Origin of the sequence: Clostridium sp., from assembly GCF_050717635.1 — a bacterium.
Taxonomy (GTDB): Bacteria; Bacillota; Clostridia; order Clostridiales; family Clostridiaceae; genus Clostridium_AD.
Genome location: NZ_JBOITO010000038.1, coordinates 1 through 57,671 on the forward strand (window position 1 = coordinate 1; position 57,671 = coordinate 57,671).

Sequence of the window (57,671 nt, forward strand, 5' to 3'; positions counted from 1 at the left end):
ACCGCTAGGATCTACAACAACTAGACGTCTATGGCCTAAATTTGCATGCTTTGAAAAATAGAAACCAGTATCATCCGGTCCTCTTTTTTTCAAGGTATCCGTCATTTTATATAAAATCTCACGTTCATTTTCAATATTAGCATACAGATTAACCCACCCTGCAATACCGCACATATATATCATCTCCTAAATTAAAAAACATTCATCCTTATAATATGCAATTTAATTGAAAGTGTGAATATTTTACAAGTGCCTGTCACCTACATCAGTTTAACACCGCCCGCACGCAGTTTCCAATCTAACCCAAGTGCCTGTCACCAAATTACCAATTTAACCATTGACATAACCCACAATTCGAGGTAAATTTACTATATAATTTATTATTCGGGGGGACGATATGAAAAATAAAATTAAAATTTTTACAGTTGCTTTACTAGCTTGTATATTAACCTTTGGAAGCAATGTTTATGCTTCTACTAATTCTGATTACTATGATAATCAGAATATTATAATTGGCCTAGAGAGTATGTCAAAAAGTCAGCTTAATATAACTTTAAATGGTGATTACATCTTAAATGGAGTTAAGTTAAAAAGTGGTACAAGTTATCTTCTAAAAGTTAATGGAACAAAGATAGATTTAGGTGGAAACTTATATGATAATATAAATTTTACACCAAATAATGTTTCAAATACTATTAAGATTACTTCTAATTATACTAGAAATTATTTAGGAACAATGGCTTTTAAAATTGATTCTTCTAAGGTACTTCCTATCAATACCGTATATATAGAAGATTATTTAAAAGGTGTTGTAGGCAAGGAAATGTCAGATTCTTTTCCAATTGAAGCACTAAAAGCCCAAGCAATAGCTGCAAGAAATTACGCACTAGTAAATAAAGGCAAGCACAGTTCAAAAGGTTATAGTCTTTGTGATACAACCTGTTGTCAAGTTTATGGTGGTTATGATGCCTCATTAAAAAATGTAATTGCAGCTGTAGACTCTACTAAAGGTACGTTACTATTAAGTGGGACTAGCCTTGTGTCAGCCTATTATTCCGCAAGTGATGGCGGCTATACAGAAGCTTCTGAAAATGTGTGGTCTTCTTCAAGACCATATTTAAAAGCTAAATATGATAGTTTTGATGGTTATGATACAAATTATCTTTGGAACAAAACATATACTAGCAGCCAAATAAATGGTTTATTTCTACTTAAATTACCAATATCAAGTACCTTTGTAAAAATAGACTTAGATACAATTACTGAATTTCCAAGCGGTAGAATTGAAAATATTAGTTTGATTTTTAAAAATCCATTGGGTGTTGAATATACTTTATCTTATAGTAAGGAATCTGCAAGAACCTTTTTGAATTTTAAAAGTGCGCTGTATAACGTAAAGTATTCTCCTTTTACTGATACTTACAGCTTTGAAGGTAAGGGCTATGGACATGGAATAGGCATGAGTCAAATTGGAGCTAGAAATAGAGCTAATTCAGGACAAAATTTTGAAACTATCCTTAAGTTTTATTATGATGGCACGTCTTTAATAAATGTTTTGCCAGAAATAAATAAAATTTCTGTAGATAAAGATAAAATTTATAGTTTTGACAATCTAAATTTTAGCGTCAATACAACTGGCGGCTCAGAAAAAGGGCTTACCTATAAATACATAGTAGAACATAATAACACTGACATATACAATTCTGGCTTTATTAACAGTTCAAACATTCAATATAAACCTACTGAAGCTGGTAATTATAATTTAAAGGTATATGTTAAGGCTATAACTTCAGTATTACCGTTTGAAGCTACATTAGCATATAACTTTAATGTGGAGGTTTACGCACCTCCAACAAACATTACTGCAACACCAGGATATAATAATATCTTATTGAACTGGACTAAAAGCCCAGTAACTGAAACAAGCGGATATGAAGTTTACAGGTCAACATCTAGTACAGGCACCTACACATCAATAGCAACTACTACTGAGCCTAACTATAACAATGCTGGACTTACAACAAATAACATTTTCTTCTATAAAGTTAAAGCATATAGAATGGCTGATTCTGTTAAAGTGTACAGTGATTTTTCAACTACGATAAGCTCAAACCCACTAAATATAAACAGACTCGCAGGTATTAATAGAATAGAAACTTCTATTAATATAGCTAAAGAACAATATACTAATACTTTACCAGATGCAGTAGTACTAACTACAGCTAATGATTTTGCTGATGCCTTAGCAGGTTCTGGACTAGCCTATAAGTATAATGCGCCCCTCTTATTAGTTAATAAAACTGTTAGTGAAAACAAAAATGTATTAAATTACATTGTAGCAAACTTAAGTAAAAATAAGAAAATTTATATATTAGGAGGTACTGGTGCAGTTAGCGCAGAAATTTCAGATTATCTAACGACGCAGGGGTATGAGATAATAAGACTAGGTGGTAATAATCGTTATGAAACAAATCAAAAGATAGTTGATAATTTGAATATGCCTAAAAATTCAAGTATTGTTATCACTACCGGAAGTGGTTTTGCAGATGCACTTAGTATATCAAGTGTAGCTGATATACTAGGTTATCCAGTATTATTAAATAATAAAAACAGTTTATTAGCTAGTGTTAGTGATTATATAACTAACATGCAGCCAACAACTGTCTATATTATAGGTGAAATAGGAGTGCTTAGCACTAATATTGAAACGCAAATTAAACTCATAGATAGTAAAATAGATATAGTTAGATTAGGCGGTTCAAATAGATATGAAACTTCAATGAAGATAATAGATTATTTTAATTTAAGTACAAATACTATAGCTGTGGCTACAGGAATATCTTTCCCTGATGCTTTAAGTGGATCAGTATTAGCTGCAAGAATGAATTGTAATGTTCTACTTGTGGATAATAAGAATGTAACTAAACAAAAAGAACTTCTGAAAAAACAGAACATAACAAATGTAATTGTTTTTGGTGGGGACGGGGTAGTAAGTAATAAAATAGCGGCCTCACTTATACAAAAATAATAACTTCTACTTAACAGACAAAGCTGACACCGTTTTTTATACGATGTCAGCTTTGTTATTTTTTTACAGGTGCCTGTCACCAAGCTTGATTTCGTCACTGCCTCAACCGGCTTCCATTCTTTTACAAGTGCCTGTCACCGCCTGTCACCGATTTAAAAACTCCCCAATCACCTTACCTATTAACTCCACACCAGCCTCATTTGGGTGTATAGAATCATCTGAATAATCTAATAGGTTATCTTTGCTAATTCCACTACTTGCATACAAATCTACAACTGGTACATCATATAAAGCACACACTTCACTCATAGCTTTAGTGTAATCTTCAAGTGTGGATCCTACATGGTTTTCTAAAAATCCATAACCATCTTTTCCAATATATGGCGTCGCAATAAATATGATTTCTATTTCCGGCTTAATTTTTTCTATATTTTCTATAACTGCTTTCATATCACTATAAAAAGTGTCCACCAGTGTTGAGTCCTCAATAGATCCAAGTGGTCTATTATCACCGAAATCATTAACCCCAGCAAATACTGTCACAACATCAATATCCTTTAATAAATCCTTTGTAACCTTATCATCCATTATATGGAGTGTTATTCCAGGTTCAGCAAGAGTTTCCACACCTTTGAACTCACAAGCTTCTTGCACATATTTTTGATATTGCTTTTTAGAAGTTATCTCATCTCCAATAGCCATCCAATTTTTATCTTTATATTTAAGTGTTTTAGTTTGGATTACTTCAGTATTCTCTTTAACTGGTTTTTGTACCACCGAAGCTTCTGTAGCTTTTTTACTCAACACCCTGTCTCTGTGTACACCATAACCGATTAAATAAATTAATGCGATTATTAAAAGTATTGCAAAAACCTTAGCAATATTATTTCTCATATTACGGTCCCCCTTACAATGTTTTTACGCTTAATTTTACCATAATCTTTATGAAATGTCATTAGTTCAGCATTAATCTATCATAAAAACAGTAATACTACCATCAATCGCAAACACCAAAAACATTCATTGTAAGATTGCGTTGAAAATGGTACAATAAAATGATTTCCTGTATTCTTTAAATTAAAGATAAAAACACTGAAAATATTTATCAAGAAGGAGCTTATTTTAATGAACAGTTTTAAAAAACAAATACTGAAAAAGATAAATATAGTTTATGCGTTAGTAACCTTAATGATGTTGTCTACAATAGCAATTATTTATCCCTTTACAAATGAACTTAATATAATAATTCTTGCATGGGGAGCATTGTATATCATATATGATTTTTTCAAAGAAAAGAATTTTATAAAATCCAGATACTCAAAATATTTAATAATTTATATGATTTTGTTTTTAATCAGTAATTTAATTAATATCAACTTAAATTTTGTAAATAATATGAAAACATTTGGATATACATGTTTATTTATATTTGTTCTATATTCCTATAAAAAAGACCGTTCTGATAAAACAATGCAGTCTGAACTATATAATATCAATACAATAGTAATAACAATAAGTTCCATAGTAGCCTTTGCTTCAATAATAACATTTATATTTTTAATTCAATTTACATATAATGATATACCCCAAGGGTTTATATATCCAAATCATCCTGCATTATGGGGATTCTATGGCAATCCAAACTCTGGTGGAATGGTTGCATCTGTTTCTATAATAGTTACATTTTTCAACTTGTATTTATGTGATAAATTACATGTTAAAGAACTTAGCAAGTTAAAAAAAATTTATTACTACTCTAATATACTATTACAATGGATATGTTTAATCCTTAGTAATTCAAGAGGCGTTTTAATGTCGTTCCTAGCTTTCGTCCTTTTCGCTTCATATTATATATTTACTAATTTTTTAACAGAAAAGAAAAATTTCAATAGATTTAAGTCAATAATTATATCATTACTCTTAACCATTATTATTTTTTCTGTATTTAACCTAACAGTTTCTGCTTCTAAACTCGGATTATCATATATACCTAAATACGTTCAAAAACTTGTTACTATTAAAGAAGAAGATGATTCTAACAACCTAATACTAGAACGTGACATTGTAGAGGGAAATGTTACATCAGGTCGAATAGATATATGGAAGTATGGACTAATTTCTCTAAAACTTGACCCTATTTTTGGGCATGGTCCACACAATATAGGTTTAGCAAAAGAAAAAATATATCCTAATGACAAGGAATTCTATATAACTAAAAATAATATGCATAATGGATATATACAGATACTTCTATCAAATGGGATTCTCGCATTTATAGCGTTTTCAATCTTTTATGTATTAATTATTAAGGATTCACTTATAATTCTTTTTACCAAAAATAATAAAACTTCTAAAAATAAAAAAAATCTTATACTTTTTATAGTCGGATTAATATTATCTATTTCAGTATATGGATTATTTGAAAATGCAATTCTCTTAACTGGGAGTTATACAACAACAATCCTATGGGTATATCTAAGTTACTTATCTACTAACCTGGATACCGTAAAAGAATTAAATTAAAAAAGAATCGTCAGAAATGGCGATTCTTTTTTATTAACCTATTTATCCGCAGCCCACCACTGCATATCTTCAATATTATTAAAATAGCGTTGCACTGGAATTATTTTACCATTAGAAATATTAAACACCTGCCAGATAATTCCTTCTGTATTATTAGGAACTGTAAAACTCGCATTTAGTCCATTTTTAGTATATACATCAACTCTTGCAAAAGAATTTGACATTTCCATAGATGTATAATTATTCTGAGAACAATTTATAAAATCAGCAATATAATATTTATATGTTCCTTGTGCCAATTTATCTATTGTAATAGTTTCAGGTCCATAGGAGTTGGTATCATCTACATCTAAATTAGCGTTACTAGCTATTGTAGAATAATATGCAACATGCTTATTATCTGGTAAAAATAAATGAGAATCCAAATCTGATGGTGTACTCCCCCATGACAATACAACTCTTACAGAATCATCTGTTATTTTAGGAACTATATTTGAGTAAACCTCCATATTATCTTGAAGCGTTGATATTGTAAAATAACTGTTTTCACGTCCTGGTGACATAACCTCCACTGTATAATTTCCTGGTACTAACTGGATATTTAAAAATGGATCATAATCATCATACATTTCAAATTGACACTCAATGGCACCCTTTTTATTATTTATTCCTTTACGTATAGCAACATGAGTACCTACAACTTCATCTGCATTTAATACATTTCCATTTAAAGCATTTATAAGATTAAGCCTAACATTGTATAACATATTGCTTTCTGGATACATATAAACATTCTCTTGGAATAGTGTTGATATTCCTAAATTTGGATCTACTTCATAAATAGTAGTTTCACCATATCCTGGTTTTGAAATATATGCTGTATATGTTGATTTATCTACTGGTACATTTATTTTATATGATCCATCATTATTCGTATTCGTTTCTCCAACTAACAACTTATATTGTTCTGAAAACACTTTAACACTAATTCCACTCATAGGTTGCCCACCATTATCTAATACATATCCTGCTACGCTTGTAATTTGTGGGGCTTGTACTACCTTGTTGTAAATGTTATAAGCTGCATTGAGCATATTTCTTTCTTTTTTTAAAAATCCATCTTCCATTTGTTTTTGCAAACTAGCATCTTCATTTGCTTTAGTGTAACTCGATTTTTCTTTATTTGTACTATCTATATTTTCATACTCATATTTTTTCCATTGAAACCCTTTTTTATCATAAAAATAATCTGTTTTTTCAAAGTTGTTATTAGTGTTTTTTTCTATTTCTCGCCACTTTACAAGAGAATCTTTACAATAATAATATCTACTTCCTGCAAAATCTTGTTGCGCTGGAATAGGTCTATAATAATTTTCATTCCTTTTGAAAATGAAATAACTACTCCCGTCCATGTAGTAATAATCTGTTACTTCAAGTTTATCTCCTAAATATTCTATAGTCACAATCTTTCTAGTGTCTCCAGTAACTGAATCTACATAAATATCACAATCTATTATATTTTTAGTTTGTGCATTAACAAATTTCTTTTGTATAAACTGATAACCTGCTATTTCGGTATTTATTTTATTAAATACATCAACTGATGAAGTTGATTTATTCGTCAAAACTCTACCACTTGGTTTAAATTTGTCTGCGTATAAATCCACTTCTTTTTGTTCTTCAGTGCTGTGATTACTAATATAATCTATAGTTCGAAAAAAAGCTTCTTTTTCTGTTAATACTTTTACATTACATTGAGTCTTAATAGTACCGTCATCATTTGATACAGTAATAATACCCTCTTCATTTGGCTTTGTACTAATTACATAACCGCTTTGATTGACTTTTATATTACTATTTGATGATAACCATTTTAGCCCTTTAGCATTCTCTGGATAAGTATAATATTTAATAACTTCCACCTGACCTGGCATTATACTATATTCTTCATCTAATAAGTGTATTTCTTTCAATCCTTGCTTTTTTATATCATCTGCATTTTTAGATACTTCTGCATTACCTAGTGTTATTATGTTTTTATTAGGTACCCCTTTTAAAGCCAATCCTCCACATAAAAATATAAATACTAAACTGTATATGGCTATAATAATAGATCTTTTAAATGGTGACTTTTTCTCTTTTAATTTTTTAAAATAGTTATTTTTATCATTTGCTTTTTCATTAAAATCAATATTGTTGTAATTATTTTCAATTAAGTCTTCTTGAGGCATTTCATTTTCCACATTTTGCTCACTATTGCTTAATATCTTTGCACCACATATAGGACAAAATTTTGCAGTATCTATAATTTCACTATTGCATTCATGACATTTCATAATATTATTCCTTTCTTAAAACTGTCTTTAAAACGGTTTTATTTCCGATTTTATATGTAGCGTTTATACCATTTGAATTATTTACTATGTCTATATCATATACTTTAGAATAATTATTTTCATTTAAAATTTTATCTGCGCTTAACGGTACACCCTCAATATATATTACTTCACCTTCTACAGTATAATTTCTATGAACATATAAATAATTAAGCAACATTTTAGAAAAATCATAATGGTACATACTTAGATTTTTATCTACAGCATTTTCAGACTTTTCAACAAGTCTATCCTCATTTACATTTTTCGCATAAAATGCTTTCAAATCGCCACAAATTTTTCTAATACCTTGTTCATCTAATAAAAGAGTACATTGTTCTAAAGCATTACTATTTTGCTCTAATACTTTGATGCATTTCTCTACCTTATCTTTAGTTATTTCTCCTGTTGTAAATACATTTATAATTTCTGGTGAAACTTTTTCGCCATCTTTGCAAAGTTTTACCTTTACCTCATCTAGTTGGCCTTTATACTCATTAAATTGCTTTATCAATTTATCATAATTATATTCATAACTTATTTCTATTTCTGTTGGTGAAGCTTGTTTAATACCTTTCATTAGTATTATATTGTTTTTATCTGTAGAAAATAAACTTAATTGTTTAGGTAGCCCTAATGAAAATCTATAGTAACTCCCTAAAATTCTACTTTTATACTTTCCTAATCTATAGTCTGATAAATCAAATAATAATTGCGTGTTTTTCACACTCATGTTGGCTTTACAACTAAAAGAATATATATTCTTTTTCTTATCTTGTACATTCAGATAAAGCCTTTGTGAATTATTGTCATATTGATATTCTAATATTTTATTTTCCTTTAATGAGGCAATTTTTAAGTTTTGTATTTCGCTTTTTAAAAATTGATTAAATTTTAACGGAGTAAAAAGCATCTTTATTTCTCCATCTTTAATAATCATACTGTCGCTGTCTATAAATCGTTGCAAATTAACCTGCTGTATTTGTTCTAAATTTATCTTTTGATATTCAACATATTTTTTTGTAAATATTGTTACACTTATAATAAAAAGCAGCAATGTAATTGTATATATAGCTAATTTTGTAAATAGGCTATATTCTTTTAAAAAAACACTTTTTATTTTTTCTTTGAAATTATTATTCTTAATAATCGGCTCTGTATTACTGTTCATATAATTTTCCTCCACTTCTACCGTGATTAATCATTTATGTTCTGTTCTTTTGTGTATTCACTATACTTGTCCCCCTTATTAATGTATTAAACTTACTTATTCTACCACTATAACGGTAATCCTTTAAATTTCGTGTTACAAATATCGACTAATATTGCAATACCAACAACTTCTACAACCTAAAAGCAATATTTTACAAGTGCCTGTCACCCTTTTTCGTAAACAAAGCCGACACCATTTTTTATATGGTGTCAGCTTTGTTATGTCACCTTATTTCAAAAGTGAAATAATATCCATTTTTGATTCCAGTACCCTCTGTACTTAGAACTTTATCACTAATATAAACCACATACTGCTCACCAATTTTGTATTTTCCAATTGGTGATATACTTACAACATTTTCATTAGAAGATACCTTGAAATCAATTAATTCGCCCTTAGAATTCTTCATAGAAATGTTATCAGTAGTTGCAGTTTTTTTATCAATTACTTGGTTTAATTTTATATTCCATACCTTTGTAAGATCTTTAGTTGTTAAAAACGAACTATCTAATAGTGTTGGAAATTTAGTTTGTAATATTGCATTGGATGTTATCCCCATTGTAGGTTTGCTATTTGTTGTTCGATTATAATTTGATGAAACAGTTATACTACTATCATAGCTACCAGCTTTATAGCTTGTAGCTATATGTTCTGCTGGGCTAAGGGATTTTCCAAAGTATCTCATAAAAATATCATCTGATATTCCTTTTTGGTTAAATATAACAGTTGGTTCAGAAATGATCCATCCGTAACCCGGCAAATAAACTTCTGCCCACATATGACTTGCATTTGTTAAATCAATATTATTATTTATCAAAGGTAGTCCACTATTCCTGTATCCGACTACTGTTCTAGAGGGTATTCCGCTAGCCCTACACAAAGCAACAAATAACTTTGCATAGTCTTCGCATACTCCTTGTTTATAAGTTAATGCACTTAAAGCACCCTTATTTGCATATTGTGAGCTTAAATTATAAGTCATACTTGTATTTACAAATTTAAATATTGCAAAAGATTTATCATAAGGATTAACAATATCTTCAGTTAAGGCTTTAGCTTTTGCTTGTATCCCAGCATCATTAACCTCTATACCACTGTCCGCTCTCAAATAATTTGTATAATTAGTTAACTTACTATAATTAGACGTAACCTCAGACTTGTCTATACTGTAGTCAATAGTCCCTGTTGTAAAAGTTCTTTCTACATTTATAGAATGTGAACTATTTGGAGCTATGCTACTTATAATTTCAGTTAGAATATAAGCACCATTTGCATCTTTAGTAATTGTCCCTCCAGATGATTTGTAAGCACTTGCATTTATCATATAAGATGAATTAAGGTCTGTTCCGAGTATTATAGTCACCTTAGTATTTAGTAAACTCCCACTATCCCCATTTTTAGTATTACGAATAACATAGGTATTAACTAATTTGTAGGTTTTTAAAGAATCTAAAATTGGTAATGTTATACCAAATGTTACAGATTGCATTCCAATAGTTATTATTAATGTCAATATTAGCATTAAACTTTTTTTTAATATTTTTTTATGCATTTTCATCTCTCCAATCATTTAAATTATTAAAAAACTATTTCAAATATTCACTTCTTAATTCTTTAGCTCTACCTATATTCCCATGGAGTAATTTCCAAGCATAGTTATGGGCTTGTACCCCTTGCCTATAGTCCTTATCTTTCCACCTTTGCAATATGTTTAAGAATACTTCCTTTTTTTCACTAGATATTAGCTCTGTATCTTTTACAATAACCATAGCCTTATTAACGTTCTCTTCATTTATAGGTACCTCTCCATAAATCAAATCATCTTCTGCAACTATCAAAGTATTTGCCATTTCATGTATCATGGCATAAATATCTTCTGAATTTATTATCTTAGATTTATCTATTTTAGTGCTATCTAAATCCGCTTTATTTTTTTCTACAATCTCTTCTATAGATTTATTAATCTCTGGAACTTTAGTTTGATTCTTATAATTTATTAATTTAGCAAGTAAAAATATCAACCCACCAGCAAATAAAATAATAACTAACACAATAACCCCACGTTTAATATTTCGCTTCATTAGTTTTAAGCCCCCCGATATGTTTTAAGCATTCTATTTAAACCTTCCGAATTTAATTTAACTATACCATTTTATTTACTGTTTTACTATAATTTTCTTATATTACAACCTAATTTTATACAAGTGCCTGTCACCTAAAAAAAAGAGGCACTAACACCATTTATATGATGTGAGTGCCTCTCTCTTTTTTAAACTTGTACTAATTGCTAATTTTCATTACTTTATTTTACAAGTGCCTGTCACCTTAAAATTGCATCTGGAATTACTCCAGTACCGCCAAGAATGTACATATTTCCATAAACATTAAATTTAATATAGTTTTTAACTTCATCCTTTACCCTATCCTTATTAACTAATAGAATAGGAATTTGTTTTTTTGCCGCAAGAACTCCCCCTGCTAGTGCATCAGGAAAATTATTTCCAGTTGCTATCATTACCTCATCCTTAAAACTACTTTCATATTGAATTGCAATGTTTACAGCAGTGTTATACCTATCTACTCCATCTATTCTTTCAACTGTTATGCCACTCATTCTTAACTGCTTAGCTACATTTTCTGAAACAACTCCGATTCCACCAGGTATTATCACTTTAGTTATACCATTATTTTTCAGAAATTCTTCAGTGTCTATATTTAAAATATTTGTTTGAGTATATAAAATCGGGTATTTATTCATTGCTGCATATGAACTCATAGCAAGTGCATCTGGGTAGTTATAGGCTGTAGTAAGCACTGCAGTTTCAGATGAATTATCCATCAAAACCTCATTGCCTATTTGAATCGCAGTTTCGAACCTATTTGAACCTGCTAACCTAACTACATTAAATTCGTTACTTTTAAGCTCACTCTCTATATTTTTTGAAATCACTCCAGTACCACCTAATATATAAATATTCATTGCTCCTAGTCTTTCTATTTCATCATATGTAAACTGTGGTATTGAATTTTTGTCTGTTAGTAAAATTGGAGCATCTTTAAGGTATGCAAAAGGAACTCCTGTTAGTGCATCTGCAAATCCATAAGCATTTGCAAGAACCACATAATCTGATGATACCCATCCCGCTTTACTAATTTCTACCGCTGTCTCAAATCTATTAGATCCTTGATAACGGATTGTTGGAATTGTTGAGTCATCTACTATCCACTTCGCATAGAAAATTACATTTTCTGATCCCATTTCAAATGTATCTCCTGCCACATAGTCTGTCCCACTTCCATCGGCTTCTGTATTCCACCCTACAAAGGCATAGTTTGTCTTTGTCAGTGAGCCTGTATTTCCTAGTATTGTTACCTGGTCATAATTTGAATATTCTTCACTGTCCTTTGGAACTGTGCCCCCAGTACTTTCATTTCTATCATAAGATACGTTATCAATAGGTTCTAGGTTACTAGGATCTGTAGAAAACCATGAATAGATAGTTGAGTCTGTAGTGCTATCATACCCGCTTTTTATCTTGACTAGAGGATATCCTACATTTTTTTTCACCAATATACCATACCAGACTACTGATTGTTCTCCAGGATAAAGAGAAACATTAAATTGACCTAATCCTTTTAAATTATGTATAAATGATGGTGTATCCAAAGCAGCAATTATTTCTCCATCCTTTTTATAAAAATTTGAACCACTATAAATTATATCGCTAGCATTTAATAATTCATAAGGTCCATTAACATATTTCATATTGAACTTCATAAGTAACCATTCTTCATCATAAGCCGGAACTTTATTAAATCTATTTTCTTCACTTACTATTGTATTAGCTTCGGTGCCATTATAAAATTCTAACAATTGTAATTCAACTGTCTTAGGCGTATTAGAATTATACGTCTGTAAGGTTACCTGGTGGTTTGTCATTGCGCTATATGGAGTAATCCTATCACCTGTTGCATAAACAGCAGTAACGCTTATAAATAGCAATAAAAATAGTACTATTGATAGTATTTTAACTTTGTTTTTAACCATGTTCTTATCCCCCTTATGGTTCTTTGAAATCCCCTTTTATCCTTTAGCTAGTATCTTTTTTTTATCCACCATTATTCTTCCTATTTCTTTCTTCTATCTCTCTATCTGTCGCCTCTTTAGCAAGCCTAGCTGCTTCTATTTCAGTAGCCTCTATTTTAGCAAGCCTTGCTTCTTCTATTTTAGTTGCTTCTATTTTAGCCAGTCTTTCCTTTTCTATTTTAGTCGCTTCAATCTTAGCTAGCCTTGCCTTTTCTATTTTAGTTGCTTCAATCTTAGCTAGCCTTGCTTTTTCTATTTTAGTTGCTTCAATTTTAGCTAACTTAGTTGCTTCTGTATTACCTGAATTAGCTACCGCTGTTCTATTTGTCTCTATTTCAGCTAGCCTAGCTTGTTCAATATCAGCCTTATTAGATGTGTCTTCACTTTCTGCGGCAATCCTATCGTTCTCTTCAGTCACAGCTTTATCTGCAGCAATTTGTGTCAAATTACTAACTTCTGATTGTTTCTGTTTATCTGAAGCAATATCTGCCTCTAGAAGCTTTACACTTAAAGTATTTGCTTGTTCAGTGAGTTTATCCATTCTTTGCTGTTGTGATAATAAAACTAGTTTCTTTTCATTTTTTTTATTACGTGTGACTCCAACACCAATTGCGTAGATTGATACTGTAAATAATAATATAGATAAAATTAATAATTTCTTCTTCATGTCAAGCCCTCCTCGCATCCAAATATCTACAACTTTATTATACTATTTCATTGGGTGTTTTACTATAATTTTCTTATTAATTTTCAGCTTATTGTAATTTAACTTTAATGACAAAAGAGAACCTCCATTTCTAGCGATTCTCTTGATTTGATACCTATAGATATTTTATAACTAAGCCATTGGTATTCTTCTGGGATTAGATTTACCTTTTTTTACTTGATTTGTAGTGATTTTTATTAAGAAAGCTATTAAAACAGATAAACTAAATACGAAGAACAATTCAAATGTATATTTTAAACTTATTGTTGGTATGAAACTGTCAAAATACGTCTGCATTTTTTTTTCATAAAATGCTTTTACTATTAAATGTACAAGATATATTTCAAACGATATTGACCCAATGAACGAAAAGAATTTTGTCCACAGGGATTTTTCAGAAATATATTTACTGATATACTTAACAACAATAAAAAGACATACAGCTGGTAAAATTATGCTTGCAAAGTTTTTATTGTAATAGCTTTCGACTGCACTTCCGCTTTTGTATGATTCAAGATAAGTCAATGAGATTGTAGCTATGTTTATTAGAAAAAAGGATACAATACTAAGAATATAAATCAACTTTGTTATGTGTAGATGTTTTTTAATATAATAGCCTAATATTAAACAACCCAATTGATACTCCATAAACGGAACCTTTAAATATATTTTTATGTTTAAATTAAAAAGTGTCGATATCAATAAAGGTACCATTGTTATCGTAGAAAAAGACAAATATACAATTAAATAATATTTCAATAAATTTAGATCTATTTTTTTTATGATATGCCTAATAAACGGAAGAGTAATATATATCCCTATTAACATATACAAATACCATAAATGAGAGCTTATCTCATTATTTAAAAACATAAGCACTATTTTTTTTATAGAATAAGTTTTGTTATCTAAATACATATGAGTTATTAATATATAGGCAATAGACCAAGCTATTAGTATTAGTAAGAAATGAATTGCCTTTTTTAAGGCATTTTTTATGGTTATATCTTTTCCAAGCAAAAGAGCCCCTGAAACCATAATAAATAGTGGAACTGCAAATCGTGAAATAGTTGATATTGACTCAGCAAATAACCAACTGCTAGTGTCTATTTTGCCGTACATATTAAAATGTGAGGCGAAAACATGAAGTGCAACTACAAAAAAACAAGCTAATGTTCTCATGATTTCGTAAGAAATATCTTTTTTCTTAGTGGGTACTTCAATATTGTGCATATTAATCTCCTTTTCACTTTTATAAACTTCTTAAATTAGTATTGTACAAATGTTATGAAGTGAAATTTAAACGAAGAAAAACCACCAAAATATATATTTCAGTAGTTCCCCTCCATGGCTCTCGTCTTTTTTTCTTTTAAGTGTTTCGTGATTTTACTCCGACTTGAAAAATACTTTACATGTATTTATATCAAAATCCTTATTTTGAATATAATTTTCAGTGATAGTAAAATCATACGCTTTGGCTTTATGTGCACTTACACTTATATTTTCAAATTCAAATATCCCCTTAGCTACCATTTGACCGTGTTCATCATAAATTAATATTGGTAATTTTTCTAACTTAACAGTTTTATTGCAACCATTCCTAATTATAAAAGTCATAAAAATCGAGTTATCCGTACGTTTTATTGTTCTGAACACCTCAATATTAACATCTCCAGACTTCACTAACGGTAATTCAATTAAAAACTTTATAAGACTATTCTTTAGATCAGGATCCATATTTTCTTGCATATCTTCAAACTCAACATTTACTGTATTTATTGCAGTAATTGAATGCTCAAATTGTATTTCCCAATCATCCATTGGAATTTCACTTACTAATAGGTTTGCCTTATCAAAATAAACTTTATATGGTCTTGCAGAAAGTGGAGGTAATATCGCAAAATCGCTCATATCAATAGTTTGTTTAGCCAGTACCTCTCCATTTTTATTCACAATTACAAGTGGAACTAAATGAAAATTAATCTGCTTTGACAGCCCATTTCTTAAATAGACGCTAACCTCAATTTTATCTCCCATATCAAAGGTGTATACACCATTAATAGATACTTGTCCATCTTGTAGGTTTGGAAGTTCAGTTAACTCATCATTTAAAAATTCCTTTTGGAAATCTGACATAGTATTTTTATCATATTCATTGAGATGTAGTTCTATATTTGCCGCTTCTTTTTTCAATGTTTTTACATTTTCATCTTTTTTCATAATAAATTCCTCCTAATTGATTAACATCCTAAATCCGCTTAGTCTTCTTTGGTATTAACCAATTTCAAAAGTGACAGCCCAAGTTGTTAAATCCGGTGTTTGTTCACTAAGTCGTGCTCTTTCTATTTCAACTTCGCATATAGCTATTTTGGATGGACTGACTGTTTTATTTATTTCAATTAGATCAACTATTACAAGTTTATCCTTTGCATCTTTTAACTTAAATGGAAACTTAGTCAAAGGGATTTCACTATTACTTCCATTATACATTAGTAGAATTATTTTCAAATTACCACTGCTTGTTATTTCAACGCTAAAAGGAAACATCTTTGAATAGTCATTCCTTTTTTCAATTTCCTTTAATGAGAATTCTATGATTGTACTAAGCTCCGATTCGGTTAAGCCCTTTGGTACTTGTTCGAATCCATCCTTTATCATTTTTTCTATCAGCATTTTTTTATAGTTCTTATCTGTAGGTTGCTCTATCTTTTCATCTATCTTAGTCTCTACTATGTTATTTAGTATTTTACCTTCTGGCGAAACCTTATAGGTTGTAGAACTACAGTGTGAGTTTTGCAAAGTTACATCCTCACTAGTAATAGTAATAGTAACTAAATCATTTGATTTATCATCTATAACAATAGTGTTTGTTCCATTAGTTTGTATATCAATGTTACTCATATGTACCTTCCTTTCCTTAACAACAGTATTTTTCACTTTAATAAAAACCTGTAAATTCTATCCTATTATATCATAAAATCTATATTAAAAAGAGCCATCGTATTAAATATCTTTAATATGATATTAAAATAATAATTAAATTTCAAAATCTATAATTAGAACTTATTTTTAATAAAGTAGGTATACATTTATATAATACTATAACTCATTCATTTCAATTTTTTTAGAGTTACCGAAGGTAACTTTGACAGCGAACTTTTTTTTCCTTTTATAGCATATTTTCAATTTATTTTTAACTATTTTATATTTCGCATAAATATAGCTTAAATATTATTTTATTAATTGTCGAATTATGTTGATATATATTAAACTATGTAGTATATTGGGTGTATGAGTTTAACATCAACGTTATCATTTTTAAAAATATGATGACTTATACTATAGATTTTGTCTTTTGACAATAACATAAATTGTAATTATAATACTACGATAATTGTTTATCTTTTTATGAATATCATTTAATTTAAAAGCTATAATTCATAATATTGCATTGAATAAGTTAGTAGTAAATAATATAAAACAGAATTAGAAAAGAGAGAACCATCATTTCTGACAATTCTCTCTTTCCTCAACTTGTTCGTCTTTCGACCTTCGCACTTTGTTTACGCGGTTAGGCTTTTCCCTAAGTGACCAGGCTTATTGTTTACTTCATTTCTCTCATTCCGGCACCTTTTGGGTTATCCCCATGGGTCTTTGTGAGCGAAGTAAGCTTAATTATTTAGTTAATACTGTAGTTGCAACAATACCATTTGCACTTACATAACCAATTGTCACAGTATCACCTACAGCAGGAGTACCAACCATAGTTACATGTCCAAATGTTGGACCAGCTACATTACTTACAGTTGCTTTAGCTGAATTACTTGTTGTCCAGAAACCATTTCCAGCTATTACAACTCCATATTGATCTTTAACTTGTAGATTATCCGAAAGATTAACATCAGCAACAAGTGCTGTTTCAGCAGTATCATTGAATTTAACTGTTGTTATAACTGGAGCAACTTTACTCAATGTAACAGTTGTTTCAGCTAATTTAGTTCCACCGTTCCATAATGTTATAACTGAAGTACCTTCTGCACCCTTTACTCCTGTTACAGTAGCAATATGAGTTATTGGATCTACTGCTACAGTTACTTTTGATGTATCTGATGAAGTAGCTTGAGTAACTTTGTTACCTTTAAGTACTACTGTTTGAGCAACAGAAGTTTTACCAACTAATTCAATTGCTTTAGCATGACCAGCTTCACTGAAAATTGTTGGAACTGATGTTATTGCATAACTTGTAATATCAGCTGAAGGAATTGCAGTTACTGTGAATTCCTTAACTGGTGCAACAGTAGCTACATGAGCTGCCGATGTATAAGTAGCTGTTAAATTCATTACTGATGAACCTGCTTCAGCTGCTGTAAACTCATTAACATTTAAATTAAATTTAGTATCAGCAGGAGTTTTTTCTACAACTGCAAATGTAATATCAGCTGCATCAATTGTTCTTCCGTATTGATCAACAACTATGAAGTCATCTGTTGTTAAAGATTTTACAGCTCCTACTTCAAATTTAGGTGCAAAACTTACTGATTTAACTTGTGATGCTATTGCTGCTGCTTCTACAACAACAGTAACTGTACCAACAACTTTATCTCCCACTTTTGCAGTAAGTACTGCTGTACCAGCTGCAACTGCAGTTGCATTTAATTTACCTGCAACAATAGCTCCTGTAACTGTTGAGTTATTTGATGATGTAACTGTAACTCCAGCGATATCTTTTGCTGCAATAATTGTGCCAAATTGATCAACTGCACTAAGACCTAATTTTACTGTTTCACCAGCAGCTACTAATGCTGTAGGAGCTGAAATTACAAGTGAATCTACTTTTCCTACACTATTAACATTTACTGTGAATGAAGCTACTTGTCCAGTAGCATTAATGATTGCTGTAATAATTGCAGTACCATCTGCTCCTGTAGCAAATGTTAACTTACCATCAGCATCAACAGCAAATGTATCTACATCAACAACTGTTGGTTTTGATGAAATAAATTGTACACCACTAATAGTTGTAAGGTTATCATCTACGCCATCTGCAGGATGAGCTGCTAATTTAGCTGCAACGCCAAATTGATCGAACATAGTGTAAGGAACTACTAGACCAGTTTCATTAATTGATATTCTTACTTTGTCTTTTAATGGAGCAATAGTACCAAATGCTATTGTTGCACTAGCTGCTGGATCTACTACTGTAATATTAGATTGAGCTGTTAAACCAGCATAAGCAACAGTTACTCTAATTACATCTCCAAGTTTAGCAGGAGCTGTAGTAGCAAAATTCGCTTTAAAAGTCAATTTATTGTCTGCTGTTAAATTTGTAAGTTCTTCTACTCTCTTTTGAGTTGTGTTGTATGCTGAAACTACAACTCCAGATGTTCTTCCATTTATTTTCATATCTTCGCCATATTGGTTAGATACTTTAAATACTACTTTAGCAGAATTTTCAAGTGCTACAGATTTTTGAACAACTTCAACTTTTGAAGCTACTTCTGCTGAAACTGTAAATGCTTTTGTTAAAGCTTTATCTGTTAAACCAGTTACTTCTACACTATAATCAGCTGCTGGAAGATTAACTACAGCTGTTAATGTAGCTTCTGTCTTACCTTCATTCCAAGCTACAGTTGAACCATAAATTGCTGCGCCTTTTTTAATATTTAAAACTGCTTTAGTTGTGTCAACTGCTTTATTAAATGTTACTTTTACAGTTTTAGTACCAATAGCACTTACTGCATTAACTGACACTACTCCTAATTTCATTGCTTCAACAGCATTTGCTGTTGCTTCTGTAACCATTCCACCAAGTCTAACTATTTTGCTGTCAGCCTTTATGTTCTTTGTTACTTCAGTAATTAATTTTGCATTGATTCCGTTTTTTACGTCAACTAAAACTACAGGATTATTTCCTTTAGCTGCATAAGCTGAACCTACAAGAGAATCTACTAAGTTAGCATCTGTACCTTTTGCAAGGAATATTTTGCTATAATCAGGTGCAAATTTAGCTAATATTGCTGCATTTGTTTCATATCTATTAGCACCACTTAATCTTGTTGCAGTTCCTGCAACTGCATCACTTATAACTGATGTTCCACCAATTGCATATACAGTTTTTCCTGCAATGTAATCTTTTTGTTCTTGTGTTAATCCAGTTTTGTTATTAACAAGTAATATTGGCATTTCTTTTTTAGCTGCTATTGCTGATACTGAAAGAGCATCTGCAGAAGCTAATCCATTTGCAAGAACTACATGTGTAGGAGCTATTTTAAATGCTGCTTTTGCTATTGCTAAAGAAGTTTCAAATCTATTTACTCCTGATACACGTTCAACAGTTACTCCTGTTGCTTTTATTTTTGCTTCTACAGCTGCTGAAACAGCACCAGTTCCGCCAACGATAGTAACTTTTTTAACTCCAAGTCTTACAAGTTCTTCTAAAACTCCAGCTGGAATTGCATCAGATTTTGTTAATAGAATAGGTGCTTCTCCCATTTTGTAAGCTAATGGTGCTGCTGAAAGAGCATCTGCCATGTTTTTAGTCTCTCCTGAAGCGATAACTACGTTTGCTGATGAATTCTTTTCCCATCCATCTTGTACAATTGCAAGGGATGTTTCGTATCTATTTAATCCTGATAATTGTTTAGATGCTGTTGCTGCTGCTGCTGGGATTGTTACCATTGTAGCTAATAAAGCTACTGATAAAGATGATGCTAATAATTTTGTTGTTTTTGTAGACATAATTTTATGTCCCCCTTTTAATTTTTTTTTAAGGTTCTAAGTGAATTTTTTTTTATAATTAATTTCAAGTAGCATTGGATTTTTACTGATTAAAAATATAAATCAACGCAACTTTATGAAAATTAAGCATTTTTATTGTTTTATATAATGATTGTTAGGACCACCACCTTTATCGCTAATTTTAATGCGCTAATATAAACGCTTTACTAATATGTTCTACATTACCTATAATAATCCTTTAATTTTATAAATTATTTTTTATTTAAATTTACTACTTATAATAAAAAACATTTACTTATTAAAGTTTATTCAGCTACAATTATTGATTTAACATTAAATCACTACCAGATAAAAACTTAAACGTTTAAAATTAAACTCTTTTTTATAGATACAAATTTGCTATACATATAGCCTGTCCATAGTTCTAAACTCTCTTCTACCTGTTTTTTTTTACAAAGCACAAATGTAAGAGCTTTGTTAATTTAACATCACCTTATAGTTGTAGTCATTTTAAAAATAATTTATTGTTATTTAATTACACCCCCTGCGGAATTATTTTTGTTAATATAAAGTCAATAGGTTAGACTTTAAAATAACATAGTAATTAAAAACTTTAATGTGTTTGTGATATGTTCTAAATGTTTCGGGTTATTTTTTACATTTACACAAGCTAAAAATCAGTTGTTATTACATACACGATTTACACATTATTCATGATAAATGAATTATATACCACTTCTGTTTAAATTTCAAGTATTTTCATGAATATTTAAATTATTTAATAACTTATACTTATATATAGTTTATATGCCTATTTTAGTTATATTTTCCTCGTTTTTTCCCTAATTAATTCCTAAAATACCATCATATATTTAAATACATTTTTAACCCTCTATTAATATATTAATAAACCTATAAATTATTCCAATAAAAACAGTACAACACCCTAATTTATTAGTTTAAATTAATAAATTAGGGTGTTTCAGATATATTTTACAATTGTGTATTATTCTTAGTTTATAGGTAATATAAACAACACTTAATATAGAAGGTAAATTATCTAAAGCCAAAAACTTGATGTGATTTTTTTAATATACTTCTGTTCTTTTTTTTTGATAATAAGATTTGGTGAGGATCCAAATACTAAGGAGTTATCTGGAATAACTTCACCTATAATAGTAGTACCAGTAGATATAACTACATTGTTTCCTATCTTAGCATCTCCAAGGACAGTAACATTAGAAAATAAAATCACATTCTTTCCCATCTGAGGATACTTTCCTTTATTCCCTCCCACAGTACAACCTTGGTAAAAGAAAAAGCCATCGTTATATACCGCTCTACCTAATACACTTGCCATAGGATGTTCTACCCCAAAGTACTCTGGAAGTTCTATTTCATAGTACCAATCAACTGAGTGCATAATTTTATTAAGATAGTAAACTTTAGATGCTAAATTTGAAGTGTCACCACTTTTATATATTGTGTTTGCAAGGTAATATAAAAATATTGAATACTGCCCTGAATGGTAAGGTGAAAAGTAAGCCTGCGTATTACCTGTTTTATGATAGTACTTATTTTTTGTAGCTTTAAAACATTTTTGGACTCTCTCAAGCGTAATATCTATAAACCCTTCCACATCTTGGCAATCCCCAAAATTATTTGATAATTGCCTATTAACGTGGACTATTAATTCTTTTTTACTTAGTTCCATCTCCATGGTATTACCCCCTATTTCGAAGTAGCCCTATATGTTTTAACATAATTCCATAACTCCTCAAATTCGCTTTTGAAAAAATGCTCTGCAAGTATCTCCATTAGTTCATGGTCTTCTTCTGAATCTATGTCCAGCACTGCTGTATCTTTCATTATTATAATATCATAATTCCCCTCAAGAGGACTGTTCTTTAAAATATTCAGCAAACTATCTCGTCTGTAACAATAAATTGAAGCATTCATATCATAAACTTGTGGAGCCTGTTGTCTTGCAACAAAATCGGAAGATATAATCTTTTGTATTTTACCGTCTCTCTTCTCAACCATATTAAAATATGGATTTCTCCTTGAATGAACTGCTGAAAATACAACATCTATTTTTGAATTTGCTATTGCACTATTTAATGCATTTTCTATATCCTCTGATTTTCTTAAAGGGGATGTAATATCTAGATCTATAACAAAATCATATTTTTTGTTCAATTTTTTTTCTGCGTAATTTAGTGAATATCTTATTACTGGTACCTTTGGTGAATTATCTGTAGCAAGCTCCTCTGGCCTTTCAATACATACAACATCACTATTTTCCTTGAACATATTTAGTAAATCATGACTATCAGTATTAATACTTATATCTATTCCGTAACTGGGATTCCTTTTTTTAAATAATTCAGCTGCAACTATTGTGTAATTAACAAGTGGAATTCCTAAAAAGTCTCTAAAATTTTTATTCTTAACGCCTTTAGACCCTGCTCTTCCACAAATTGTTATTAGTATATTCATTTTCTTCAGACTCCTTTATTATTTTAAGTAACTTTACTGCCTCGTATATATCATTCCAATTTCCCTTATGGTTACAAACACTTTCAAAAAAATATTCTATTTCTTTTACATACATATAGTTTGTATCATAATCTAACACTATTTCTTTTTCACTGCTAGAATTATATACTTTTTTGTTAATAAAGTCTCCGCGTATTATACCATTTTCAGTGATTAGTTCTACTTCCCTTCTAGCTTTCACTCCGAAGTAGTCTAGATGAAGTTCAATAAATACATTTTTTGTTCTAGCAACGTATATTGAAATATCTTCACAATCAACTTTTAAACTGGACACTTTATCTTGAAGATTATATATTCTATCTGGAAAGCCAACTAAATTAGTTATGTAGTCAAGTTCATGAATACAATCAATGGAAACTCCTCCACCTTGATCCTTATGTGCACTGTAGACTTCCCTATAATCCGCACTTGGCCTCCAATCAGGTAAATATGTGGAACATATTGATCTTAAACTATATACACTCTCATTTTTAATCATATTTCTTATTTCATTAAAAACAGGAGTATATCTAAGAGGTGCAGCTACATATATCCTTTTAGCTAATTCTTCATCAATAAAATTAATGTCATATTTATAATTATCAAATGCAGGTTTTTCTAGGAAAAAGTATCTACCTTTATTTATCACGTTTTTTAAAGTATCGTAATGCATATGTGTTGGATTTGTTATAAAAATGCAATCATAGTTATTATCTAGATCACTAAAAGAGTATAATATCTTATTTGCATCTTCATTTGAACTACTGCTATTTTTTGATTTAAGACAATGAATTTCAGCCACAATTCTATTTTCCCTAAGATAATGTAATACATTCTTTAAATGCCTTTTACCTATAGAACCTAACCCTACAAATAAAATTTTCATTACTCCATACCTTCTATTAAATCAATAACTTTAATAATTTTATAATCATCCTGGAAGGTATGTATAATATTATCTACATCACCTTTAATAAAATCTATAAAAGTAGTAATTTCACTTAAATAAGCATTTTCTATAATATTACTAACATATTTATTGTCTCTTTGTACTTCTTCGTATGTATTAATTTTTTTAAAATCTTTATCATCGAAATTATAATTAAGTAATGTTTCAGGAGTTCCCTCCCATTTAATATGTAGCTCTTCATTATAAACCTCTAGACTCCTTGTTGCACTTCTTGAAGCAATATCCACGTTAAGTGATCCTACGTTACCATTTTCATGCTGAAACATTATCATATAATTATCATAGTAACCTAAATTCAAATTAGTAATATTATTTTTAATAACCTGAACATTTTTAATCTCCCCAAAAGCTTTTACTATCCAAGGCAGTTCTATAGCCATAAGTTCTCTGCATCCATTTGTCCTTTTATCTGCTACAAAAAAATCCTTATAGCTTTCCCACGGATGCCAATCCGGGAGATATTGTCCTACATGATAGGAGTAAGCGAGTTTACCACTATTATTTGCTTTTTCTATTATATATTTTATTTCATTTCTATACAAAAAAGTTGAAGATAAAAATAATTTTAGATCCTTTTCTTTTGCTATTCTTATAATCTCATCATAATTTTCTGAAATTAAATTAATTTCAGTAAAAACATTTAGATTCTTTTTAAGGCAGTTTAAAATTATTCCACTGTGATATATTGGTGAGGTGCAAATCAGTGCTGCATCTGGCTTTTCTATATCTATTGCTTCATCTAAACTTGTATAGGTTTTTATATTGTATAGTTTTTTAATTTCAGCACACCTATCCGCATTAAGGTCTACACCAACTAGTGTAATATCTCCATAATTTTCCTTAAGTAATCTAATTCTTCTTTTTCCCATAGAACCTGATCCCACAACTAAAAACTTCATAGTTAAAAATCTCCTTTAAATCTTGCTAATTTTTTTCTTAAATACAAATACTCCTACAATCACAAGCAAAATAATTATAGTATATCTTACAATCCATATATCTCTAGTGAAATAAAAAATTACACTAGTTGCAGCAATAAATAGTATCCCATATATAAAATCCACAATGTTAAATATCCTTAGATCAGATACTTTTAGTGCAATTATATAATGATAAAGGAAAAGTAAAAAGTAAGATACTACAGTGGTCCAAGCCGCCGCAGTGTATCCAAATTTTGGAATCAATATATAGTTAAGTCCTATATTAGCTCCCGCTGCCATTACTGTTCCAAGTGCTATGTATTTAGTATTTTTTGTGTAAAACTCTAAATTAACTGGAATACTATATAAGAAAACAAAGTAATACCCTATCATAATAATTGGAACCATTTGTATTCCTTCTAAGTAAGCCTTGGTTCCCATAAGACTCGAAACCTCTGGAGAAATAAAAATCAACATAAATGATATTAGTGAAAATAGAATTATATAGTACCTTACCTTCTTTGTGATATCCTCATAGTTTTCTTCCTTCATTTTACCAAAAAACCAAGGAACCCAAGCCTTATTTGATGCAGCCCATACAATATTTAATATCATACCAATCTTATATGAAAAATTATAGATACCTGCTGCACTCTTACCTATCATTTTACTAATCATTATAGTATCAGCTGATGTTAAAATTATTTGAGATAAAATATGAAATACCAGTGGAACAGATATCCCAAGTGCATACTTCCAATACTTTAAATTTATAAACTTCTTTCCCTTTATAATAAATATTGCATATAATATTACGCCATAAACTATTGCTATAGCTGCTGAACCGTAAATTCTTCCATAATATTTATCCACACTTAAACTTTGTATCCAAGCAATAGATAACAAAACATTTAATATTGTACTTGTTATAGAAATAATTAAGAATTTTTTGTACTTGTATTGAACTGAATACTTAGTAGTTGCAAAATGAAGAACAAAAGTAAAAAAGCTTTGAAAAACTAATAAATTTATTAAACCTGGATTTATCCCCAATCTAGCAGCAATGAATTGCTTAAAAATCAGTGCAATCATTACTCCAAGAAATAGTGGAATTGTTGAAAGAAAGAGTATTGATGATAAAAAACCATCAAAATCTTCTTTAAAGTCAAATTTACCAGTAGAAACTGCTGATTCCAGTCCTAAACTAATAATGGAAGTTAATATTGTAACATAAATAGTATATATGCCCACCATTCCAAAATCACTTGGTGTAAGTAATCTTGTAAGAATTGGCACTGTTAAAAAATTTATACCTTGAATGCAAAAGGTTCCTATAGTAAACCAAATTCCACTCTTTACTAGTCTACTTTTATACAGCTTTTTCAGAAAATCTATATTCATGTTTATCTCCTATTGTGTTATTTCTTGGAGTTTTTTATTAGTTCACATACTATTTTTATGTCTTCCACTTTAAGGCCTACTGAACTTGGAAGATTTATTCCCCGCTTATAAAGCTCTTTTGTAACTGATAAATTCCCATGTTTGTTATCCTTATATGGAGGCATATCATGTATAGGCATAAAGAAAGGTCTTGCTTCTATTTTTTGTTCATTTAATTTTGTTATAAGCTCGTCACGAGTTACACCATAGTCATCTTCAACTAAAATTGAATACAGCCAGAAACAATTTTCCACATTTTCTTTTTCTACAGGTAGTGTAATTCCACTAACATCACACAATAGTTCATTGTAATACGCTGCATTTTCTCTTTTTGTCTTTAGATATTCTTCAACATTTTCAAGTTGAGCTACTCCAAAAGCAGCAAGAAGATTTGGCATTCTAAAGTTATACCCTATCTCTGGATGATAAAAAGCTTTATTTTCAGTTACTACCTTTGTTTGAGTAGATAAAAATTTTGCCCTTGATCCATACTCTACATTGTTAGTTACAAACATTCCACCTGCTCCAGTAGTTATAAGCTTATTTCCATTAAAACTAAAGCAACCTATATCACCTATAGTTCCAGCCATTTTTCCACTGTATTTAGACCCTAGTGATTCTGTAGCATCTTCTATAACATATAGATTATGTTTCTTAGCTATTTCCATCACCCTATCCATATCTACAGGATGACCATAAATATGTACTGGCATTATAGCCTTTGTTTTAGGTGTTATCATTGCTTCTATCTTCTCTGCATCCATAACAAAGGTATCTCTACATACGTCAACAAATACAGGCTCTGCACCTACGTATTTTATAGTGTTTATTGGAGATATAAATGTTAATGATGGAACTATAACTTCATCCCCCTCACCTATTCCTAGTGTCATTAATGCTAATTGAATTGCAGCAGTACCATTCATTGTAACTACAGCATTTTTACTACCTACATATTCATTAAATTTTTCTTCGAATAAATTAACATAACTTCCTACTGAAGATACCCAATTGGTATCTATACATTCTTTTACATACTTCCACTCATTTCCTTTAATTTCCGGTATACATAGTGGTATCATAATAAAACCCCTCTCATTATTTTTTGTTAACCAATGTTTCTTGGTTAGCCAATGTTTCTTGGTTAGCCAATGTTTCTTGGTTAAACATTGTATATGTCTGTTTTGAAATATTGCATATTATTTTTAATCCAATTTACTGTTTCTTCTAGGCCCTCATCTATATTGTAATTTGGCTTCCAGCCTGTTAATTCTTTTAATTTAGTATTATCAGCCCATAGTCTATTAACTTCACTGTTTTCAGGTCTTAATCTTTCATCATCACAAATAATTTTCACATCTTTTCCTATTATGCTTATTATTTTTTTAACTGTGTCTCCAATTGTTATTTCATAGTTTGAACCAGAATTTATAACTTCACCAATAGTTTTTTCACTTTCTGCTATTTTTATGAAAGCCTGCGCAGTGTCTTTTACAAAGTTAAAATCTCTAGTTGGGGTTAAGCTACCAAGCTTAATTTCTGTTTTTCCTGCAAGTATTTGTGATATTATTGTAGGAATTACAGCTCTTGCTGATTGTCTTGGACCATATGTATTAAAAGGTCTTATGGTCGCTATAGGCATATTAAAGCTCTTATAGTAACTTTCTGCCATCTTATCTGCACCTATTTTTGATGCTGAATATGGAGATTGACCTTGCATTGGGTGTTTTTCATCTATTGGTACATAAAGTGCTGTGCCATAAGTTTCACTTGTAGATGTATGTACAATCTTTTCTACCCCATACTCTCTGCAGGCTTCTAAAACATTTGTAGTACCTTCCACATTTGTTCTCACATATGCCATAGGAGAAAGATAGGAATAAGGAATTGCTATAAGTGCCGCAAGATGAAATACTACTTCTTGCCCTTTTACAATTCTTTTCATTCCATCATACTCTCTTATATCCCCTGTAACAACTTTAATACTATCTTTAGTCTTTTTATCAAAAGTATCAATCCATCCCCAGTTATTAAAAGAATTATATTGAGAAAGTGCTGTAACATCGGCTCCAAGTTCCACTAATCTTTCTGTTAAATGGCTTCCTATAAAACCTTCTGCTCCTGTAACTAAAACTTTTTTCCCTTGCCAATTCATATCATCTACTCCTTTTTTATACTTTGAAAAATTTATGTATATCAACGTTGGCTTTTCTATAGTCTTCTATTTGTCCTATATCCTTCCAGTACTCTGAAATCTCATATATACCTGTAGTGTATTTATTACTAATTGCATCGTCTATTAAATCAGTCATATTATAAACTTCGTCTTCCACTATGTATTTCACAACTTCAGGATTTACGGCGTATACTCCACCACTTATATGAAAATTATATGTAGGTTTCTCTTCTAGTGATTCTATAACCATATTATCAGTAACTACTACCCCATAAGGAACATTAATTTCATAGTTTCTAACACCTACAGTTATATTGAATTTGTTTTCTATATGATGCTGTAAAAATTTTTCAAAATCAATTCCTGTTAAAATATCCCCATTTATAACTATAAAGGGCCTAGTAAGTTTTTCTTTTGCAAGGGCTATAGATCCTGCTGTCCCTAGTTTTTTAGTTTCTTTAATATACTCTATGTTTACACCAAAAATGCTTCCATCACTAAAGTATTCCTCTATTACTTCTCCTTTATAATTAATTGAAATAATAAAGTTTCTAAATCCATATTCTTTGAATTGTTCTATTAAAAGCTCTAATATCGGTTTGTCCCCAACTCTTAACATAGGTTTAGGTAATTCTTCTGTTAATGGCCTTAGCCTAGTTCCAAGACCTCCTGCTAATATGAATACATAATTATCTTTTTTATCAAAAGATAACATATCATCTAAAAAATATAAGTCTACAAGTTTTTTAGAACTATCAACAACAGGTACCTGCCTTATATTATTCACAAGCATATAATCTTTTGCTTTGGTCTTACTATATTTCTCCGATACATATTTAAAATTTTTACAATATGCTCTCTCTATATCATCGTTTATACTATACCCTTTAAGCATAGCACGTCTTATATCACCATCTGTTATTGTTCCAACTAGTTCACTTTTCTCATTTACAACTAGAGCTGCACCCGTTAAGTCTTTATCTATAACTTTCATAGCATCTTTTATTGTAGAATTTGACCCAATACAATAATTATCAATTGAAAATTTCATAATATCCTCACCTGCGCTTTATAATTTTTGATGGAATTCCTACAGCAACCACATTATCTACTATATTTTCGATAACCACAGCTCCTGCTCCTATAATAACATTATTCCCAATATGTACTGTTTGAATAATAGAACTTCCCATACCTATATGAGTATTATAACCAATATTCACTCCACCAGCTATACATGCCCTAGGAGAAATATGAGTATTCCACTGCACTGTGCAATCATGTTCAATTACTACGCCAGTGTTTATTATACAATTTTCGCCTATAAAAGCACCTGGATTAATTATAGCTCCAGCCATTACGCAAGTTCCAGCGTCTATATTAGCGTATGGTGATACTATTGCGTTGTTGTGAATAAGCACTGGCATATTAAAACCTATAGCTTTTAATTTATTGTATATCACATCGCGAATAAAAATGCTTTGAAGTGCTCCAACACATACAAATGCGTTTTTTATTCCACTTTTATATAATTCTTCTAGTATACTATCATCACCTATTATGGGAATATCTAATACAAATCCACCTGGGCTAGAGAAGTATGCTCTATCCGTTATACCCACAATATCATATTTTGAATTACTCTTTATAATATCTATTATAACCTTACAATGCCCACCTGCACCTACAAGTACGATTTTCTCCATAATACCACCTCAACTTTGTGCTGCCTTTTAATAAGTAATTCTCTTTTGCATAAGTTCTCTATCTATCTTTACTTCACTTAAAATTTTTACTATTTTACCACTTGCATTGCCATCACCATAAGGATTTGTGCAATTTTCTAATTGCGCTTTAAAATCCTCATCATATAATGCCTTTTTTATTCCTACTTTTACAGATTCTTTACCATGTGGCACGTCTATTATGTTGCAAGCTCTTAGTCTTCCGCCCTGCCTTGATCCTATATTTACTACTGGAAGTTTAAAGCTAGGGGCTTCAATTATACCTGAGGATGAATTTCCTATCATTACTTCCGCTATTTCTAAAAAGCTTAAATATTCTACTTGAGTTAAATTTCTAAATACCTTTAAGAACGGGTACTTAGCTCTATATTCCTCAATAACTTTTATAATCTCACGACCTCCGTTATCACTGTTAGGGTAAGAAACTATAGTTTGATATCCAAGTTCTACAACTGCATCAAGAGTTTCTCTTATTTGCCACTCCACAAGATCCCTTTCTGTAGTTACTGGATGCTGCGTTAGTAAAAATATTTTATCATCTTTTAGTTCAAATTTTTCTAACATTTCGCTTCTTGATAAATAATGTGTATTTTTAATGTAATCAAGTCCTGGTGCGCCCACTACAAAGATGTTTTCTTCACGCTCACCTAATTTAAGGATTCTTTGTTTGCTATCCTCATTTGCTGGAAAATGAATATGAGAAAGCTTAGTTATAGCATGTCTTACAGATTCATCTACTGTACCAGTTACTTCCCCCCCATGAATATGAGCTACAGGGATATTCATATGAATAGCTGCAGTTGCTGCGGCCAGCATCTCTCCTCTATCCCCCAGTATTAATACTACGTCTGGCTTTATTCTCTCAAAACACTGAGCCATACTCATAATTGAAAGTCCTATAGATTTTGCCATTGCTGCCCCTGTATCAGAAGCTAATATTGTTTCAAACTTGTCTGATATTACAAAGCCGTCACTTTCTATTTCATTTATAGTCATCCCAAATTCAGGACATAAATGCATTCCACAGACAATAAGTTTAAGTTCTAATAATTCATGTTTTTCTATTTCTTTAAGAACATGATAAAATATACCATAATCTGCTCTTGTACCTGTTATTACTGCTATTTTTCTTTTCATATGTATCCTCCTTGCAGTACTCTTTGGAATAACAATTATTCCACCATATTTAATGTTATTTGTTGATCCATTTTTATGTCCCTGTTAGATTTTTTACCAACAATATCTATATAAAACTTAGGAGAAAGTCCCGTTCCTGGTCTCTTGTAATCTAAATCAGTTATGTTTATATTCTCCCCTTTTTTTATATCCCTAGCTACTACTATGCTTTTTCTTGCTGCCTTCATGGTATCTACTTCGCTAGAATTATATCTTTTAATTCCAGTACCTAACGCCATTTCTACATCTCTAATTACATGTACCATTTCACTAAGTCCTTTAGGGCAAAGTGATGCTTTATGGTCTGGTCCTTCCATGGTTTTATCTATTGTAAAATGTTTCTCAATTATATTTGCGCCCATTGATACTGCTGCTATAGCTATAGTTATTCCCTGGGTGTGATCAGAGTATCCTGATACAACTTTAAAAGCATTTTTAATAGTGTTCATTGCATTTAAGTTTACATTTTCTAATTTCGCAGGATAATTTGAAGTACAGTGAAGCACCGCTACTTGTTTGTTTCCTAAGAGATTAATTGCATTTACTGCATCTTCAATATCTGACAGGGTTGCCATGCCAGAAGATAAAATTATAGGTTTATTAAATTTTGCTATATGCCTTAGAAAGGGGATATTAGTTAAATCTCCCGAACTAATTTTGTAAGCCTCCATATCAATGGAAGCTAAAAAATCAGCGCTTTCAAAATCAAAAGGTGTGGATAAAAACATAATTCCTTTGTGTGTGCAATACTGCTTTAATTCTATAAAATTTTCATGGGTAAGTTCTAGTTTCTTTAACATATTAAACTGTGAGTCCTCGCTACCTATGTTATCCTTTTGATAGTTAGCCATCTGCGCATATCCAGTAACTAGCTTTTCCGTATTAAATGTTTGAAATTTTATAGCATCAACTTTTGCAAGGACTGCTTTATCTATTAGCTGTTTTGCTATATTTATGTCTCCGTTATGATTAACCCCAGCCTCAGCTATTATAAAACTTGGATTACCATCACCTATAACACTATTTCCTATTTTAAACATGCACAGCCTCCTTTATTTTTTTAGATTCATTTCTAGAAAATAAATAAGCTATTAATATATAAATGAAAATAGGATTACCCCTAATTGTAAATATGTATGTATTTGTTGAAGAATAAATCATTAAAAGCGATATCATGAAAATCGTATATTTATCCTGTAATTTTTGAAAGTTGTAAGTTGCAAATATAATAATGATACTATACCCTATTATTCCAGCAAACTGTATAACAATTAAACTAAAGTTATGAGGATTATTAATAAGCTTTAGAAAATGCCAAAACTCAACAAGTTCTTTTCTCCCAAAAATAAATTGACTAATAGAAGACTTTTCCATAAAATTAAGATACAAGTGGTACCATATCATTGATCTTGTAGTACTGAGCCTATTTAAAATATGCCTGATTCCCTCTGACCCTAAAGCATAGGCAACCATAATTATAAATTGATAAAGCCATAACATACTACCATATATGATTTTTAACACCTTATTTTTTGTAAAAGGTAATATAATAATAGCTCCTGCAAGACTCATAAAAGGAGATAAACTTGCAGTCCAAATCACGACTAGGGCGCCTAAAATCATATAGAAATATTTACTTTTACCTTTATTTAGAATTAAGTTACTTATTAGAACTATTAGATAAAATATATCCGGACCAGCAGGAGTACTACTGACTCCTATAAACCTATATGCAAAAGGTAAAAATCTGCTTCGTATTTGTCTTACTTCATACCAAGATAATGACTTTAGCGGAGTATAATTAAGCAAAATAGATAGTATAAAATATACAATTGCTGTTTTGTTAATTAATGACAAAATCTCATCACTACTAAACTTAAGCTCTTTTATAAAAATAAAAGTTACTACCCAGTAAATAACATATACATTCAAGACTTTTATAATTACCGCATTTAATATCATATAAAGTCCAAAAGCCAACATGAGCTTAACTTTAGAATTTTTAATTTTAGATTTTATAAATTCAGAATTTTTAATGAGTATAAAAAATACACCAACTAAATACATAAATAGTATTGGTACTCTTACATAATTAGAAACAAAAATATTTAATTTTGTCATAACAAATAATATAAAATGAACCCAATAGAAAATTTCTTTTTTAGTACGTAAATAATCAAGGTCTAACATTTCCTTTTTCATACATCATCTTCCTTGTATAGTATTTTAACTTTTTTATATTTTACTCCATAAGGGAGCTCAAAAACTCCGAATTATCGTCCTTTAATTGTTGTTTTAAATTATTAGTTTTCTCATTTCCTATAATCATTTCGTTTTTCACTATAATAGAGATCATCTCTTCCTCATTTAGGGCAACTTCTATCCCATTTGCTTTAAATAGTTCTAATATATCCCTATATTCTAGGAATTTCGTTGCAAAATAAGGCAAGCTAATACAGTTAAATTTAAAACTAGCTAAGTTTAAAAGAGCAGATGATAGCGGGCTTATAATATAGTCAAAATTATTTTCACCACATAAAAGCTCTACAGGTATAGACTTATCTTCTATAACTTTTATGCTTTTAAATTTATCTAGATATATCTTTATATCTTCTATAGTTTCATTGGCAGGATGCATTTTAAAATAAACTTCTATTTTATTTTGGGATAGCACTTCAAAAAGTCTTATAGTACTCTTAATTGAAGTTTCTGTATCCACGCTATTCAAAAAAAATGTTGGACTAGATATATACAGACATTTTTTCTTATTAGATATTATTTTTGGAACATCAACTTTTATTGCATCTACTATTTTAGAATAATCTAGTTTAGGCATTAAATACTTCTTTTTAGATTTAGCATATACTTTTTCCGGATAGTTAGCATATATTTTTGTAGTTATTTTATTTTCTCCCATGGAACAACTTTCAAACTTCCATCCGTATATTATTCTTCTTAATATTTTTTTTATAGCAGAAGATTCGGCAGCACCATTTTTACAATACAGTGATGTACCCTCATCCATAACTATGTTATTATTAGTTACGTTCTTATATTTTAAAGCGACTTTCTGAAATATTTTCCATCTGTCACTAAATGTCACTATTCCATTAATTTGCGGATTATTCAAATATAATTTATTAATGTTCTGTCTGATTATATAATTATTATATAAGACATTTACAACATTAAGTTTGTTTTTTTCTAAGAATAAATTAACAGAATAGTATTTTTCATCGAATATTTTATCATAATCAAAAAGATTCTCCCAAAATTCATCTGTAGCATTTGATATGTATCCTATACATTTTGCATTTGGATAATGACTTTTAATTAATTTAATAATATTGTAAGCGGATATGACATGAAACGGTCTAAATACTATAAAAATAAAAGTCATAAAATCACCCTTTCTCTATAACCAAAAGCAAAGCACGCCTTATGATTTTTTCCTAAGTATATTTAAATATAAAACTTTTCTAAGTTTATTAGGTATTAAAAGCCTTGTTACAAATCTAATAGAATTATTATATCCGTATTCAAATATATTGATTAAATTATTTTTTAACATATAATCAAACAGTGATTTTTGAGTAACAAAATATTTCCATCCGCCCCGACGCAAATACGTGTCATTTGTTATTCTCATTTTTAATAGAGGCTCATCAATATTTTCAAATATGAAGTTATTTTGCATCATTCGAATCCATAAATAATAATCTTCATTTAAAAACCAATGCTCATAAGACCCTGCTTTCAAAACATCACTTTTTTTAAACATAACTGATGGATGATTAAAAGCATTTCTAAATTTCATTTGACTTTTAATATTTTCATCACCGGTTTTAACTCCTTTATAAGCAATTCTAATATTAGGATCATCTATAAACTCAGAAACAGCAGTTCCAACTACGCTAAGCTTTTTGTTCTTGTAAAAACACTGTAATTGCTTTTCACACCTATGTTCATCTGATAAGTCATCTGTATCCATACGTGCAATTAATTCATTTCTACACTTTTTAATACCAATACTTAGAGCCACGCCTAATCCCTTGTTTACTTCAAGCCGAATAACACTAATGATTTCATTATCACTAAATTCTTCAAATATAGCATCAAGCTCCACTGTTAATTTACCATCTGCAACAATTATAATCTCATCAGGTTTAACTGTTTGGTCTAACATGCTTTTTATACTATCCCTAAAATAATTAGGATTTTCCTTATAATAAACAGACATTAGTACTGAGTATTTTAATTTTTCCATCTTATACCTCAATTCCCTAAATATTATTTCACATTTTATAAACCAAATTGCCAAAAATCTTCTTAAGTATATTAACCCTTTTACCTACTAATTTAACTATAAATCCAAGTGTTTTAGATAAATACAACCTTCGTCCATTTTCTTCAGCAATCTTTTTTACAAGTAAACTTGTATTTACATAATAATCATCTTGCGGCAAAAATAATCCATATTTCTCCTGATCTATATATCCTTTAACATCTTTACATAATTTATAAATACTGAGCATACTCCTCTTATTATCAATCATTGGAAAAAGTGGCGATTTTAAAGCAAACTTTTCCAGCCTAGCATAATTACCTGTGCAATTAGGTCCATAAATCATAGGAGGTCTTAATACTAGAACCTTAAATTTATCATCATTAAGTTTATTAAGTTCAATTTCCGCTAAAAGTTTGCTTTTTCCATAATAAGTTTTAGGACTAGGCACAGTGGAAGGTTCTATGACAACGTCACTCCCAATCTCGCCATCCGTCCCATAAACAGACATTGTGCTAATGAAAATAAACTGCTTTATCCCTTCATCTTTAGCTTTTTTAGCTACTTCTATAGCTAACTCGCTGTTCACTTTAATAAACATGCTTTCCATTTCCGGTTTTTCTTTCTTATGAACTACTGCAGCTGCATGAAAGAGAACATCATACCTTGAAAAGTCAACATTTTTCCACTCATCATTTCTAAGCGAAATAAAATGAGTGGTATACTTATCCGGACTTTTACACAGATAATTCCCTAAGCTTTTACCAACATAACTGTTTTCACCTGTAATTAAAATATTTCTCATCTATTTCCCCTTAACATTCTTCAGAGATTCTTTTTTGTCACCATCATCTACAATTCCCTCTGCTTTTAAAACTTTAGATACCGTTTTGAATAATATTTTTATATTAAGTAAAAAAGATTTATTGTTCAAATAATATAAGTCATATTCTGTTTTCTTATAATCATCATTATTATCACGACCATTAATTTGCGCCCACCCAGTAAGACCTGGAAGTAATAAATGAACTCCTACTTTTGTTCTCAACTCCTTAAGTTCATACTGATTATAAAGTGCAGGTCTTGGCCCTACGAAGGTCATATCGCCCTTAAATGTATTGAAAAATTGTGGAAGTTCGTCAAGGCTACTTTTTCTTAGAAATTTTCCAATTAGTGTTACATAATTTTTCGAACCGCAAAGTTTATCAGTTGCAACATTAGGAGTTCCAATTTTCATTGTCCTAAATTTATAGAACTTAAATAACTTATTATTTCTACCTATTCTTTTTTGAATAAAAAACACTGGCCCTTTTGAGTTTAATTTTATTAAAAAGCCTATAACTAAAAACAGTGGTGATAATAACACTAATATAAATATGCTAACTAGAACATCCATAAATCGTCCCATACTATCACTCCTAATTTTATTATTTAATCAGCCATAGCTGCAATTTCACGCTCTATTATGTTTCTTTTATATGTTGGAACTATTTCTTCTATTTTTTCTAACAATAGCTTCAAATCATCTTTTTCTAAAACAACACTCAGTTCACTCATTTTCTCTTTCATAACGTCTAAATCACTAAAGGTAGCTTTGCCAATAAAAATTTTTTCGTGTTTAGTGTTAGTAAGTCCTTCTTCACTCATTAGAAGCTCTTCATAAAGTTTTTCACCTGGACGAAGACCTGTAACTTCTATTTTAATATCCTCATTTGGAACAAATCCCGAAAGTCTTATTAAATCAAAAGCTAAATCATATATCTTAACGGGTTTTCCCATGTCTAACACAAATATTTCTCCACCGCTTGCATATGCTCCTGCTTGAAGCACTAATTGCGACGCTTCCGGTATTGTCATGAAAAATCTAGTTATATTTTGATCAGTAATTGTGACCGGGCCCCCATGAGCTATTTGTTTTTTAAATAGTGGTATAACAGACCCATTACTTCCAAGAACATTGCCAAATCTAACTGCTACAAAACGTGTTTTACTTATTTTATCCATTGATTGTATAATCATTTCGCACATTCTCTTAGTAGCACCCATAACATTAGTTGGGTTTACTGCTTTATCTGTGGATATCATAACAAACCTTTCAGAATTATACTTGTGTGCACATTCTGCCACATTAAAAGTTCCAAATACATTGTTTTTTATAGCCTCCATTGGGCTTTCTTCCATTAGCGGAACATGCTTATGAGCAGCTGCATGGAAAACTATATTGGGCGAATATGTCTCAAAGACATCCTTAAGGCGTAACTTGTCCCTAACTGATCCTATTAGTACTATTAAATCTAATTTCGGATATTTATATTGCAGTTCCATTTGCAAATCATAAGCATTATTTTCATAAATATCAAAAATAATCAACTTTTCCGGCTCAAATTTAATAATTTGTCGACAGAGTTCAGAGCCAATAGATCCCCCACCCCCTGTAACTAGAATTACTTTATCCTTTATATAACTTGCTATACCCTCCATATCAAGAACTACCGCTTTACGTCCAAGGAGGTCCTCAATATCCACTTTTCTAATTTGATTTAGTGAAACCTTTCCATCTATTATGTCACTCATGCCAGGAATAATTTCTACTTTACAATGGGTTGTTTTACATATTTCTAAAATTAGTTTTTTATCTTCATCATCTATTGTTGGAATAGCTATAAGTATGGTTTCTATCTTTTTCTCTTTGGCTATGGTAGGTATATCTTGCCTACTTCCAAGAACCTTTACCCCCATAATATTGCTTCCTTTTTTATAATTTTTTTCATCAATAACAGCTACAGGTCTATATTTACTTTGACTACTGCTTTTCATTTCTTTTATAACCATCGCTGCAGCTTTCCCTGCACCAATTATCATTACTCTCTTTCGATCACTTATATTCATATTAGAATTTAAAATGCTTTCGAATCTACCATAAATTCTAAAAGACATTCTAAAGCCCACGATAAAAATAATACCAAAAGCACAAGCGAGTATACTTACCCCATAGGCAAATTTATGCCCAGAAATATTAATAAAAATAATGGTTGCTATAGTACCTGTAAGGCACCCACCAATAGCCAACATAAATTCATCTACACTTGCATAACTCCAAAGACTTTCATAAAGTTTAAATAAATAAAAACTAGTTATGTATATAACTGTCACAATTAAAGCTATCTGGCTGTAATCACTCCAATAGAACTTGAAATTTTTATAATTATTTCTAAAAAATAGTGCTAATACATATGCTAAGTTTATTAGTATTGCGTCACTTAGTATTAACATTGGTTTTTTCCATTTCCCTAAAATCTTCATACTAATCCCCTTTTATTATAATTTCATGTTAGTACAATTTAGTATATCATAATATTCAGAAAAAATTTAATTAATCTATCACATTTACAAAAATTTAAGATGTATAAATCTCCTAAATCATACTTATATTATTTCCTAATCTAAACTGTTCAATAACATTACTAATTGTAATAGACTCAGAAGGTGTTAATTTATATGTATTATAATTTTTAAGGTTTATCATAGATATAAATTCAGCAAGCTCATATCTTAGTCCATCACCTTCAAATTTATAAAAGTATTTTTTATTATCATTAAAATTTTCAAATCTCACTTCAAAATATTCTGTTTTCCACCATGGAGATGGTACATAAATATACCCTTTAGTTCCTGATATCACTAAATCACCTTCGGATTTAACTCCAAGACCTACTTTAGCTGTGGCAATTGCATCACTATATTTTAAGTTGATTTTTGTAAATAAATCTACGTTTTTTTCACTATCATAATAAGAGTAAAATTTAAATTCTTCGATGTTTTCACCTAAAAGCTTGATTATTGCAAGTAATGGATATGATGCTAGTTCAGTTACACTTCCACCAGCAGCGTTACTATCTAGTTCCCTCCCACTATTTTCTATTAATTTAGTAAATGTGGCATCTATATTTTTTATCTTGCCAATAAGTCCACTTTTTGCAACACTTATGAGTCTTATAAACCCAGGTGAGTAAGCAGTTTTTATTGCCTCTATAAGAACACATCCATTGTGCTCTGCTAATTTGTATAATTCTTCTGATTGAATTTTAGATAAAACCATTGGTTTTTCACATAGTACATTTATGCCTCTAGCTAGTGCTTTTTTTGCATAGTCATAATGAGTAAGATGTGGAGATGCTATATAAACAGCATTTACCTTTTCAAGAAATTCATCATAATTTGTGCAGTAAAAATCAAGCTCTTGTTTTTGCACGAACTCTTTAAGAGATTCTTCATTTCGTCCAAACACACCCTCAACATTTACCCCACTAACAAATTTTGATTCTTTAATAAATCTAGTTGCTATTCTACCGTTTCCAACAACACCTAGTTTAAGTATACCATTATTATTAGCCCGAAGTTGTGTACTTGATACTCCTTTTGTTCTCTCTAAATAGACTACTTCACAGTATTCTTTTAAATAATCAAATTTACCTGTCCAATCTGAACCTATTGCAAAAATATCCACATTATATTTCAGTACGTCGTTAACCTTTTGTCCTTCATACTCTTCAATTATTACTTCATCAGCTAGTCCACTAGCCTTAATATTTTCTATTCTCTTCATCAAGCCCTCTTGAACATTTAATTTACCACGGCTATCATCATAATTTTCAGTAGTAACTCCAACAATTAGGTAATCCCCTAATTTTTTTGCCCTTTCAAGTAATTTAAAATGCCCTTCATGAAAAAGATCATAAGTTCCGTATGTTATTACTTTCTTCATCTGAATAATTCCTCCTTCGTTTTTTTAAATTATCTGATTTTGTTTACCTTTACACTTCTAAAATATAAGGTTTATGTCCATGCCTTTTTTCTTCTGGAGGCAGTTTCATATAATCTCCATATTGTGATGATAAATAGGAATGACAATCATATGGTGCACAAACCATCATGCCCTCAAATTCTATATTTTTTAGTGGATATAGAAACTCATTTTTAATTAGGAGTGCTGGTGTCCTAACATAACATTTGGATAATGTGTTAATGGAATTATACTTTTGAATTTCTTTATCTAACATTTTGTAGAGTAAATTCTTAGGTATAGCTTTTAATGCATAGTGAAGAGAATGCCGAGTTATATGTTTAATACGATCTTTTCTAGTAGTAGCTTCTAAACTTGGTTCTTTTACACTTTTTGCTATAAATAGATTAGATAGTATTATGGTTTTTATGTATTGTATTTTTTTCAAATGAACATTATCCGGAATATTGTCATAAGGAAATATATCCACAAATATACCTTGGTTAATATTAAGATTTCTGCAATAATACTCTACAAATTTTGTTCCATTTTTTCTAACTTTTGCAAAATGAAATGGTGACTCACAATCTGTATGGACTGTTTGCAAAAAGAACTCTTTATCTAGCTGATTTTCTGCAACCTCCAAAAATTTATTATAGTTATCCCTTGTCATACCAATGTCTATATCATCATCCCAAGGAATAAAGCCTGCATGGCGAACTGCACCTAATGCAGTCCCCCCAACTATAAAATATTCAATGTTATTTTCACTACATACTTTAATGATTTCCACTAATATATTTATTTCAGTATTTTGTACTAGTTTTAATTCCTCACCATAAATCATAGAGGTTCCTCCTATAAATCAGCTGCTTTTATTTTCTACTTTAAAAATTTTTTTATGCAATTACATACATAGTCCACTTCATCCTTTGTAATTTCAGGGTAAATTGGTAGTGCTAAAATTTGCTCACTAATCTTTTCTGATACTGGAAAATCACCTTTTTTATATCCAAGCTCCACAAAACACTCTTGCATATGTAGTGGTCTAGGATAATAAATACTAGTTTGAATCCCATTTTCTTTTAAATAAGCTGCGAGTTTATCCCTTTTTTCTGTTAAAATATTGTATACATAATATACGGACTCTTGATTAAATTTACCTTTTGGTATTTTTACAGCTTGTATATTTGATAACGCTTCATCATACCATTTTGCAATAATTGCTCTTTTTTCAATAACATTTTTAATATATTTCATTTTCACTAGGAGTATTGCTGCTTGCATGGTATCAAGTCTTGAATTATAACCTACATAATCATGATGGTATTTTTTAGTTGCACCATGTACACGGTATGCTTTTGCTAGCTCATATAATTTATCATCGTTAGTTACTATCATTCCAGCATCTCCGAAGGCTCCTAATGTTTTGGTTGGGAAGAATGAAAAAATCCCAAAATCGCCAATAGTACCCGAATGTCTTGAAGTTTCTCCCTCACCAGTCCATCTCATACCATAAGCCTCTGCAGCATCTTCTAATACCTTTAAATCATGTTTTTTTGCCACTTCCATTATTTTATCCATATCTGCCATTTGTGAAAATAAATGCACTGGCAAGATTCCTACTGTATTTTTTGAGATCTTTTCTTCAATAGCTTCTGCATTAATATTAAAGGTATCCTCATCAATATCCACGAAAACTGGTTTTGCACCATTTCTAGTAATACATGACACAGATGCAAAAAAAGTAAATGGAGATGTAATAACCTCTGTGCCTTCTTTAAATCCAAGAATATCCGCTGTAATAGTTAGAGCGTCACTTCCTGATGCCACGCCTACAGCATATTTAGCTCCAGTAAAGGCTTCTACACTTTCCTCTAATAGCCTAACTTCTTCGCCAAGTATAAAATTTCCTTTTTCCATTACAGATAAAACAGCTGTATCAAATTCAGCTTTTTTTTCATGATATTCACGCTTAGATGTAAAAAATTTCACTTCCATATAAATATTCTCCTTTTTTTGTTATTATTGATTTTTAAGAAGTTGTTCTTCTGGTACATTACGCATTACTTTAGCAGGACTTCCAACTACAATTTTACCTGCTGGCGCGTCCTTTGTAACTACACTACCTGCTGCAACTAGAGCATCTTCATATATTATTTTCCCAGGCAAAATTACTGCTCCTGCACCAATTCTACCACCTTTTTTTATAGTTACACCTTTGAATTTACCAAATCTTTCACTTGACCTTGCTGCATAATTATCATTAGAAGTTACAACGCAAGGTGCGATAAATACATAGTCCTCTACCTCTGAATAAGCAGTTAAATATACATTAGTCTGTATTTTGCAATTGGAACCAACCTTGCAAAAATTTTCAACAGTAGTTCCACGGCCAATAATTGTTTTTGAGCCTACTGTTACATTTTCTCTTATTACAGCGGTATCAGCAATAAGTGTTTTCTCTCCAATTTCGCATCCACAATAAATTATTACACCTGCCCCTATAAGACAACCTTCACTTATTTTAGCTGGAAGTAATTCATCTTCACTTTTGAATATACTGTTTACAGACCTCATAGGCTGTTTACCTATTATCGAATTATCATCTATTCTAACATTATCGCCTATAATTGTTCCCGGGTATATAACTACATTACATCCTATAGCACAATTGTTTCCTATAACTACCTCATCTTCTATTACTACAAAATGTCCTATTGTCACATTGCTTCCAACTTTGCTTTTTTCTGAAACATAATTCATATAAATAACCTCTTTTCATATGACATTTTAAAATTATTTTTCCATTTCCAAGGTTGAGAAATCTCCCATTGGGAATTTAACTGGAAGTCCTGTAAGTCTTGATTTATAAGCCGCAAGTATAATAGACATACCTTTTTTACCTTCTTCTCCATTTATGAGTGGTTCACTATTATATTTTATAGCATCTATCATATCCTTGTATAACGGAGTATGCCCGGAGCCATATACTGAATCTGGATCACCCTTATGCTGCGTTAATAATTCTTCTTCAGTTTCCACATTATCTGCAAATTTCCAAGTTTCTATGGAATTAACTGCTAGCCCACCAATAGAAACTGTACCAGTTTCACCAAAAATACTTAATGTCTCTTCTAAATTTTTAGGGTAAACACAAGCAGAGCCTTCAACTATACCTATGGATTCATTTTTAAATCTTATAATTATTGCTCCAAAATCCTCAGCTTCTATATCTCGAAGGTAAGTACCACACTGAGCATAAACAGTATCTATTTCTCCGCCCATCATCCATTGTAACAAGTCAATATTATGAATACATTGGTTCATTAGTGTACCGCCATCTTGTTTCCATGTTCCTCTCCAAGGCGCCTTAGTATAATATCCCATATCTCTATTCCAAAGAATTCTTGCCGTTCCATTAACGAGTTTTGAAAACCTGCCTTCTTCTACTGCAGCTCGCAATTTTTGTATTGGCTCATTAAATCTATTTTGGTGATTAACACAAAGTTTTACATTGTTTTTTCTTGCACACTGGATCATTCGATCTGCATCCACAGTAGATAAAGCCATTGGTTTTTCAACAATTACATGTTTTCCACTATTCATACAATCTAAAGCTATTTCAGCATGGTATCCACTCTCTGTAGCTATAGAAACCATGTCAATATCAACTTCCTCAAGCATTCTCTTATAATCAGTATACACTTTTACGTGCGCACTTTCACCAATTGCTTTTATGTACTCATCTTTTTTACTATTAGCATTAGCTTCTAACACGTCACAAACTGCTGTAAGTTCAATTTCATCACTATTTTCTGTTATAGCCTCCACGTGTTTGTAAGATATTCTTCCACACCCTATAATTGCAATTTTTATTTTTTTCATTTGAATTCCTCCCTATTATATTTTTCTAAAATATTGGCATGCAATATTCTAAACTAATTTACAATGTTTGCATGCCATATTTTTTTCTTTTAAAGTTTATTTATCTTTTCTCTATTACTTATAACATTTTTTGTTGCATTTCTAGTGTCATATAATAAACTAGCTTCTGCTACAATTCTTTCATAATCATAATCACTATGATCTGTAGTTATTATTACTATATCTGCATTTTTTATTTCATTTTCCCAAATTACTGATACATATTCTTTACCCTTGTGCATAAATGTAGGAATAAATGGGTCATTTATCATTATATCAGCACCATTCTTTTCTAATTGATCAATAACCTTAAGTGTTGGTGATTCTCTCATATCATCTATATCCTTCTTATAAGCTGCACCCATAATAAGTACTTTTGCACCATTTAATGCCTTCTTTTGACTATTTAAAAGCTTCATAACATTTTCTAAAACAAATTCAGGCATATAATCATTGATTATACCTGAAGCTTCTATTAATTTAGTATGATAATCAAACTCCTTTGCTTTCCACTCTAAGTAGAAGGGATCAAGTGGTATACAATGTCCTCCAAGTCCTGGACCTGGATAGAAGGGCATAAATCCATAAGGTTTAGTTTTAGCTGCGTCTATTACTTCCCAAACATCAATATTCATCCTTTTACACAAAATAGCCATTTCATTAGCTAGTGCTATATTCACATTTCTAAAAGTATTTTCAAGAATTTTTTCCATTTCAGCTACTGCTGGAGAAGACACTTCTAGTATATCTCCCTCTAAAACACTTCTGTAAAGCATTCCTGCTACTTCAGTACAGTCTTTTGTACATCCTCCTACTACCTTTGGAGTATTTTTTGTATTAAACTGTTTATTACCTGGATCAATTCGCTCTGGAGAGAATGCTAAGAAAAAGTCTACTCCACATTTTAAGCCTGTTTCTTCAAGTATCGGTTTTAGTACTTCCTCAGTTGTACCTGGGTATGTAGTGCTTTCAAGCACTACCAGCATTCCCTTATGTAAATACTTAGCTACACTTCTAGTTGATTCAACTACATATGATAAATCCGGTTGCTTATATACATCTAGTGGTGTGGGAACTGCTATACATACTGTATCAACATCCTTAACAAAACTAAAATCTGTAGTGGCTCTAAGTTTTCCATCCTGTACGAGTCCAGCTAAATCTGAATCTACAATGTCACCAATATAATTACGTCCCTCATTTACCATTTTTACCTTTTTATCTTGAACATCAAATCCTATTACTTCATATCCTACCTTAGCCTTTTCTACAGCTAGTGGAAGTCCCACATAACCAAGACCCACCACTCCAAGTCTAGCTGTTTTATTTTTTAATTTTAATAATAATTCATCTTTTAACTTAAACATTTTTATTTTTCCTCCTTACAATTCTTTTAATATAGATTTTTGCTCTAAACTACTTTTATAACTTTTAATCAAGCTGTCATTATATCTGAATGGAATAATCTTATTTTTCATTTTTAAATAATTTTCAAAACTACCGCAGTGTTTATTATACAAATTAAAATAATTTGAAAATTTAGTTTTTAAATATACCTCACATAAGGGTTTGCTATTAAATGCACAACCATTAATTTTGCTCATGTAATACGTAAATTTAAAGTCAGATGTTTGAGAAACGTAAAGTTTTATAAGCTTTTTTTTCTTCTCATAAATATCTGTAATATCTAAAAATACATTTGAATATAGCGGTGTTAAGGGGCTTTGAGATTCATATAAATATAAATTAACATTTGAAAACATACCGCGCTTTTTAGTATTTAAGCGTCCTAATATTTCAGTGACAGCAAAGTGATCGTTGTGAGAGTCAATGAAACATGGCATGAAAATCGTATCTGGATTAACAGAATCAGTAATTTTCTGGAGTTCATCATCTATATTTGAATTAATTAAATCGCCATCTTCTCCATTTAAAAAAAACAGCTTCTCTTTTTTAATATTTAATGCATAAGCCACATCAATAGCCTCTAATTTTCTTTCTTCAATTACCTTGGTTTTTTCAGTCTTACTTCCTTGTTTACCACTATTAGTTAAATAGACTATATAAACATCTTTGTTTTCTGATAAATATTTCATAATTGCTCCCCCACATCCTATAATATCATCATCGATATGTGGTGCAAGTATTATAATAGTTTCACCTTCTAAACTGTTACTTATAACATTACCGCTGGCAAACTTATTTTTTTTCTTTAAATTAATTATATAAAAATAATTTATCATCTCATATAACTTATAATAAAGAAATTTAATTGCACTCTTAATTTTTATTTTCATAGATATAGCCCTCCAAAATAAGCTTTATACAGTGTCTGCATCTCCATTAACAATATGCCAAAGATTTAAGTCTAAAACTTCAGTTGCTGATTCATTAATTAATTTAGCTATAAAGTATATTTCTAAATTTTTTTTAATTAGGTGATTTTTTGATAAGGCATCCTTATATACACTAGAACCTAATTCCCAACTCCTTAAGTAACCCATATTTTCATTTCTATAATACTGGATTACAGCCTTTAGGATTTTATGTACGTCCTCATTATTTTTGATGAAATATTCCATCACAGTTACACTTTTCATAGCATCCTTTTCTATTCTAACAATGAAAACTCCTTCTATAATTGAATTTTTCTTTATTATAAGCATTTCATAATTTGGTTTTGGATTATTCACATACTTCCAATTTAATAATGCTTCATCTTTAATTTGTCCTAATTCATTGTTCATATTAGAAGAAATAAAACTTATCATTTCTTCTGTGATACTGGTAGTCATCATTACACTGTATTTTGAATTAAATTCAACATTTTTTTTAAAATTATCTATGGACTTACCCATTAGACCCCCAAACGGTATACGTCTTAATTTGTTTTTAAAGATTAGTTCATAATTTAATATCTTTAAATAATTATTTACTTTATACATGGATTTAAAACCAAGTTTAATAAATCCAGGATGTGAGTTATTATTTGCAAATCCAAATATAAAATCAAATCCATAATTCTTTAAATCTTCCATTGCAAATACAATTATTTTCTTGAAAATTCCTTTCCCCCTATAATCCATATGAACCATTGTATCACCGGATTGGATTGCAGTATATATTTTATTGTTTTTCTTAAATTTACTTTTGAAAAACGAATTTGCGCCTATAAGATTACCAGTTTTATTGAATACTAAATAAATAAAAGGCTCCTTATTAATTGAACCGTTTAAATTATGTTTCCACTTAAAAAATTCACTATTTATTTCGTGAGAATAAACATTTTGAAATAAATCACAATAACTACTAAAATCCGAGTTAATATATTTTCTATATGAAAATTCTTCTTCCATACAATAGCCTCCTCTTACTTTAATATCCATGTCTTAATCCGATGAAATATTTTTAAAATACAACGTCTATTTGCAAATAAGATCAGCGAAACAATAAATATATTAATGAATATATTATTGACTATTACACTAAATGATGAGAGTAATAGCATTAAAATTGTATTAATTATATATAATTTAATTCCAAATTTAAACCATAACTTTCGTGATATTAGTGTTCTCATCCAAAAAAATACTATATATGAAATTCCCGTTGATATAGAAGCTCCAACTGCACCATACCTTGGGACTAAAAAATAATTTCCTGTATAATTAGTAAGAGCTGCTATAAGTGATATTACTATATTATAATGAGTTTTCCTAGAAAAAGTAATCCCAAGTGTTGTTGTTTCAGATATTGTATACATAATAGGAAACATTAATAAAAAAGGAACACTATTTGCGGCACTACTATAATTTGAAGAAAGTAATTTTATTATTAGGTCTTTAAAAAGTATAATAGTCGAAAATAATACAACCATTACAGTTAAGATAGTTTCACTAACTTGTACGTATTTATCGTTTGAAACCTTTTCTTTATGCCATCTTAGTGCTGTGGGAACCCACGATGTACAAAATGCTTGTTGCAGTATTGACAAAACTGCAACTATTTTAAATGCTGCTGAATATATTCCAATTTCATTAAATGTGGACCATTGCCTTAGTGCAATTCTATCCATAGAAATAAAAACCCATCCAATAATTGTAGCGGGTACTAGCGGTAATCCAAATCTAAATAGTTTTTGGAGCAATTTCTTATCAAATCTAAAGTTAAGTTTCCAAATATGTTTTACAAGATAACTTTCTATTATACAAACTATAACTAAATTTATAAAAACCGCAATTATGATCCCCTTAAAACTTTTATCAATAAATATTAAATATGGGATTAATATTATGATGCCTAATAATTTATTTAGTATATTAACAAGTGAATATATTTTAGCTTTTTCTTCCATTCTTAATACAAGTAAATTGAATCTATCTATTATGGCAAAGGGTAATGATATTGCTAGTAGTATTATCACATACTTCTCTACGCTATCAAACATAAGAAGTGATATAGATTTATAAAAAACTATATAAATAAGAGCCAATATAAAAGAGAACAACAACGGAAAAAACAGTGCATTCCAAAATAAATTATTTTTATTAACCTGTTCATTATACTCTCTTACAAAAGCTTGATCTAATCCTAAAAATATAAATAATGAACTTATAGTATAACCCATAGTGTACATGGCAGCTTTACCAAAATCATCGGGTGACACCAAATAAGTTGTAATAGGAACCGTAATAAACCCTATAATAGCACCCACTATGGGGCCAACGGAAAATCCAACTAAGTTTTTCATGAATTTGCTTGAATTTGGTTCTATTTAAATCACACCCTTTATTAATCATTCATTCTCAAAACTTCCTCATATGTTTCGATTAACTTAATCGAAACTTGCTCTGGAGAAAACTCACTTTTTATTTGGTCAGATATCTTCTCCCTGTCAAATATTTTGCTGTTTTTGTACATGTATTTCATTGCACCTACTAGCGAATCAAAATCATCAACCACAATCAAAATTCCATTACCTTCATGAACAAATGTTTCGGGACCACCACACTTAGTAGCGATAACAGGAACCCCTGTGGCTAATGCTTCAATATAAGAAACCCCAAAGGTTTCAGAACGTGAAGCTAAGACAAAACAATCACTATTTTTCAGTTTTTCGCTAATAACTTCCCTGGAACAAATTCCCCTAAGTACAACTCTGCTTTCTAATTGATACTTTTTTATAATCTCTTCTAATTTGGTTCTCTCATTACCTTCACCGAATATGGTAAGGGTAACCTGCGGAAAATCCTGAAAAGCACTATAAAAAGCCTCAATGGTCAAATCCATTCTTTTTGTTATAATTAGATTTCCAGTTGAAACAAAGTTAAATGGCATGCAATCTTCTCTTTGTGTATATGTAAATATATCAGTATCAACTACATTAGGAATGTAGCTGGCTTTTATGTTGAATTTATCTTTTATCGCATTCACAAGTGATGGACTTACAGCAACAACAGCATCCGCTTCTAAATATGCCTGTGTTGCAATGTTAATGAGTCTTTTATCTATTATAGGTTTATTTATAAGTGATGAGTGCTCTGTTATAACAAGTGGCACATTGATTTGTTGTTTAAGTATGGATGCAACGTAACCAACCTCAGCAAAATGTGCATGCAGAACATCCGGTTTGCCGAGCTCCTTTAGTATAAGTTTATATAGAATTCTTAGTCCTATACTCATAACTTTGTTCACAATCACTTTAGGTAGTCTTCCGCAAGGAAGATTCATAACATAAACATTAACTCCCTGTATTTCATCACGCTTAAGACCCCATTTACGCCATCTTCTTATGGACCTGACATCAACTGCTGCAAAAACCACTTTGCACCCTGCTTTAGCTAACGCCCTAGCCTGGTCCCATTCGAATATACCGTTCATCTTATATTTATTTGTTGGATATCCACGTGATATAATTATGACATACATTATATTGTGTCCCTCTCATATATTGAATCCATATTTTTCACTACTTCTCCCCAACTAAAATCAAATTGTATCTTCTCTATATTCTCAGTTTTTTCCTGAAGTAATTTTCTATGGCTATTTATATAACTTATTAGTTCTGTTATTTCAGAAACATTGCTCCCATCAACTACAAAACCTATATCATTTTCCATTATAAATTTTTCCAGTATTGACCCCTTACTAACAATTATGGGTGTTTTAGTTATTATTGCTTCAAAAAACTTTACTGGATACGCATTTCTATTTTGAAAAGTATTCATTGGATATATTGCATATAATACATCCGTTTGACTATATAATTTAGAACTCTCAGAAAAATGATATACCCCAGTAACCTCTATATTTTTGTAATTATTTTTTATATCATTTAATTTTTTATATGCTACACCCGTACCATGAATTGATACTTTTATATTATCAATATCATTGCAAGCATCCATCAAATTCTTGAGCTCATTATATTGCCTTACTGCCCCTATATAAGATATTCGCAGTTTTTCTGATTTTGATTTTTCGCAGTTTTCAAAATCCGAAGCTATTGGATAATTGGGGATGTATATAAGTTTATTAATGTTTTTTTTCTTCATAACATCTTTCTGCATTTGATTTACGTAAATAATAGCATCTGATTTTATCTGCATATTATTTACTATTGCCCTAACAATGTATCTTATTTTTTGTTTTGAACCCTGAACTTCATAAAATTCATGCATATCAAATACTAATTTGCTATTACTATTTTTAATGTGATTCCCAACTATTACCCCATCTAAATCATGACAGTGCAAATAATCATATTCTTTTCCTCTTAAATAGTTCTTACATTCTTTAAGAAACTTAATATAAGGTATAATTTGTTTATAACCTGTTCCAGCTTTTGCATAAGGAAAAAACCTTTTTATATTTATACCATCAATTTCTTCTATTTCCCTACTCTTATATTCGCTTTCTCTATCCCAACATAATATTTCAACGTCAAACCCTTTTAAAACCAAATATTGGGCTTCTTTATATACTCTTACATCTGGATCAAATCTATTTGTAAGGATCATTTTTACCTTTTGCATTTTATTCACACCACCACTAAAATTCTAATTTTTCCTATGACTAATATCTCTACTTTCAATTATACATATTAATTTTTCAGTTAGTTTTTTAAAATCATAATCTTTTGCAGCTTCTAGTGCATTATTTGACATATCATCTAATTCTTCCTTGGTTGCATTATAAATCTTTAGAATTACACTGCTAATCGCCTGAGGTGTAATATTTTTAAGTGTCACTCCACAGTTATACTTTTCTAACAAATCATAACCCACTATAAGACTTGACAAAATCGGCTTTCCACTGGCTAAGTATTCAAATAGTTTATTTAAGCTACAACCATATTTCATTATATCAGTCTGTCTTACATGTATTAAGTTCAAATCTGACCTTGACAAAATATATGGAATAAACTTCTTATCAACCTGTCCTTTAAACACTATATTTTCTATTTTTTCATCACTACAACGTTTTTGTAATATTTCCTTTTCATCACCATCGCCATAAATTAAAATTTTAATACCAGTATAGCCATTAGATTGCATATAGCTTGCAGTATCTACTAACATACTAATATTATTAACTAGCCTTACAGAGCCCGTATAAATAACCTTGAATGTGTGCTCATCGTCTAAATCAACATCATTTAGAGTATATTTCTTTTTATTGTAATTGAATATATCTAAGTCTACACCATTATTTATGTGATGCACCTTGTTAATATCTATATCCCCACCATGCTCTTTGTCCCAGCCGTTTCCAACTATATAGTCTTTACCGCCTTCCATGGTGAAAATCAATTGATCTGCATTTTTGTAAATCCATTTTTCAAGTTTATATAACAACCAAATAATTGGATTCTTCTTAGATATACCTTTATATACAACTATTGACTCAGGCCATAAATCTCTAATTTCTACAACGCACTTGCATTTGTATTTTTTCGCCATTTTAATTGCTGCAACGCAAGCTAGTGGATGAACGGAAGATCCTATGATCACATCTGGTTTTTCAAAATTCATAGTTACCTTGAAAAGCCTAAAATAATACTGGAACATATTCTTAATTCTGGAAGTTCCATTACCAGTATAGCTATCTGTTTTTACAAACACGAACGGTACTTTTTCACTACTGTCCCTCGAAAATAGAGTATTATCTTGTATTAAATTAATATCGGAATTATGTAATGAGCTTGCAACAAAAATAGTTGGTTCATATCCTTGTTTAATTAAATTCTTTGCAAAATTAATATGTCTTCCGCCATGTTCTAAAAATTGATTTGTTCCATAATGATTAAATATCCATATTTTTTTCATCTAATTCTCTCCATTTTACTACTTTTGCAGGAACTCCCACTGCCGTACAATTATCAGGTATATCTTTAACAACAACTGATCCAGCACCTATGATGGAATTTTTGCCAACACTTTTGCCTTGAATTATAGCTGATCCTGTACCTATGTTACTACCCTCTTTGAGTGTTACAGCACCTGACACATTTACACTTGGTAGTATTGTTACATAATCATTTATTATAGCGTCATGTCCAATTGTACAATCCAAATTAATTATTACATGTTTTCCTATTTGTATATTAACAGTTATTATGTTGCTACAACAAATTATCGTCCCTTCACCAATTTGAACGTGTCTTGAAATCATTACGCTTGGATGAATAAGTATTGCTGGTTTTAAACCTATGTATTCTGCTTTTTTTGCTAGTACTTTTCTTGATAGTGTATCTCCTACTGCGCAAACATAATATATTTCACTATTTTCCACTTTTATATCCTTGAAATCACCTAAAACTTTATAACCATTTAGCAATTTACCTCTATTATTCAAATCTTCATCAATATATCCAATTAAATTCCATAATTTGTTTTTGGAGTTTATATCCTCAATGAGCCATGCAACTTCCCGTGCAAATCCACCAGCTCCTACAATCACAATATCTTGCATTTATTCACCTCCATGTTTATCTCCCATGAATTCTTCCATTGTTATATTATCATCTTGATTAATATCTGCTTTCTTAAATACTTTGCTAACAGTCATGATTATTATTTTAATATCTAATAATATAGACCAATTCTCTACATACCAAACATCTAGCTCGAATTTTTTTTCCCAGGAGATTATGTTTCTTCCATTTATCTGAGCCCACCCAGTTAATCCTGGAAGAACCTCATGTCTTCTAAACTGTCTTTTACTATATCTTGTAATATACTCTACTAATAAGGGCCTAGGTCCAACCAAACTCATATCACCTTTTATTATATTTATAAGTTCAGGAAGTTCATCTATACTGGTACTTCTAATAACTCGGCCTAGTCTCGTTAATCTTTTGCCATCTGCTAAAAGTTCACCGTTTTTATCCTTTGAATTTCTCATACTTCTAAATTTAATCATTTTAAAAATCCTACCATTTTTGCCCACTCTATCCTGGGTGAAAAACACCGGTGAACCTAGCCTTATATAAACCAGTATAGATACTATTATTAAAAGTGGAAAAAACACCACCATAGCAACTATACTCAGAGTAAAATCTATCATTCGCTTTACAATCATCATTATTTACGTTACCTATAGAAATATACTATTAAGTTCATCGTCGGTTGTGCTTGAACCATTCCCATCAATTTTAAATAGCATAATCCCTTCTCTTATAACTTTAGCTACATACTGTACCTCGTCTAACGTCATAGCATTATAGAAAGGTAACGCAATACTTCTTCTACCCATATCAGCACTTATAGGATAATCTTCTTGTGTAAACCCAAACTTTTCTACCATATATGGTTGTTCATGTATTGGTGTAAAATAAGGTCTACAACCTACACCATTTTGTTTTAAATGAAGCATAAGTTTATCTCTGTCTACCTCTTTACCAACTTGAACTACATACACAAACCAACTCATAGTGGTAACCTTAGGGTCTATATAAGGTATTGTTACTTCCTCTATAGAACTTAATTCACTATTATACATACCAGCAACTTTTTGCCTTTTAGCAATAATTTCATCTAATCTATCTACTTGAACGCATCCAAGTGCTGCTTGCATTTCACTCATTCTATAATTGTATCCCATTCTTTCATGATGAAGCCAAAAACCAGTTATTGCTCTTCCTTGACTTCTTAAGCTTTCTGAAATTTGAGCAACTTTCTGATTATCAGTAACTATAATTCCGCCCTCACCAGTAGTTATTTGCTTATTTGGATAAAAAGCATAAACAGCTGCATCAGCTAAACTCCCTGCCTTTACGCCATCATAAACAGAACCAATAGCCTCACAACTATCTTCTATTAAATATAAATTATGTTTATCAGCTAATTTTCTTAATTTTCTCATATCCATTGGTTGACCAAAAACATCTACCGCTAAAATAGCCTTTGTCTTTTTAGTTATTTTTTCTTCTATAGCATCAATATCCATATTTAGTGTTTTTGGGTCTATATCAACGAATACTGGTTTTGCGCCTTCCATCATAAAGCAGTTAACAGATGCCACAAAACTAAAAGATGGTGTAATTACTTCATCTCCCTCTCCTATGCCTAAGGCTTTTACTATTAGATGAAGACCACTTGTGCCACTGTTTACTGCTACTGCATATTTAAGTCCTGAAACCTTCGATATCTTCTTTTCAAATTCTTTTATTTTAGGACCAATACTTAAAATTCCTGATTTCATAACCTCCACTACTGCATCTATTTCTCTTTGGGTTATATCTGGTTTTGCAAGTTGTACTTTCATTGTATTTATTCCCCTTTCCTATTTTAAAATATGTAATTAGTTATCTTCTGTAACTGCTACATCACTGTGGACTTTTCTAGAATAACTGGGCACAATCTCACCAATCTTATCCATTAACCCCTCAATATCATTGTTTTTGATAATTTGATTCAGTTGACTCATTTTCTCTTTCATCTCACCTAAATCACTAAACGTTGGTTTTCCAACAAAAATCTTTTCATGTTTAGTATTAATAAGTCCTTCTTCGCTCATTAGAAGTTCTTCATAAAGTTTTTCACCTGGGCGAAGACCCGTAATTTCTATTTTAATATCCTCATTTGGAATGAATCCTGAAAGTTTTATTAAATCCCAAGCTAAATCGTATATCTTAACAGGTTTCCCCATATCTAAAACGAAAATCTCCCCACCCTTTGCATACGCTCCTGCTTGAAGCACTAATTGTGATGCTTCCGGTATCGTCATGAAAAATCTAGTTATGTATTTATTGGTAAGTGTAACTGGTCCACCATGAGCTATTTGATTGTTAAATAGTGGTATAACAGATCCATTACTTCCAAGTACATTCCCAAATCTAACTGCCACAAAACGTGTTTCACTTATCTTATCCATAGATTGTATAATCATTTCACACATTCTTTTAGTAGCACCCATAACATTAGTCGGATTTACTGCCTTATCCGTAGATATCATTACAAATCGTTCTGCGTTATACCTATGCGCACAATCTGCTACATTATAGGTTCCAAATACATTGTTCTTTATTGCCTCCATAGGGCTTCCTTCCATAAGTGGAACATGTTTATGAGCCGCTGCATGGAAAACTATATTCGGTAAATATTTCTTAAATACACTATCAATTCGTAACTTGTCACGAACAGATCCTATTAATACTAACAAATCTAATTTCGGATATTTATACTGAAGCTCCATTTGCAAATCATAAGCATTATTTTCATATATATCAAAAATAATCAGCTTTTTCGGTTCAAATTTAATAATCTGACGGCAAAGTTCTGATCCAATTGACCCTCCGCCCCCTGTTACTAAAATAGTTTTATTATGAATATAGCTTGCTATACCCTCCGTATCAAGCGTTACTGCTTCACGTCCAAGGAGATCCTCTATATTCACTTTTCTAATTTGATTTAAGGAAACTTTCCCGTCAATTATATCATACATTCCTGGAATAATTTCTATTTTACAGCTTGTTTTCTTACAAATTTCTAAAATTTTCTTTTTATCTTCATCCTCTATAGTTGGAATTGCAATAAGTATAGTCTCTATATCTTTTTCCACTGCAATTCTCGGAATATCACTCCTGCTTCCAAGAATTTTCACACCCAAGATATTGTTTCCTTTTTTATACTTTTCATCATCAATTACAGCGAGTGGCCTATATTTACTTTGGCTACTACTTTTCATTTCTTTTATAACCATGGCTGCAGCTTCCCCAGCACCAATTATCATTACTCGCTTTCGATCTGTTATATTTACATTATAATTTAAAATAGTCTCAAATCTACTATAAACTCTAAAGGACATTCTAAACCCAATTATAAAAATAATGCTAAAAACACCGGCTATTATACTTACTCCATAAGCAAATTTATGGCCAGATATACTAAAAAAAACAATAGCCCCAATATTACCAGCAAAGCATCCACCAATAGCCAACATAAATTCATCTATACTTGCATAGCTCCAAATACTTTCATAAAGCTTGAAGATATAAAAACAAGCAATGTAGATTACGGTTACAATTAACGCTATTTCTATATAATTATCTGAATAAAACCAAAAATCACTATAATTATATCTAAAATAGAAAGCTAATAAATATGCTAGGTTTATAAGTACTGCATCACTTAGCATTAATATAGGCTTTTTCCATTTTCCTAAAGCTTTCACACTATCCACCTCTTTCAAGAATTCCTCAACAATCCTATTATACTACAAACTAGTATATCATAATAGTTTTAAAAATATTTAATGATTTTATTGCTTTCGACAAATAAAACCACCTTACTACAAATAGATTTTAATCTTTCTTGCATCGGCTAATACTTATGTACCCTCCTTGTATAACACTATACTACACTGTATAATAAATATTTGTGTTGCAATAAATACACTTGTTTAGCTTAGGGGGTATATATGTTAAAAAATAGAGGGTTTTTTTTCTTAATTTTGTGTGTTTTAATAATATATTCTGTTTTCTATTTTACCAATGATTCCTCTATCCACAATTCAATTCCTACTGCTATGGTTGCATCT

47 protein-coding genes and 1 pseudogene (1 of these 48 running past the window's edge) are annotated in these 57,671 nt (G+C 30.4%); 3 read left to right on the forward strand and 45 right to left on the reverse strand.

Features of this window, described 5'->3' with window-relative positions; genetic code table 11:
- Positions 1-174, reverse strand: a pseudogene (locus ACREWB_RS18570) (asparagine synthase (glutamine-hydrolyzing)); the annotation flags it as partial.
- A 223-nt stretch (positions 175-397) separates the two neighbouring features.
- On the opposite strand from ACREWB_RS18570, the gene ACREWB_RS18575 reads away from it, so the two are divergent.
- Entirely contained in the window at positions 398-3,028 is a 2,631-nt protein-coding gene (locus tag ACREWB_RS18575; protein WP_431548958.1) for a SpoIID/LytB domain-containing protein, read from the forward strand.
- Between the two features lie 144 nt (positions 3,029-3,172).
- Here the strand turns inward: ACREWB_RS18575 and ACREWB_RS18580 are convergent, their stop codons facing one another.
- Positions 3,173-3,922, reverse strand: a complete 750-nt coding sequence (locus tag ACREWB_RS18580; RefSeq protein WP_431548959.1) for an SGNH/GDSL hydrolase family protein — start codon at positions 3,920-3,922, stop codon at positions 3,173-3,175.
- A gap of 231 nt (positions 3,923-4,153) precedes the next feature.
- Here ACREWB_RS18580 and ACREWB_RS18585 point away from each other — a divergent pair, with 231 nt between their 5' ends.
- Positions 4,154-5,551 (forward strand): O-antigen ligase family protein, encoded by a 1,398-nt coding sequence (locus ACREWB_RS18585; protein WP_431548960.1) that lies wholly within the window; start codon positions 4,154-4,156, stop codon positions 5,549-5,551.
- A 38-nt stretch (positions 5,552-5,589) separates the two neighbouring features.
- Here ACREWB_RS18585 and ACREWB_RS18590 read toward each other — a convergent pair whose 3' ends face one another.
- The 43 genes from ACREWB_RS18590 to ACREWB_RS18800 all read right to left on the reverse strand — a co-directional run bounded on the left by ACREWB_RS18590 (position 5,590) and on the right by ACREWB_RS18800 (position 57,269).
- Positions 5,590-7,887: a DUF2135 domain-containing protein gene (locus ACREWB_RS18590; RefSeq protein ID WP_431548961.1), complete on the reverse strand. Its 2,298-nt coding sequence runs from the start codon at positions 7,885-7,887 to the stop codon at positions 5,590-5,592.
- Between the two features lie 4 nt (positions 7,888-7,891).
- Positions 7,892-9,097 carry a hypothetical protein gene (locus ACREWB_RS18595; protein ID WP_431548962.1) on the reverse strand — a complete coding sequence of 402 codons (1,206 nt, stop codon included), beginning with the start codon at positions 9,095-9,097 and terminating at the stop codon, positions 7,892-7,894.
- A 265-nt stretch (positions 9,098-9,362) separates the two neighbouring features.
- Positions 9,363-10,691, reverse strand: coding sequence for a transglutaminase-like domain-containing protein (locus tag ACREWB_RS18600; protein WP_431548963.1), 1,329 nt, complete (start codon positions 10,689-10,691; stop codon positions 9,363-9,365).
- Between the two features lie 34 nt (positions 10,692-10,725).
- Positions 10,726-11,220, reverse strand: a complete 495-nt coding sequence (locus tag ACREWB_RS18605) for a DUF6241 domain-containing protein (RefSeq protein ID WP_431548964.1) — start codon at positions 11,218-11,220, stop codon at positions 10,726-10,728.
- Between the two features lie 239 nt (positions 11,221-11,459).
- The gene (locus ACREWB_RS18610; RefSeq protein ID WP_431548965.1) at positions 11,460-13,187 is read right to left on the reverse strand and encodes a cell wall-binding repeat-containing protein; all 1,728 of its coding nucleotides are present in this window, start codon (positions 13,185-13,187) and stop codon (positions 11,460-11,462) included.
- Between the two features lie 61 nt (positions 13,188-13,248).
- Positions 13,249-13,893, reverse strand: coding sequence for a hypothetical protein (locus tag ACREWB_RS18615; RefSeq protein WP_431548966.1), 645 nt, complete (start codon positions 13,891-13,893; stop codon positions 13,249-13,251).
- Between the two features lie 171 nt (positions 13,894-14,064).
- Positions 14,065-15,165 carry an acyltransferase gene (locus ACREWB_RS18620; RefSeq protein ID WP_431548967.1) on the reverse strand — a complete coding sequence of 367 codons (1,101 nt, stop codon included), beginning with the start codon at positions 15,163-15,165 and terminating at the stop codon, positions 14,065-14,067.
- A gap of 153 nt (positions 15,166-15,318) precedes the next feature.
- Positions 15,319-16,152 carry an SLAP domain-containing protein gene (locus tag ACREWB_RS18625; RefSeq protein ID WP_431548968.1) on the reverse strand — a complete coding sequence of 278 codons (834 nt, stop codon included), beginning with the start codon at positions 16,150-16,152 and terminating at the stop codon, positions 15,319-15,321.
- Positions 16,153-16,206: 54 nt separating this feature from the next.
- Complete coding sequence (locus tag ACREWB_RS18630) at positions 16,207-16,833, reverse strand: SLAP domain-containing protein (protein ID WP_431548969.1); 627 nt, start codon at positions 16,831-16,833, stop codon at positions 16,207-16,209.
- A 774-nt stretch (positions 16,834-17,607) separates the two neighbouring features.
- Positions 17,608-20,670 (reverse strand): cell wall-binding repeat-containing protein, encoded by a 3,063-nt coding sequence (locus ACREWB_RS18635; RefSeq protein WP_431548970.1) that lies wholly within the window; start codon positions 20,668-20,670, stop codon positions 17,608-17,610.
- Positions 20,671-21,730: 1,060 nt separating this feature from the next.
- The gene (locus ACREWB_RS18640; RefSeq protein WP_431548971.1) at positions 21,731-22,390 is read right to left on the reverse strand and encodes an LbetaH domain-containing protein; all 660 of its coding nucleotides are present in this window, start codon (positions 22,388-22,390) and stop codon (positions 21,731-21,733) included.
- 11 nt (positions 22,391-22,401) lie between these two features.
- Entirely contained in the window at positions 22,402-23,169 is a 768-nt protein-coding gene (locus ACREWB_RS18645; protein WP_431548972.1) for an acylneuraminate cytidylyltransferase family protein, read from the reverse strand.
- Positions 23,129-24,094 (reverse strand): Gfo/Idh/MocA family protein, encoded by a 966-nt coding sequence (locus ACREWB_RS18650; RefSeq protein WP_431548973.1) that lies wholly within the window; start codon positions 24,092-24,094, stop codon positions 23,129-23,131. The genes ACREWB_RS18645 and ACREWB_RS18650 overlap by 41 nt, the downstream gene beginning before the upstream one ends.
- Positions 24,094-25,077, reverse strand: a complete 984-nt coding sequence (locus tag ACREWB_RS18655) for a Gfo/Idh/MocA family protein (protein WP_431548974.1) — start codon at positions 25,075-25,077, stop codon at positions 24,094-24,096. The genes ACREWB_RS18650 and ACREWB_RS18655 overlap by 1 nt, the downstream gene beginning before the upstream one ends.
- Before the next feature lie 15 nt (positions 25,078-25,092).
- A complete protein-coding gene (locus ACREWB_RS18660; protein ID WP_431548975.1) occupies positions 25,093-26,499 on the reverse strand; it encodes a lipopolysaccharide biosynthesis protein in 1,407 nt (468 codons plus the stop codon).
- 17 nt (positions 26,500-26,516) lie between these two features.
- A complete protein-coding gene (locus ACREWB_RS18665; RefSeq protein WP_431548976.1) occupies positions 26,517-27,620 on the reverse strand; it encodes a LegC family aminotransferase in 1,104 nt (367 codons plus the stop codon).
- Between the two features lie 80 nt (positions 27,621-27,700).
- Positions 27,701-28,693 carry an NAD-dependent 4,6-dehydratase LegB gene (locus ACREWB_RS18670; RefSeq protein WP_431548977.1) on the reverse strand — a complete coding sequence of 331 codons (993 nt, stop codon included), beginning with the start codon at positions 28,691-28,693 and terminating at the stop codon, positions 27,701-27,703.
- A 16-nt stretch (positions 28,694-28,709) separates the two neighbouring features.
- The gene (locus tag ACREWB_RS18675; protein ID WP_431548978.1) at positions 28,710-29,765 is read right to left on the reverse strand and encodes a nucleotidyltransferase family protein; all 1,056 of its coding nucleotides are present in this window, start codon (positions 29,763-29,765) and stop codon (positions 28,710-28,712) included.
- Between the two features lie 7 nt (positions 29,766-29,772).
- A complete protein-coding gene (locus ACREWB_RS18680; protein ID WP_431548979.1) occupies positions 29,773-30,420 on the reverse strand; it encodes an acetyltransferase in 648 nt (215 codons plus the stop codon).
- A gap of 27 nt (positions 30,421-30,447) precedes the next feature.
- Positions 30,448-31,596, reverse strand: coding sequence for a UDP-N-acetylglucosamine 2-epimerase (gene neuC / locus ACREWB_RS18685; RefSeq protein WP_431548980.1), 1,149 nt, complete (start codon positions 31,594-31,596; stop codon positions 30,448-30,450).
- Positions 31,597-31,631: 35 nt separating this feature from the next.
- Complete coding sequence (gene neuB / locus ACREWB_RS18690) at positions 31,632-32,675, reverse strand: N-acetylneuraminate synthase (RefSeq protein ID WP_431548981.1); 1,044 nt, start codon at positions 32,673-32,675, stop codon at positions 31,632-31,634.
- On the reverse strand, positions 32,668-33,837 hold the full coding sequence (locus ACREWB_RS18695; protein ID WP_431548982.1) for a hypothetical protein: 1,170 nt from the start codon (positions 33,835-33,837) through the stop codon (positions 32,668-32,670). The genes neuB and ACREWB_RS18695 overlap by 8 nt, the downstream gene beginning before the upstream one ends.
- Before the next feature lie 40 nt (positions 33,838-33,877).
- Positions 33,878-35,035, reverse strand: coding sequence for a polysialyltransferase family glycosyltransferase (locus ACREWB_RS18700; RefSeq protein WP_431548983.1), 1,158 nt, complete (start codon positions 35,033-35,035; stop codon positions 33,878-33,880).
- Positions 35,036-35,074: 39 nt separating this feature from the next.
- Positions 35,075-35,902, reverse strand: coding sequence for a glycosyltransferase (locus tag ACREWB_RS18705; RefSeq protein ID WP_431548984.1), 828 nt, complete (start codon positions 35,900-35,902; stop codon positions 35,075-35,077).
- Positions 35,903-35,930: 28 nt separating this feature from the next.
- The gene (locus tag ACREWB_RS18710) at positions 35,931-36,725 is read right to left on the reverse strand and encodes an NAD-dependent epimerase/dehydratase family protein (protein WP_431548985.1); all 795 of its coding nucleotides are present in this window, start codon (positions 36,723-36,725) and stop codon (positions 35,931-35,933) included.
- Complete coding sequence (locus ACREWB_RS18715) at positions 36,726-37,328, reverse strand: sugar transferase (RefSeq protein WP_431548986.1); 603 nt, start codon at positions 37,326-37,328, stop codon at positions 36,726-36,728.
- Positions 37,329-37,351: 23 nt separating this feature from the next.
- A complete protein-coding gene (locus ACREWB_RS18720) occupies positions 37,352-39,223 on the reverse strand; it encodes a polysaccharide biosynthesis protein (protein WP_431548987.1) in 1,872 nt (623 codons plus the stop codon).
- Positions 39,224-39,335: 112 nt separating this feature from the next.
- Positions 39,336-40,685: a Gfo/Idh/MocA family oxidoreductase gene (locus ACREWB_RS18725; protein WP_431548988.1), complete on the reverse strand. Its 1,350-nt coding sequence runs from the start codon at positions 40,683-40,685 to the stop codon at positions 39,336-39,338.
- Positions 40,686-40,734: 49 nt separating this feature from the next.
- Complete coding sequence (locus ACREWB_RS18730) at positions 40,735-41,550, reverse strand: LicD family protein (protein ID WP_431548989.1); 816 nt, start codon at positions 41,548-41,550, stop codon at positions 40,735-40,737.
- Between the two features lie 35 nt (positions 41,551-41,585).
- Positions 41,586-42,704, reverse strand: coding sequence for a DegT/DnrJ/EryC1/StrS family aminotransferase (locus ACREWB_RS18735; RefSeq protein ID WP_431548990.1), 1,119 nt, complete (start codon positions 42,702-42,704; stop codon positions 41,586-41,588).
- A gap of 24 nt (positions 42,705-42,728) precedes the next feature.
- On the reverse strand, positions 42,729-43,469 hold the full coding sequence (locus ACREWB_RS18740; RefSeq protein ID WP_431548991.1) for an acyltransferase: 741 nt from the start codon (positions 43,467-43,469) through the stop codon (positions 42,729-42,731).
- 33 nt (positions 43,470-43,502) lie between these two features.
- The gene (locus tag ACREWB_RS18745) at positions 43,503-44,591 is read right to left on the reverse strand and encodes a Gfo/Idh/MocA family protein (RefSeq protein ID WP_431548992.1); all 1,089 of its coding nucleotides are present in this window, start codon (positions 44,589-44,591) and stop codon (positions 43,503-43,505) included.
- Between the two features lie 89 nt (positions 44,592-44,680).
- Positions 44,681-45,997 carry a nucleotide sugar dehydrogenase gene (locus ACREWB_RS18750; RefSeq protein WP_431548993.1) on the reverse strand — a complete coding sequence of 439 codons (1,317 nt, stop codon included), beginning with the start codon at positions 45,995-45,997 and terminating at the stop codon, positions 44,681-44,683.
- A gap of 15 nt (positions 45,998-46,012) precedes the next feature.
- Complete coding sequence (locus tag ACREWB_RS18755) at positions 46,013-46,927, reverse strand: PIG-L deacetylase family protein (RefSeq protein WP_431548994.1); 915 nt, start codon at positions 46,925-46,927, stop codon at positions 46,013-46,015.
- A 24-nt stretch (positions 46,928-46,951) separates the two neighbouring features.
- Positions 46,952-47,986: a GNAT family N-acetyltransferase gene (locus tag ACREWB_RS18760; RefSeq protein ID WP_431548995.1), complete on the reverse strand. Its 1,035-nt coding sequence runs from the start codon at positions 47,984-47,986 to the stop codon at positions 46,952-46,954.
- 14 nt (positions 47,987-48,000) lie between these two features.
- The gene (locus tag ACREWB_RS18765; protein ID WP_431548996.1) at positions 48,001-49,380 is read right to left on the reverse strand and encodes an oligosaccharide flippase family protein; all 1,380 of its coding nucleotides are present in this window, start codon (positions 49,378-49,380) and stop codon (positions 48,001-48,003) included.
- A gap of 41 nt (positions 49,381-49,421) precedes the next feature.
- Positions 49,422-50,558, reverse strand: coding sequence for a glycosyltransferase (locus tag ACREWB_RS18770; protein ID WP_431548997.1), 1,137 nt, complete (start codon positions 50,556-50,558; stop codon positions 49,422-49,424).
- Positions 50,558-51,664, reverse strand: coding sequence for a glycosyltransferase (locus ACREWB_RS18775; RefSeq protein ID WP_431548998.1), 1,107 nt, complete (start codon positions 51,662-51,664; stop codon positions 50,558-50,560). Before ACREWB_RS18775 ends, ACREWB_RS18770 begins: the two co-directional genes overlap by 1 nt.
- Before the next feature lie 24 nt (positions 51,665-51,688).
- Positions 51,689-52,957 (reverse strand): glycosyltransferase family 4 protein, encoded by a 1,269-nt coding sequence (locus ACREWB_RS18780; RefSeq protein ID WP_431548999.1) that lies wholly within the window; start codon positions 52,955-52,957, stop codon positions 51,689-51,691.
- Positions 52,935-53,603: an acetyltransferase gene (locus ACREWB_RS18785; RefSeq protein ID WP_431549000.1), complete on the reverse strand. Its 669-nt coding sequence runs from the start codon at positions 53,601-53,603 to the stop codon at positions 52,935-52,937. The genes ACREWB_RS18780 and ACREWB_RS18785 overlap by 23 nt, the downstream gene beginning before the upstream one ends.
- Positions 53,604-54,212 carry a sugar transferase gene (locus tag ACREWB_RS18790; protein WP_431549023.1) on the reverse strand — a complete coding sequence of 203 codons (609 nt, stop codon included), beginning with the start codon at positions 54,210-54,212 and terminating at the stop codon, positions 53,604-53,606.
- A 15-nt stretch (positions 54,213-54,227) separates the two neighbouring features.
- Positions 54,228-55,397, reverse strand: a complete 1,170-nt coding sequence (locus tag ACREWB_RS18795; protein WP_431549001.1) for a DegT/DnrJ/EryC1/StrS family aminotransferase — start codon at positions 55,395-55,397, stop codon at positions 54,228-54,230.
- Positions 55,398-55,433: 36 nt separating this feature from the next.
- Entirely contained in the window at positions 55,434-57,269 is a 1,836-nt protein-coding gene (locus tag ACREWB_RS18800; RefSeq protein WP_431549024.1) for a polysaccharide biosynthesis protein, read from the reverse strand.
- Between the two features lie 282 nt (positions 57,270-57,551).
- Here ACREWB_RS18800 and ACREWB_RS18805 point away from each other — a divergent pair, with 282 nt between their 5' ends.
- On the forward strand, positions 57,552-57,671 hold the 5' portion of the coding sequence (locus ACREWB_RS18805; protein ID WP_431549002.1) for an Ig-like domain-containing protein. It continues 900 nt past the right edge of the window; the window shows 120 of its 1,020 coding nt (coding positions 1-120); its start codon is at positions 57,552-57,554; its stop codon lies off the right edge, out of view.

Excerpts from the sequence above, each read along its gene's own strand:
- ACREWB_RS18575 (WP_431548958.1), top strand. The coding sequence starts at position 398 with ATGAAAAATAAAATTAAAATTTTTACAGTTGCTTTACTAGCTTGTATA.
- ACREWB_RS18580 (WP_431548959.1), bottom strand. The coding sequence starts at position 3,922 with ATGAGAAATAATATTGCTAAGGTTTTTGCAATACTTTTAATAATCGCA.
- ACREWB_RS18585 (WP_431548960.1), top strand. The coding sequence starts at position 4,154 with ATGAACAGTTTTAAAAAACAAATACTGAAAAAGATAAATATAGTTTAT.
- ACREWB_RS18590 (WP_431548961.1), bottom strand. The coding sequence starts at position 7,887 with ATGAAATGTCATGAATGCAATAGTGAAATTATAGATACTGCAAAATTT.
- ACREWB_RS18595 (WP_431548962.1), bottom strand. The coding sequence starts at position 9,097 with ATGAACAGTAATACAGAGCCGATTATTAAGAATAATAATTTCAAAGAA.
- ACREWB_RS18600 (WP_431548963.1), bottom strand. The coding sequence starts at position 10,691 with ATGCATAAAAAAATATTAAAAAAAAGTTTAATGCTAATATTGACATTA.
- ACREWB_RS18605 (WP_431548964.1), bottom strand. The coding sequence starts at position 11,220 with ATGAAGCGAAATATTAAACGTGGGGTTATTGTGTTAGTTATTATTTTA.
- ACREWB_RS18610 (WP_431548965.1), bottom strand. The coding sequence starts at position 13,187 with ATGGTTAAAAACAAAGTTAAAATACTATCAATAGTACTATTTTTATTG.
- ACREWB_RS18615 (WP_431548966.1), bottom strand. The coding sequence starts at position 13,893 with ATGAAGAAGAAATTATTAATTTTATCTATATTATTATTTACAGTATCA.
- ACREWB_RS18620 (WP_431548967.1), bottom strand. The coding sequence starts at position 15,165 with ATGCACAATATTGAAGTACCCACTAAGAAAAAAGATATTTCTTACGAA.
- ACREWB_RS18625 (WP_431548968.1), bottom strand. The coding sequence starts at position 16,152 with ATGAAAAAAGATGAAAATGTAAAAACATTGAAAAAAGAAGCGGCAAAT.
- ACREWB_RS18630 (WP_431548969.1), bottom strand. The coding sequence starts at position 16,833 with ATGAGTAACATTGATATACAAACTAATGGAACAAACACTATTGTTATA.
- ACREWB_RS18635 (WP_431548970.1), bottom strand. The coding sequence starts at position 20,670 with ATGTCTACAAAAACAACAAAATTATTAGCATCATCTTTATCAGTAGCT.
- ACREWB_RS18640 (WP_431548971.1), bottom strand. The coding sequence starts at position 22,390 with ATGGAGATGGAACTAAGTAAAAAAGAATTAATAGTCCACGTTAATAGG.
- ACREWB_RS18645 (WP_431548972.1), bottom strand. The coding sequence starts at position 23,169 with ATGAATATACTAATAACAATTTGTGGAAGAGCAGGGTCTAAAGGCGTT.
- ACREWB_RS18650 (WP_431548973.1), bottom strand. The coding sequence starts at position 24,094 with ATGAAAATTTTATTTGTAGGGTTAGGTTCTATAGGTAAAAGGCATTTA.
- ACREWB_RS18655 (WP_431548974.1), bottom strand. The coding sequence starts at position 25,077 with ATGAAGTTTTTAGTTGTGGGATCAGGTTCTATGGGAAAAAGAAGAATT.
- ACREWB_RS18660 (WP_431548975.1), bottom strand. The coding sequence starts at position 26,499 with ATGAATATAGATTTTCTGAAAAAGCTGTATAAAAGTAGACTAGTAAAG.
- ACREWB_RS18665 (WP_431548976.1), bottom strand. The coding sequence starts at position 27,620 with ATGATACCACTATGTATACCGGAAATTAAAGGAAATGAGTGGAAGTAT.
- ACREWB_RS18670 (WP_431548977.1), bottom strand. The coding sequence starts at position 28,693 with ATGAATTGGCAAGGGAAAAAAGTTTTAGTTACAGGAGCAGAAGGTTTT.
- ACREWB_RS18675 (WP_431548978.1), bottom strand. The coding sequence starts at position 29,765 with ATGAAATTTTCAATTGATAATTATTGTATTGGGTCAAATTCTACAATA.
- ACREWB_RS18680 (WP_431548979.1), bottom strand. The coding sequence starts at position 30,420 with ATGGAGAAAATCGTACTTGTAGGTGCAGGTGGGCATTGTAAGGTTATA.
- neuC (WP_431548980.1), bottom strand. The coding sequence starts at position 31,596 with ATGAAAAGAAAAATAGCAGTAATAACAGGTACAAGAGCAGATTATGGT.
- neuB (WP_431548981.1), bottom strand. The coding sequence starts at position 32,675 with ATGTTTAAAATAGGAAATAGTGTTATAGGTGATGGTAATCCAAGTTTT.
- ACREWB_RS18695 (WP_431548982.1), bottom strand. The coding sequence starts at position 33,837 with ATGAAAAAGGAAATGTTAGACCTTGATTATTTACGTACTAAAAAAGAA.
- ACREWB_RS18700 (WP_431548983.1), bottom strand. The coding sequence starts at position 35,035 with ATGACTTTTATTTTTATAGTATTTAGACCGTTTCATGTCATATCCGCT.
- ACREWB_RS18705 (WP_431548984.1), bottom strand. The coding sequence starts at position 35,902 with ATGGAAAAATTAAAATACTCAGTACTAATGTCTGTTTATTATAAGGAA.
- ACREWB_RS18710 (WP_431548985.1), bottom strand. The coding sequence starts at position 36,725 with ATGAGAAATATTTTAATTACAGGTGAAAACAGTTATGTTGGTAAAAGC.
- ACREWB_RS18715 (WP_431548986.1), bottom strand. The coding sequence starts at position 37,328 with ATGGGACGATTTATGGATGTTCTAGTTAGCATATTTATATTAGTGTTA.
- ACREWB_RS18720 (WP_431548987.1), bottom strand. The coding sequence starts at position 39,223 with ATGAAGATTTTAGGGAAATGGAAAAAACCAATGTTAATACTAAGTGAC.
- ACREWB_RS18725 (WP_431548988.1), bottom strand. The coding sequence starts at position 40,685 with ATGAAGAAAGTAATAACATACGGAACTTATGATCTTTTTCATGAAGGG.
- ACREWB_RS18730 (WP_431548989.1), bottom strand. The coding sequence starts at position 41,550 with ATGATTTATGGTGAGGAATTAAAACTAGTACAAAATACTGAAATAAAT.
- ACREWB_RS18735 (WP_431548990.1), bottom strand. The coding sequence starts at position 42,704 with ATGGAAGTGAAATTTTTTACATCTAAGCGTGAATATCATGAAAAAAAA.
- ACREWB_RS18740 (WP_431548991.1), bottom strand. The coding sequence starts at position 43,469 with ATGAATTATGTTTCAGAAAAAAGCAAAGTTGGAAGCAATGTGACAATA.
- ACREWB_RS18745 (WP_431548992.1), bottom strand. The coding sequence starts at position 44,591 with ATGAAAAAAATAAAAATTGCAATTATAGGGTGTGGAAGAATATCTTAC.
- ACREWB_RS18750 (WP_431548993.1), bottom strand. The coding sequence starts at position 45,997 with ATGTTTAAGTTAAAAGATGAATTATTATTAAAATTAAAAAATAAAACA.
- ACREWB_RS18755 (WP_431548994.1), bottom strand. The coding sequence starts at position 46,927 with ATGAAAATAAAAATTAAGAGTGCAATTAAATTTCTTTATTATAAGTTA.
- ACREWB_RS18760 (WP_431548995.1), bottom strand. The coding sequence starts at position 47,986 with ATGGAAGAAGAATTTTCATATAGAAAATATATTAACTCGGATTTTAGT.
- ACREWB_RS18765 (WP_431548996.1), bottom strand. The coding sequence starts at position 49,380 with ATGAAAAACTTAGTTGGATTTTCCGTTGGCCCCATAGTGGGTGCTATT.
- ACREWB_RS18770 (WP_431548997.1), bottom strand. The coding sequence starts at position 50,558 with ATGTATGTCATAATTATATCACGTGGATATCCAACAAATAAATATAAG.
- ACREWB_RS18775 (WP_431548998.1), bottom strand. The coding sequence starts at position 51,664 with ATGCAAAAGGTAAAAATGATCCTTACAAATAGATTTGATCCAGATGTA.
- ACREWB_RS18780 (WP_431548999.1), bottom strand. The coding sequence starts at position 52,957 with ATGAAAAAAATATGGATATTTAATCATTATGGAACAAATCAATTTTTA.
- ACREWB_RS18785 (WP_431549000.1), bottom strand. The coding sequence starts at position 53,603 with ATGCAAGATATTGTGATTGTAGGAGCTGGTGGATTTGCACGGGAAGTT.
- ACREWB_RS18790 (WP_431549023.1), bottom strand. The coding sequence starts at position 54,212 with ATGATTGTAAAGCGAATGATAGATTTTACTCTGAGTATAGTTGCTATG.
- ACREWB_RS18795 (WP_431549001.1), bottom strand. The coding sequence starts at position 55,397 with ATGAAAGTACAACTTGCAAAACCAGATATAACCCAAAGAGAAATAGAT.
- ACREWB_RS18800 (WP_431549024.1), bottom strand. The coding sequence starts at position 57,269 with ATGCTAAGTGATGCAGTACTTATAAACCTAGCATATTTATTAGCTTTC.